We start from the raw sequence: 44,079 nt of genomic DNA on the forward strand, positions 1-44,079 counted from the left end.
CCTCGGGACCGTCGGCCGGGGCGGCCGCCGTCGCTGCGGCCAGGGACTCGACCAACCCGGCTCCCGGCCGGCCGCGCCGGTCGGCCAGCGCGCGGAACGCATCGAAACGCTCGGCTGGGTCCACGGTCGCATACCTTCCCGCTACCGGACGGGCGTGCCTCACTCCCCCGTGCAATGCGATGAAAGAATCTGGTCAAATACCTTTTGTCGGATTACCGGCCTCGGGGACGACTGCGACGGGGCACAGCGCCGTTTCGGTCATCGTTCTGGCAACCGTGCCCAGGAGGCCGGGCGGCCGAATGTGGTCGGCGCCGACGACCAGCAGGCTGGCTCCCTCCGAAGCGGTTCGCAGGCCCTCCCGTGCCGGGGCGGTGACGGTGCGGCACTCGGCATGGACGTCTGGATGCCTGCCTCGCCAGGGCGCCAGGCGCTTGTCCATCTGTTCATGTGCCTCCCCCTCCAACCGGTCGGGGTCCACTGCCCACGTCGTGCCACGCGCATGGATCGCGTGCAGGGCGGTCAGCCGTAGCCTCCGTAGCGCGGCTTCGGCGAAGGCGAACTCCACCGCTTCGTCGGGAGTGTCGGGTGTCAGCCCCAGCACGACCGGACCCGGGTGCGCCTCCGCGGGGATCGGGCCAGGCCCGCGCACGACGACCACGGGCGCCAGCGCGTTGGCCGCGACATAAGCGGCGACGGAGCCGACGACGGACCGGGCCAGCGTGCCCAGCCCGCGCGAGCCCACCACGACGAGGCAAGCGTCTGCCGACAACTCCACGAGCCGCTCGCCCGCCGGGCCTTCGTACAGGTCGGCGACGACATCGGTGACCGAGCTGGACGACCGGGCACAATCCGCGCCGTGGTAGAGCACGTGCTCGGCCGCCTTGCGCAGGTGCGCCTTCGCCTCCTGCGAGGCCTCACCGTACGGCCAACGCCAAGCGTGGGTGACGGTCAGGGGCAAGCCTCTCAGCTCGCACTCGTCCAGCGCCCACTCCAGGGCCTGCATGGAGAAGTCAGAACCGTCGTAGCCAACGACGACCCTCTGTGATCCACCCATGGTCCTCACCTCCTGCCCATCCTCGGTGACTGCCCCTTCCCACCGGCAGGGCACAAAGTCCCGAGGGTTCAAGGGCTAGGGACCCGCGCGCCGGTTCGCGATCTGAAGGCCGCCTGCGAGCGTGCCCCGCTCGCACGCGTGAACGGTGGCGACGACGAGCTCGACAGGGCCGTACGGCTCACCGGCACTCGGACCTTGGGCCCCTTGTGAAGGCGGCGAACATCCGGACGGGGTGGTGCCCACAGTGGGCCCAAAGGCCCTGTGCCTCGATGACGTCCGCCCCTGCGCGGATCACCTGCCCAGGGGTGAGATGGAAGAGCAGGAATCGCCCGAAGACCCACGGAGGTGCACATGGGCACGCCAGTACGCCGGGAGCACGGGGGCCTGTTCCCAGAGCTGTTCGACTGGCTGGACTGGCCGGCCGTCCGCTCCCAGCAGCCGATCAGGTTCGAGGACTACATCAAGGACGGCCGTTACGTCGTGCGGGCCGAGCTGCCGGGCATCGACCCGGAGAAGGACCTGGAGATCACGGTGCGCAACGGCGTCCTCACCATCCGCGGTGAGCGCCGCGAGGAGCTCAAGGAGCAGCACCGGACGGAGTTCCGGTACGGGAGCTTCTCGCGCTCCATCACCTTGCCGCCGGGCGTGGACGAGCAGGACATCCACGCCGTCTACGACAAGGGAATCCTCGAGGTCAGCGTGAAGCTGGCCGAGGAGAAACAGGAGGGCAGACGGATCCAGGTCGAAACCCAGCGCTGATCATCCTTCGGGCCCGCTCTGCCAGGGCGGGCCCCGCGCAGGCAGGCGCGGATGTTGACTGAGCAGCCACAGTCGCCGCCCCGGTTCACCGACACCGCGGGAGGCCAGGCCGTGACCGCGGTCCCGGTGTTCGCACCGGAGACGACCGCGGGTGAGGCATGGGACCGGATGGCGGGCACGCGCTACGACAGCGCCTCCGACATCGTGGTCCGTGACCGGGACGGCTGGCTCTACGGCCTGGTGGCCATAGAGCGGCTGCTGGCCGCCGACCGCGACGCCGCCATGGCCGAGCTGGCGGACCGAGATCCGCCGATCGTGGCGCCGGGTGTGGACCAGGAGGTGGCGGCCTGGCACGCGGTCCAGCACGGCGAGAGTAGCTTGGCCGTGGTCGATCCAGCCGGACGGTTCGTGGGGGTGGTTCCCCGCCGCCGACTGCTGCGGGTACTGCTCCAGGAGCACGACGAGGACATGGCCCGGCTGGGCGGGTACCTGCGAGGGTCGAGCCTGGCCAGGACGGCCGCGGAGGAGCCGGTGGCCAGGCGCTTCGCTCATCGCATCCCCTGGCTGCTGCTGGGCCTGGCCGGGGCGATGGCCTCCACGGGCATCCTGGCCACCTTCGAGGAACGGCTTTCCGCGAACGTCGTCCTGGCGTTCTTCCTTCCCGGCGTGGTCTACCTGGCCGACGCCGTCGGCACGCAGACCGAGGCGGTCGTGGTGCGCGGCCTGTCGGTGGGCGCGTCGATCCGGCGGCTCGCCCGCGGCGAGGCCGTCACGGGGCTGATCATCGGTACGGTCATGGCCGCCGCCTTCCTGCCGTTCGCGCTGCTTTACGGCGATGCGCGGGTGGCGCTGACGGCGGCCGTCTCCCTGTTCGCGGCCTGCTCGGTGGCCTCGGTGCTGGCCATGGGACTGCCATGGCTGCTCAGTCGCCTCGGCCGCGATCCCGCGTTCGGATCGGGGCCGCTGGCGACGGTGGTACAGGACCTGCTGTCCATCACTGTCTACGTAGCCACAGCGTTGATCATCATCGGGTGACCGGGGACGCCTGGACGGCCGGCTGCACGGCGCCTTCGGCGGGATGCTGCTGGCTCTCAGCAGAGCAGGTGATCAACACCTGGCCACAGGACCGGCTCAGGGACTTCCTGAGGAAAGGACGGCAGGCGTGATCCAACATCGAGACCAAGTTCGGGGCCGTAGCGAGCGGTGGCCTAATCCGCTCCGGAACGGCGATACCCATGACAGGGTTCCGGCGCGACGTGGATCGAGGGAGCGTGTGAGGTGACGACTATGACAGAGCCGATCGTCGTCGGGTTCGACGGATCGGAGTCCTCGCTGCGGGCCGTGGGGTGGGCCGGGCGGGAGGCGGGGATCCGTGACGCCCCTCTCCACATCGTCCATGCCGCGCCGAGCTGGTCGATCGACACTCTTCTCGTCCCCGAGCCGCCCGGGTGGGAGGTCGAGGGCGAGGCCGCCGCCCGGCAGCGGCTGAAGGAAGCAGAGATCCACGCCCGGGTTGGCAGGCCGCGGTTGGAGGTCAGCACGCGGATCGTCGCCGGGCCGGCGGGGGACGTGCTCGTCCAGGAGGGCGAGGGGGCGCAACTGCTCGTGGTCGGCAGCCGCGGGCGCGGCGGGTTCGCCGAGCTGCTGCTCGGCTCGGTGAGCCGGCACGTCGCCACGCGGGCGCCGTGCCCGGTGGGCGTGGTGAGGCAGCCGCCGGCCGACGAGCGCGGAGCCGTCGTCGTGGGTGTCACGGGGCGATCCGGCCAGGAGGCCCTGCTGGACTTCGCCTTCCGGGAGGCGGCGCTGCGGCGTGCCGTTCTGCGCGCCGTACACGCCTGGACGCACCCCGGCACGGTCACGCCCTGGTCCGTCGATCCCGCCGTCTACGACATCGAGACCGTGGGGCAGGAGGAGGCGCTGCTGCTGGCGCAGGTCCTCGCTGGGTGGCGGGGGAGGTTCCCGGACGTCGAGGTCGTCCAGCAGGTGGTGCACGAGCACCCGGCCAAGGCGTTGACCGACGCCTCGGCGGAGGCCGACGTCGTGGTCGTGGGGGCCTCGCACGGCGCGTCGCAGGCACTGCTCGGCCTGGGCGGCACCGCTCACGCCGTGCTGCACCACGCGCGGGCACCCGTCATCGTGGTCCGTGGCCGACCAGCAGGCATGAGGCCCTGAAGGGGAGATCCATGAGACCGTGGGCGGAGATCAAGGAGACGCACGCCGCCGTCGTGGTCTTTCTCGGTGATCACACGTCACCGGGCTGCGCCGCGCGCTGTCGCCCGGCGCCGGTGCGAGGTGGGGGCCGATCCTGATGGCGACCTGCGGCGCGTCCCTCGTCGCGGCGGGTGTGATCCCCACCGACCCTGCCCTGGGATACCCCCTGGCCAGCCCGAGGTGTTCACCGTGGTGGTCCGGGTGCATGGGTTGATCGGGCTGGCGCTGTTCGCCTGCCTGAGCGCGGCCGCCTTCGTCTTGGCCCGGCGCGTGGGCCAGAGCAGCCGTGCCTGGGCGCGCTACTCGCGCATCTCCGGTCCGTTGGTGATCGTCTTCGCCGTCGCTGCGGGCCTGGCCTACCGGCTGGAGGTGGCCGGCGTGCTGCGCCCGGCCCCTGCCGGGTTGCTGGAGCATGGGGCGCTGCTGGTCGCCTTCTGCTGGATCATCGCTGACGGCCAACGGGCGTGAGCGGTGGGTGCGAGTCAGCGGGTGTGATCGGCACGGTTCCACCACTGGGCGGTTGTGACGGCACCGGCCACACCGGTGAAAGTCACCAGCAGCACGCCCACCAGTCCGGGCGGGTCTTGGCCAGCGCCGGCGATGCCGGCATACAGGCCGGGTACCGACCACGGGAAGAGCGCGCCGTAGCCGAGGGCGGCGATCACCTGGGCGCAGAAGATGAGACCGAACAGGACGCCGACGGCGGCCAGGTAGCCGCGGCCAGCAGACGGCCCAGACCGGAGAAGGCGACCGTGGCCGACCAGCCGGGCAGGCCGAGTACGACGCCGATGAGCAGGCCCAGCCAGGGCCAGCAGCAGCGCCCAGCAGGCGGCGACGGCGAACTTCGCGGCCACCACCGCGGTGCGGGTGGTGGGCACGGCGAGCAGGTCGGTGGCGGGCCGGGTCGGCGAGGATGAACATGAACATGCCGCACACCAGCGCGGCGATGGTGAACGCCAGCGCGGTGGCCCAGGGCAGGCGGCTGCGAGCGACCTTGAGCAGTTCGGCCCACAGTGCCTCACGCATCCCGGCTCCCCTCCTCTGCGAGCTGCCCGGCCAATCCTGCCTGCCGGGGCCGCTCGCCCTGGATCTGGAGGGTGGGTGGGAGCTGGCCGATCGTGCGCAGGAAGTAGGTCTCCAGGTCTTCCTCCTCGAGGTGCAGCCCGCAGGGCGGCGCGCCGCCGTGCACCAGCACGGTGGCGACCTGATCCGGCCGTGCCAGGGCGCGTTCCTCCGACAGCAGCAGCCCACCCTCAGCGGCACTGGAGCCGCCGGGATCATCGGCGGGCGTTGCGGGTTCGGGGTGGTAGCCGTGCGCGCGCAGCACCGCCGCCGCGGCGTCATCGTCGCGGGTGGTCAGGCGCAGATGGCGGCGTCGGTGGCCTTCCAGCTGCGCGGCGTCGTGTTCGCCGATGAGGCGGCCGTGGTGCAGGATGCCGATGCGGGTGGCCAGGCGGGCGACTTCGGCCAGCAGGTGGCTGGACAGGAACACGGTGGTGCCGTGCTGGTGGGCCAGGTCGGCGAGCAGGGTGCGGATCTCGGCGACGCCGGCGGGGTCCAGGCCGTTGACGGGCTCGTCCAGGATGAGCAGGCCGGGGGCGTGCAGCAGCGCCTTGGCCAGGGCCAGGCGCTGCAGGTTGCCTTGTGACAGGGCGCGGGCGCGGCGGGTGGCGTACGGGTCAGGGCCAGGCGTTCCATGATGTCATCGACCCTGCTCACCCCCCTGTCGGCGCCGCTGCTGGTGCCCGCTACGGACTGCCGGTACGAACCGCCACATCACCGCGTTGAATTGCTGCCGCAAATCCGGAATCGGGCCGCGCTCGCCCAACGGCAGGTAAGGCTCAACCAAGGACCATTCCTCATCGTTGAGGTCTCCACGCGCCATGGCGATGGCCTACCAGGATCGCAGGCCAAGCACAGGTGAATCCTGCTGATCTCAACTCCGTACAGGCCCTAATCGCACAGCGCCTGGATCGCCTCCTGGAACGAGCACCCCAAGCCCTTCGTCTGGACGAAGACCCCTGAAGAGATCCTCGACGCTCTCGTACTGTCGACGTATTTCCGACTCAGGACACAGAACCCCGACTTGAAGCGGGTGGGCGCCGCTGGCCTTGCTGCACGCGGACCTCATCGCGGCCATGTCCGCGTCGGCCATCATGCCGATCATTGCGTGGTGGCGCGCGGCGTGCCCGCCGCCGGCGGGACCTTGCGAGGCCGCAGCCGGATGCGGAGGTTCTTCGGGGACATGGTGAAGTCCATGCGCTCACCGACCGGACCGGCTGCCGTGTCGGACTCCAGGTCGAAGTTGCGGCAGACCATGGAGGTGAGGAGGGTCGCCTCGAGCATGGCGAGGTTTCGCCCAGGGCAGAAGCGCGGACCGGCGCCGAACGGCAGGAACGGCTGAGTGTCCGGCCCCGCCGCGGTCTTGTCGTCGAGCCACCGCTCCGGCCGGAACGCCTGCGGGTCGGGGAACCTGCGGGTGTCGCGGTCGGCTCCGTAGACCAACAGCGCGATGATCGGCGTCCCGCGCCCGACCTGCAGATCCCTCGCGGTACCGGAGATCACCACATCCTGCAGCGACTGCAGGAACAGGAACGGGGCGACCGGGCGCAGCCGGGTCGCCTCGTTCACCACGGCTTCGGCGTACCTCAGGCGCCCGACCGTGGCTGGGTCGGGGGCGAACTCGTCGTCGCCGAGCACCTCGTCGGCCTCGACCCGGACCCGGTGCTGCACCTCGGGATGCTCGGCGAGATAGTGCACCGCCCAGGCGGCGGTCGACGAGGTGGTGTCCTCGCCGGCGAGCAGCATCGTGAGGACGTTGCCGAGCAGCTCGCGTTGGGTGAACGCCTCCTCGCCCTCGATCGGCGCCACCAGCGCCTCGAGGAAGTTGGTGGGCGGGGCGCCGGTCGCCATCCGCCGCTTGGCGTCGGCGAAGCGGTCATGCACGAGGTCGCCGATCTCCCGGACCGTGGCGTCCAGCCGCCGGTCGCGGGGAAGCCGCAGGACCCGCCAGTACGGCACCGGCGCGGTTATGCGGCGGGCGATTTCGGGAAAGATCAGCGATATCCGGCTGTGCAGACCGTCGCCGCGCTGCTCCACCGCGTTCAGGTCGTGCCCCATCGCCAGGCCGACGGTCACGTCCAGGGTGTACCGCTTGAGGTCCCGCAGCGGCGCAACCCGCTCGCCCGCGACCGCTGCGGCCAGCCAAAGGCGCTTCAGCCGCTCGGTCGCCCGGGCGATCGTGGTGAAGTACTCCCGTAGGTACGCGGCGTTGAGGCTCTGGATCGCCATCCGGCGCAGGCGGCGCCATCTCGGGCCCTCGGCGCTGAACACGCCGTGGCCTCCGAGCTCGTCCAGGATATTGGCCATCCGGCTATCTCGGCGGAAGCCGTCCGGCCGCTCACGCAGGATCGTATTGATCACCTTCGCGTCGGCCGTCGCTATCGCCTGCCCGGTGGCGAGCTTCACCCGGAACGTCGGCCCGTACCGGTCGCACCAGGCGTGCAGGACCCGATGCGGTACCCCGCCGCGAACGAACTCGGGCAGGTTGCCCAACAGCGGCACGCCGGGTGGGCCCGGCAGGTCGCGGATGGTCAGCGCGCGCGTGGTCGCGGGGCTCGTCGGTGCTGCGTTGGCAGCCGGCCCCTGTGTAGGTTTGCCCATGCTTTCAGCATGTCCGGCTTGACTAGTCACCCCACAGGCCATCCGCTGCTCAAAGCGGCGTCCACCCTGGCCGGCCCACGCCCGAGGGTGGAACAGATCACTCGACGTGCCCATTGGATCCGGGCTACCGGCGGTCCATTGAACAGTGGACCGCCATCGCCTCAGCCAGCGCTTGGAAGTCAGGCTGGTCCCGTGAGCCGCGGTGACACCCTGGTGATGGCCCCGAGTACCGCGGCCGGCCCTACGTCGGTCCGTATGCGGCCAACACACGCCGGCACCTCGGCCGCGGACGATCGCGTGGTCGTCGTCGGTACCCGCGGGGTGTCACTGTTCGCGCTGCAACTGGCGCAGGTGGCCGGGGCCGCGTGTTCGCGGCCGTCCAGCAGCCGGGCGAAGGGCGAGCGGCTTCGGCAGGTCGGCGCGGCCGGCGTTGTGACCATGACTGACCCGGGCTGGCCTGGGCGACTGGCCGAACTGTCCGGCGGCTCCACCAAGGTCGTCAACACGGTCGGTGCCGGCATCACCAACAAGTGCCTCTGCGTCGCCATCGGCAGCGCCCGGATGCACGGGGACCTGAGCGACTTCATCCAGCGCCACGGCATCCACCCGGTCATCGACCGGCGCATCCCATTCCACATCCTGCCGGAGGTTTACCAGGCCCTCGGCTCCCTGCACCTCTTCGGCAAGGTCGTCATCGACGTCACCGGATCGACCCGCTCACTCGTCACCGCAAAGGAATCAGCTCGTGCCCTGGGGGCCTGGCGCCACGCGGTCAGTCGGGTTTCGATCAACGCCCGGCCGGCACCGGACAAGCGGAACATCGTGCTCACCAACATCGATATACGAGTCCGCCCTTGCCACCACCAAGCCGAATCAAACGCCCAGTCAGGCCAACGGTGACCTCGACCGCGCGGCGGGGCGCCGGTTACAGCGGTAGGCGCATCCTGATCGCGGTCGTCTCGTATCCAAGCGACTCGTACAGCGATCGTGCGACCGTGTTGCTGCCAAAGACGTTCAAGCCGAGTTCGGTGGCGCCGTGCGCCCGCGCCTCTTCTTCGGCGAGCCGCATGGCGCGCCGGCCGATGCCCTGGCCACGTGCCGTCTGCTCAACCTCCACTCCCCACACCCACCACCGGCTGGGATCACCATCCGGCCCGACGCCGATCCAGAGTTCCCCGACCGGCAGGCCGTCGACGTCCACGCGGAACATGTGCTGTCCCGGTGCCGGCTGGCCGTTCGGAAACAACTCGTCGAGCTGCTGACTTGCGATCCGCTCCGCGGCCTGCTGTTCCATGCCGGACGAGACCTGGTCCGCGATATACCGCTCGCGGATCCTGGCAAGCGAGGCTGACAGTTCGGCTGATGGCATGGGTCGCAGGGTGACGTTCATCCGGGACATGCTAGGCCATCGTGTACGTCATGGTTGTCAATCCCCTCGAACAGTGCTGGTCACATCCGTCGCGGCACCCGCCATCACCGATGCTGATGACACGCTTGCTGTCCGGCAGCGTGTCGTACGCCTCCCGTGGCGTGTCCACATTTCGCACCATCGAGAGGCTTCGCCGTGAACGCGCTCGTAATCGCCGCCAACGGCACCCTTACGTCCTGCGCCGGACGCAGCCGAGCGGGCCGTGGCCGAATGAGCGCGATCGTCGAGCTGCGGCGGCGCTGTATTGTTGCTTGCGGACGGGCGAACCGCCGCACCGCTTATCCGGGTTACCCGGGCCGCCGAGCTGCGTCGCGGCGATTGAGCCCTGACGGTGGCCGCCGCCGCCCGGGGGCGTGGGCTTCTTGCTGGCGCAGCCCGCCGTGAAGGCGGGCGCTCGTGTGGTTGCCGCAGCCGTTATGAGCCGCTATGAGCAGGGCGGCGGTCGCGCAAGAGTAGTGGCGGGGAGGTGTGCGTGGACTATCTGAAGCCGGGGTGGCCGGACCAGATCCGCACGGCGGTCGGGAAGATCGACGTCGTCTTCGAGGTGGCGGCGGCGACCTCGGCCGTTCGGCGTTCGCGCTGCTCGGTAGAGCGGGCGCATGCTGAGCCATGGTTTGCCTACGGTGAACCGTCGGGGATCGACCAACAGGCGGCGGCTGAGCGCGGCGCCGATCAGATCGGAATGCCCATGGTCGCTGAGAGCGGAGGGAGATTCGTTGCAGGCGCATAGCACTCGGCTCCGTCTCAGCGAGGAGGACGTACTCGGCGCCGATCACGTCGGCACGAAGACCACGACGGCCGCAGACCCGGCGACGGCATTGGAACGCCAGCTGCGCGAAGCTCGCCTGGACGCGTTCGTAGGTCGCGCCGACCACCTGGCCGCCTTCAACGCCGTTCTCGACGACGACATGCGATCGTTCACCGTGCTGTATCTGCACGGCCCCGGCGGTATCGGCAAGTCGACGTTGCTGCAGCGTTTCGCCGACGAAGCCCACGAGACCCGGCGCCTGGTGATATCCATCGATGCCACCGCCCAGGGCGACGCCGCTCGCGACCTGGCCGGTGCTGCGGGCGGACAGACTCCAAGCGCAGCACGCCCGATCGTACTGATCGACAATCTTGACCTGCTGCAGAACCCGCAGGATTGGTTGCGCGCCACCGTGCTGCCGGCCTTTCCCCGCGGCGCTCTGGTCGTCGTGGCCGCGAGCAGGCCGCCGGCTGTAGCGTGGCAGGCCGACCCAAGCTGGAGTGGCCTGCTGGCCATTCGCGCCGTCGACCCCTTGTCCGGGGCCGAGGCGGACGCCTTGCTCGGTACCCAGCGGATACCGGACGAATTGCGGGCATATGTCCACGCGTTATGCGGCGGAAACCCCTTGGCGCTCCGGGTGGCGGCGCAACTCCTGTCGGCCGGTCCGATTCCGGAGGAGGCCTTGGGCCTGGCGATGTCGCACGCGATCTTCGACCGGGTCGTCGGCGTACTGCCCTCGCCCAAGCATCGACAGGCGCTCCGGGTTTGCGCCCACGCCCTGTGGACGGACGAGGAACTGCTCCGGGCCACGGTGCCGGGCGCGGACGCCCAGTTGTTCGAATGGCTGCGCCAACAACCATTCATGCGGTCGGACGCCCACGGCATCTTCCCGGACGGTGTGGTCCGCAACGTCGTCGCGATCGAATCACGGTGGCGTGGCCGCGGCCAGTTCGACACCACGCAAGCCATGGTGCGCGACTACCTCGTCCAGCGGGCGAGGACCACGCCCGCGGCAGCCGTTCTGCCGTTGGTAGCCAATGTCCTCTTCGTCGAACGCCGCAGGATTACGGCCCCCTCGGCGTTTCATCGCATGCGGGAAGCGCAACTGGAGGAGCACGGCTGGCGTGCCGGCGACCGCCAGCAGGTGCTGCGGATGGCGACGGAGACGGAGGGTCCGGAATCCGCGCGCCTGGTGCAGTACTGGCTCGATCGCCAGCCGGGGGCCTTCACCGTCTACCGCCGGCCGGGGAATGCGCAGGCCGTCGCGTTCCTGTGCCGGCTGCGGTTGGCCGAGCCGACCGCCGAGGACCTCGCCACCGACCCCGTCGTCGCCACGGCCTGGTCGCACGCGCGCCGGGCGATGCCGCTGGAGCCGGACAACCGTATGAGCATCGTCCGCTTCTGCGTGGACCCGAACTCCTACCACGGGCCGTCCGAAGCGATGGACCTCATGCAGTTGCGGTGCGCGGCGACCCTGATGCGCGACGACTCGCTCCTCTGGACGACGATCGTTACCCCCGACCCGCGATGCTGGGCGCCCCTGCTCGGCCAGTTCCCGCCGCAGCGCGACGCCGGACGGGTACGCGTCGGTGCAGGCGAGTACGTTCTTGTGTCGCAATGCTGGAAGGCGGCATCGCAACCGCCGGGAGAGCGCCCGGTCGGCGGTCTTCCGCTCACCTGGCGACGCCGCCAAGCGACCTCGTTCTCCCGTACCGAGTTCGATCAGGCGGTCCGGCTGGCGCTGCGTTCCTGGCGGCGACCGGACCTGCTGTCGGACAGCGACCTGGTCCGCAGCCGAATCGTGCGGGACAGGGCAGGCGTTGACGCCGTCACCGGCATCCGGCAGGTGTTGTCCGCCGCTCTGGAGACGATCGGCAGCGATTCCCGTCAGGCGAAGTCGCACCGAGTGTTGATAGCGACGTACCTGCGTGGCGCCCCTACCCAGGAGGCCGCGGCCGAACGGCTCTCCTTGCCGTTTAGTACCTACCGGCGACACCTGGCCCGCGGCCTCGAGATGATCTGCGACTTGCTGTGGAAAGCGGAGACGGACGCGATCGACCTCGACGACCGTGACCACACCGGTGCGACTCCGACGGACGAGGTTGACCGGACATGAGCGGCAAGTGACGTGGTAAGGGCTCGCAGAGAAATAAGCCGTGGCTTCCCGGATTTGTACTCGTTGGGCGGGCACTGCTGGTAGGCGGCGGCGCACGACCTTCTCCCTCTACTTCTTCCTACTTCGTCGAGATCACCGCCGAACTCACCCAGGGCCCGAGGACGCCGTCTTGGTGTCGTCGTGGTCGGTGGACAGTGCCAGGCGCCGCCAGGCTGCGGATTCCTGCTGGAGCTGTGCGATCTTCTGCTCCAACGCCGCGACGCAGTCGCTGCCGAGTTGGGCGCGAAGGGGTGGGGTGTCCGCGTTCGCGAGCGCGAGGATGGCTGCGGCACCCTTGACCGGGTCACCGGGTTGGGTGTGGTTCATCGCGGGGATCGCACTACGCAGGACGCCGGAGGTGTGCGCGTAGTCGCCGATGACCGTGTCCTCGATGTGCAGGCTGCTGGCGTCGAGGAAGTCGGTGCGGAAGCTGCCCGGCTCAACGATCGTGACATCGATCCCTAGAGGTGCCAGCTCCTGATGCATCGCCTCGGAGATCCCTTCCACGGCGAACTTGGTGGAACAGTAGATACCGAAGGCGCCGGAGCTGCTGAATCCTCCGAGCGAGCTGAGATTGAGCACGCGGCCCGACCGTTGTCGGCGCATCACCGGCAGAACAGCACGGGTGACGTTGAGGAGACCGAACACATTCGTGTCGTAAACTGCGCGGACCGTTGCATCCGACGCCTCCTCGACCGCACCCAGCACGCCGCGCCCAGCATTGTTGACCAGGATGTCGATTGTCCCGAACGCCGCCGTCGCGGCCGCGACGGCGGCGCGGGCCTGGTTCTCCTCCGTGACATCCAGCGCGGCGGCGAGTAGCCGGTCTGGGTACTGCGGCAACGCCTTCTCGACGGCCTCGTGGTCACGTGCGGTCCCGACGACGTTGTGTCCGCGTTCCAGCGCCTGGCGGGCGATCTCCAGTCCGAAACCTCGCGAAGCGCCGGTGATGAACCACGTGGTCATGCCTTACTCCTCAAAATAGCGGTCTTTGCACGCTGGGATGCTGCATTGATCAGCTGCCCATCTGACAGGCCATTTGATGGCCAATGTCGCTGTCAATAGTTGCTCTCGCGACCGGACTCCAACGCCGTGACAAAATCCGTCTACTTGGAGAAGCGGGTTGATCGTCGTCGTCATGATTGGTGATGGTGACGGGTCCCACAGCTTCTCGCCCATCGGCCTACTGCATGCGGTGCTTAAGTTAAGATGTTCCTGTTCCATTTGTTACGGAAGGGAAGGTCGGATTTATGCAGGTGCCTAACGGTAACCACCGAGAGTGCGTGATGACCTACACACATCACCGGGACACGAATGGCTGGCGCAGGCCGAAGGTGGCTAACCGGGAACGGTCACCCGGATCACTCATGGATGTGCTCCACCGCAGCCAAGTTCATGGAGCGATCGTTTGGGCACGCGTATGACTGGGACACTGAGCATCGCTCCAGTCACTGCCGCCAACCGCGACGCCGCGTTCGCGTTTCATCAGGCCAGTCTCGGCGAGTTTCTGTTGCCCCTTGCCCCCGAAACGTTCCGGCATGTCGTCGATGCACGCCAACTGTTCGCGTTGGAGCAGCCCATCGGGATCGCCGGACTCTGCTACGTCAAGCCCGACAGCAAGCACGTCGACGACGTTCCCCGATGGGAGCTGGGCGGGCTCTACCTCGCTGACACCATGCGTGGGCTGGGCCTCGGCGTGGCGCTGAGCATGGTCGCGATCGCCGCCGTCACCCACGCGGATCCTAAACCGATCATGGCCTACGTTCATCAGGATCACCGCGATCCGCTGGGTCTGGCCATCCATCGTCTCGGGTTCGTCCCCACCAGGCAGACGATCCGCCTCGGTCCCGACGAGGCGCGCGGCTTTCTACGCCGTGACGCTGCCGGGTTCGCGGTCGCCGATGTTCTTCGCCTGCCCGAGGCCGCATTGACTCGCGTCGCTGATTGGCTGGAGGGCTTCGACGGCAGCGTCGCTGGGCGCGACGCTCATACCTCACTTCGACTCGCTGATGGGCTGTTCCCTTCCGGCTTGAGCGAGATCGCATCCGACCTGCGCCGAACGGCAACAGCCGAACCCGACGGCTGACCACCGCGTCGCGGGTCATGGATCTCCATCGCTCGATCCCGGCGAGGAGGACACGGGTGACGTCCTTGTTCACTCCTGGGCTCCGATGGGGTGGCGCGATACTCCTCCCTGGAGGAGCGTCGTATCTGCTCCACGTTCCGCCGATCTCGGTGAGGAGGCGGGTGGTGGTCTCGTCGTGGTGGCCAAGGGCGTCGGTGCGGATAGGCCGTCCGGCTGGCCCGGGCCGGTGGCCGAGCTCGGCGGGCATGCGTGACCGGGCGGCCCTCGAACACGACACGGCGTACCAGCAAACATCTGCCATGAAACGTCAGCAGGGCGTTAGCGCGGCCCATCAAGACCTCCATGCGTTGGCGAAGTCAGCAACTCCACTACGACCGGGGGTCTTCTTCTTGATCAACTACCTACGCCACGTATCACCAAGATCTCGGCCAAGTACATCTAGCGCGGGGTGCACAGCCGCCGGGCGGCCTCCACGATGGCGGCGCGGTGGGCGGCGAGGCGCTCTGGGGAGTACGGATCGCCACCGCCCGCGGCGGTGAGCAGATCGACCGGGCTGATCAGCCAGCTCTGGGCGAGCCCGATGACCAGGACGAGCAGGTCGGTCGCCGGCAGGTTGCCGGTCGCCTCGCTTGGTCCGCCGCGGGTCATGGCCTCGATCTTTTGGGCGTAGACTTCGGCCGCGTCGGGCCCGGCGGACGGGCGCTGGAGGTGGCGCCACAGGTGCATGCGCAAGGCCTGTGGCTGGCCCACCATGTAGTCGAACATCCGGCCGGCGTACCCCGGCAGGTCGTCCTCGGTCAGCGGGACGGCCTCGATCAGCTCGGTGATCACTCGGTGGAGGGCGGCGGTGAACAAGCCCTCTTTGTCGCCGAAGTAGACGTATATGGAGCGCTTGTTGGCGTCGGCCGCCTCGGCGATCCGCTCGATGCGCGCGCCGGAGAGTCCGTACACGGTGAACTCGTTGATCGCCGCGTTCAGGATCCGGGCCCGCGTCGCCGCGGAGTCGTAGGGCATGGTCACAGCCTAAGGTAGATAACCGGTTGTTGACAAAAAGGCATGCCTGTGGCTTCATTGGTAAACAACCGGTTATCTACCTCGACCTCTCGTTAAAGGACTCTGAGTTGACCATCACCCCGACCGCCGGGACCGCCTTCGTCACCGAGCGTGAGCTGTTCATCGGCAACAAGTGGCGGCCCGGTTCCACCGGTCAGCGCCTCACTGTGATCGACCCCGCCACCGAGCAGCCGGTGGGCTCTGCCGCCGCCGCCTCGGCCGCCGACATCGACGCCGGGGTGGCGGCGGCGCGGGCCGCCTTCGACCACGGCCCGTGGCCCCGCATGTCCATCCAGGAGCGCGCCGCCGTGCTCGTCCGGTTCGCCGAGGAACTGGAGAAGGACGCCGAGGCGGTGACTGAGCTGCTGGTTGCCGAGACCGGGCTCATTCTGGGGCAGAGCAGGGGCGGGGCGCTGACGATGCCCGCCATGCTGCGCTACTACGCCGGCCTGGCCAACACCTTCCCGCTGGTGGAGAAGCGCGTCGGCGTCACCGGCGTCACCGCGCGCATCGAGAAGCGGCCGGTGGGCGTGGTGGCGGCGATCGTGCCGTGGAACGCCCCGCTGGCATTGGCGGCCTTCAAGTTGCCACAAGCCCTGCTCGCCGGCTGTACCGTGATCATGAAGCCCTCGGAGGACACCCCGCTCAGCGCCGGCTACTTCGCCGACGCCGCCCTGCGGGCAGGTTTGCCCGCAGGGGTGCTCAACATCCTCCCTGCCCTGCCGACCGAGAGCGACCTCCTGGTCCGGCACCCCGGCATCGACAAGATCACCTTTACGGGCAGCACCACGGTCGGCCGCGCCATCGCCACCTCGGCTGCGGACACCCTTAAGCAACTCACCCTGGAGCTGGGCGGGAAGTCCCCGGCGGTGGTGCTCGACGACGCCTCGCTACAGCGGGTCGTCGACACCATGGTGCCCGGCGTTACCAGCAACAACGGCGAGGTCTGCACCAACCCCAGCCGCCTGATTGTGCCCGAGCACCGCAAGGACGAGATCGTCGGCGCGCTGGCGGAGGCGTTCGCCGCCCTCGTTGTCGGCGACCCCCGTGACCCGAAAACCGATGTCGGCCCGATGATCACCCGTAGGCACTACGAGCGGGTTATGGGTTACCTCGCCTCCGCGACCGAGGAAGGCGGCCGCTTCGCCGTTGGCGGCGGCCGGCCGCCCGGTCTGGATACCGGCTTCTATATCGCTCCCACGATCATCACCGACGTCTCGCCCGGGGCCCGGGTGGCCCAGGAGGAGATCTTCGGCCCCGTGCTGACCGTACTCACCTACCGCGACGAGGAGGAGGCCGTCCGCATCGCCAACGGCACGGAGTTCGGCCTGTCCGGCGCGGTGTACAGCGAGGACTTCGACCACGCCCTGCAGACGGCCCGCAAGATCAATAGCGGCACGGTGAACATCAACAACAGCATCACGATCGACATCGGCGTGCCCTTCGGCGGTGTCAAGCAGTCGGGCTACGGCCGCGAACTCGGCCCTGAAGGGCTCGGCGCCTTCCTGAACACCCACGTCATATTCCTCGACGGCGAACCTCTACGCACCCTCTGAGTAGGAGGCGTAAGGCGCGGCGGTACGACCGCCGCCGGCCATGGAGCGTCCATGGCGCCCGGACGCTCCATGGCTCAACCCTGCCGCGCCGCGACGCTAAGGAGGTGCCTGCTCACTTGCCTTCTGGGCGATCGTCCAGGCGGCGAGCCGGACGCGGGGGTTGAAGCCGAGTTATGTGAGAATCTCACATTGGGACAACTCGCCCGCTGGTGTGGCCCGTGTTACGTGGAGGTGGATTGCTGGATTGTCATGCCACTCGATGAGAGGAAAGTGGCATGGGGACGACGGGGCCACCCGCCGGAGTTCCGGCGCAAGGTGCTGGACCTGCTCGAAGCAGGACGCACGGTGTCCGATCTACCCCGTGACCCGGACATCAGTATCCAGACGATCTACACCTGGCGGCGGCAAGCCCGCATCGACCGTGGCCTGGAGCCCGGCCTGCCCAGCAGCGAGAAGGCCGGGTTAGCCGCTGCCGAACGTCGTATCGCCGAGCTGGAGACCGAACTCCAGGCCATCCAGTGTCGGCGGCCGGGGGGCGTGATGACGACTGCACACCACACCATCGACGTCGCGGTCAGGGTAGCGCCGTCGTCACCACGTCGACCTTCGGTCGTTCTTGATAGGCCCGATCCTCTCCTGCGGCGAGCACGGTGGCGCAGCCCTCACGCATCCACTTCGCCACCTCGGCATAACGCCCGTCCCCGATCTCACCACCCATCGCGGCATGGCATGGCCCACCATGAGCGGCACCTCTCGGAGCGCCGCTTCCCTGGCGGCCCCGCTGACCACCTCGAGCCCGGCCTGCGATCCATCGACTCACACAATGATCATGTCGGACCTCCTGAGCTCCACTGGAAAGGCCGCTTTCAGGATCGAGCGGCGCCCGCCGAGCGGAAACTCGGCGCTGCCCGGCGCATTGGTTACTCTGCGGCGCGTCGCGGAGTGGCGGCCATCTGGGTCAAGCTTTGACTGGGAAAGGCAAAGCCTTCTAGGCCAGGCCGTTGTGGCCTGCCGTACGGCGCTGTGGTCTGCAAAGAGTGGAATGTGAACGAGACAAGGGGCGTGGTCATCGGCTATGACGGCTCCGACTACTCGATGCAGGCGCTGGACTGGGCCATTGACGAGGCCGAGCTGCGAAAACTTCCCCTCACCGTCTGCCACGCGTGGCAGTGGCCGTATGGCAACGGGGATCAGGCGGCCCGTGACTCGCTGCGCCACGCGGCCGAGCACGTGCTGTGGCACGGCGCCGACTGCGCACGTGCCAGCTCTCCCGGTCTGGACGTGCGGCCTGACCTGTATGAGGGCTCGGCGACCGGGCGCCTGGAGGAGTTGTCGGCCGATGCCGGACTGCTCGTGGTCGGCTCCCGGGGACTGGGCGCTGTGGCCAGGGCGGTGACCGGGTCCGTGGCAGCCCATGCGGCGGCCCACGCGCAGTGCCCGGTCATCGTCGTCCGCGGGAGGGGCTCGCTGCCTCGCAGGCCTCACCAAGGGCCGATCGTGGTGGGTCTGGCGGACGACGGCAAAGCCGACGCGGTGCTCGGCTTCGCCTGCGCGGAAGCGGCCATGCGCGGCCTCCCGGTGCTGGTGGTGCACGCCTGGCACCAGCCTCCGGTTGCGTGGGGAGGTATGACGTTGCCGATACCTGATCCTCTGGCCGTTCGGAACGCGGCCAATAGCTGGATGGCGCAGGCCCTCACGCCGTGGCGGGAAAAGCAGCCGAAGGTCCTGATCGAGGCGCGTACGACGCAGTCACGGGCGAGTGAGGCGCTCGCCGCCGTAACCGACGCGACCCTGGTGGTCGTCGGGAACCCGCACGGACGGTTCGGCTCCGTGCCGGCGGCCATGTTGCGGCATGCGCGCTGTCCGGTCGCGATCGTGCACTAGATGCGCCCTCCCGCCGGCATGATCCGACTCTCGCAGCCCACCTAAGGGCATCCGCTGCCGATACCCGGGAAACGGACATAACGAAATTGCTTGGCGCCACGATGGTGACCTGGTGACCGTGGCCAGCCGCCACGGACACGCGACGCTGCCCGCCCGCATCACGGACGCCGCCGCACCCGGCCAGCTCTTCTGTGCCTTCCACTGCACGGCCAGCCGGGTGAACGCCCTCACCTCTGATCACGCGGACACGGTCACCTCGCGCCGAGTACAAGGTCACCGCCGTACGGTCGGCGCCAGCGCGTCAGGCCGACGCGACAGCGAATCCGATCTCCGGGCGACCCGCCCCGAAGCCCCTGGAAGCGAGGGGCCCTCCAGATGAGGGGTGCGGCGACGGCCCTGCTGGCGCTGGCGTCGTTCGCGGGTGTCCGGTGGCGGATGGACCGGTACCGCCGGTCCCCGTTGATAGGGCGCGCTCGCGTCGAGTCCTGCCAGTTCCCTGGAGATTTGGTCGCCGTGCAGCAGCGTGTAGCCGAGCCGGTTGGCCAGCGTGCTGCCGAGCGTCGACTTCCCGCTCCCAGGTGGGCCACCGACCAGTATCAGCGTGACCGCTCCGGCCTCCAGATGACGCAGCGCGAGCTCGGCCAGCCGCCGTGCCTCCCGCCCGGCGTCCACGTCGCCCCTCGCGCAGGTGATACATCTCCAGCACCTGCGGGTGGAAGGCGGCGCTGCCCCCGTGTGCGGCGGCTCGCAGAAGTCCGGGTCCGTGGGTACGACCTCGCGTGGGTACGCCTCGGCCGGCACGCCGTCCCTGCGGCTGCTTCCGGTAGGCGGCTCCAGCGGATAGCGCTCGGCGAGCGCACCGCGGCGGAGCTGAAAGAGCGTTAGCGTGCCCTCAAGCACGTCACCCTCAGCCCGAGCCGGATAGGCGACATCGCCCGCGCCGCCCTCGTCCTCAACGGCCGGTGGAATATGATCTCCGTTGAGAGAACCTCACTGGCTGGCCTGCTCTTCCTAGGGCTCGGCGGACGAGCCGGCTAGCGCGCCACGCGGTAGCGGAGGTAGACGACTCTCGAGCACGATCTTCACAGCCGCCTGCACAATCCGATCCCGAACAGCGGGGATCGACAACGGGCGATACTGATCCTTCAGCCCCGGCTTCGGGATCAGAACCCTCCGCGCCGGCAACGGCCGATACCGCCGCTCCTGCAGTTCGACAGCCACCTCCTCCAGGAGCCGGTCGACTCCGTACTCCTCGACCTGGGCCACAGTGGTCTTGTCGATGCCCTGTGCGCCGTTATTGGTGCGTACCGCAACCCACGCGCGCTGCAGCACGTCTCTGCGGCAGACCTTGTCGAACAGCGCATGAAGACCTCCGTCCGGGATCAGCCTTGGCCGCCCGGTAAAGCGCATGCTGCAGGGCACGGACCGGATCACGCGGAACCCGCGGCTCCCCTGATCCCTTCCGGCGGGACTAGCCTGACCGGCACTCACCGGGCCCCTCCCTGGACAGTCGCTGCGCATCGACGAAGCAGCGGCCCTTCCCTCACCTCCGGTTGTGTTGTCCGGCCGGCCAATAGCGGTACTACCGCCGCCTCCGACGCCCACCCGGACCCGCCCACTTCCCGGCTCCGACCGCCGCAGGCTTCGCTTCATGCTACGGACCGCATCGTCGCTCCCCCATGAACAGGGCCTATGACGCTGGGCTTCGACCCCGCCCGTTTCCAGACGAAGCCGCCAGCCTGCTACCGGGCCTCCTGGTAGCTACCCGGACCGGACTTCCACCGGCAAGCGACGACGAGCTTACGAACAGCAAGATCCACCGCTATGTCACGGCTCACCTCCTGTTCTGCTGGGCGCACGAGAAAACCTCAGTGCGCTCAGGACGCGGGAGCCAACGACGAGCGTGGCGCCGCTGGAGAGCTCGACGAGGCGCTGGGCGGCGGGGCCTTTTCTACAGGTCGGGTCTCGACGCGAACACCCGAGCTGCTGGCGCGGGCGGCGCCCTGCCACACCACGTGCTCCGCCGCCCTGCGCAGATGTGCCTTGGCCTCCTCCTCCGGTTCGCGGTAGGGCAGGCGTGGGAAACAATCAGGGGCATCGCCTGAGAGACGTTGGTCCCTACCCGCTTCGCACCCGCTTGGCTCGCCGGGCTTTGTGGGCGGCGTCGGCCAGGATCATGGCGGGGATCGCGAATGCGGCCAGCGCCCAGCCGATCGGCGGCGGGAACGAGCCGCCGAGCACCCCGGCGAGGGGCTGCAGACCGAGGAAGAGCAGCAGCATGACCGCCTCGAAGGCGAGCGCGCCGAGCAGGAGCGGGTTGGTGCGCCAGCGCAGCCGTCCGATCCACCGGGATTCGCTGCGGCAGGCGAAGGCGTTGGCGAACTGGCCGAGCACGACGGCGGCGAAGGCCGTCCCCGATGCGGCGGCCAGGAGAGCGGGACTCGGGACGGTGCCGACCTGCCAGCCGCCCAGCAGGAGAACGGCGACGAAGGCGCCCATCTCGGCCAGTGCCTGGGCAGGGCCGAGGACACCGAAGACGCGGACCAGCAGGCGGCGGTCGACGAGGTTGCCGGTGCGTGCCGGGCCCTGCATCGTGCGGGGGTTGGCGGGTTCGGCGCCGAGGGCGAGGGCGGGCAGGAGGTCGGTGCCGATGTCGAGGGCGAGCACCTGCAGCACGCTCAGCGCGAGCGGGACGGTGCCGCCCGACAGCGCCCAGACGGCGAACGGGGTGAGCTCGGCGACGTTGTCGGTCAGGTGGTAGGTGAGGAAGCGGCGGATGTTGGCGTAGGTGGCGCGGCCCAGTTCGACCGCGGTGACGATGGTGGCGAAGTGGTCGTCGAGCAGCACCAGGTCGGCGGCTTCTCGGGCGACGTCGGTGCCGGAGGCGCCCATGGCGATGCCGATGTCGGCCTCGCGCAGCGCGGGGCCGTCGTTGACGCCGTCGCCGGTCATCGCCACGACGTGGCCGCGCGAGCGCAGGGCGCGGGCGATGCGCAGCTTGTCCTCGGGCGTCACGCGGGCGACGACCACACCGTCGCGGTCGAGCAGCTCGCCCAGCGCCGCGTCGTCACCGGGCAACTCGGCGCCGGTGACAATCAGTTCGTCCTGGCCGAGCAGGCCCACCTCCTCAGCGATAGCGCGGGCGGTGCCGGGGTGATCGCCGGTGACCATGGCGAGCTTGACCCCGGCGATCCGGCACTTCCAGATGGCTTCGGCCACGTCGTCCCGGGGTGGGTCGTACAGCCCGATCAGACCGAGCAAGGTCAGATCGCGTTCCTCTGTCCCGTCCGCCCGGGCGACAGCCAGCACTCGCAGCCCTTGCGCGCTCATCCGGGCCAGTGCTTCCTCCACACCCGGTACGTCGCCGCAGAGCGGGAGCACGGTGTCCGGCGCGCCCTTGAGGTGCAAGCGGCCGTCGGCCACGACGGAGGCGCGGCGCCTGACCGGGTCGAAAGGGAAGCGCCGGGTGATCTCGCCCGACAGGTCGGCGCCGAGCCTCAGCGCCTCCACGTGTAAGGCGACCTCCATCGGGTCGCCGACCGGTTTGCCGTCGCTCAGCCGGCCGGTGGAGCTGAGCACGGCCGAGCGCATCACCTCGGCACGCGAATGCGCGGGCGTCCACACGTCGGCGACGGTCATCTCGTTGCGGGTCAGCGTGCCGGTCTTGTCAGTACAGATGAACGTGGCCGAGCCGAGCGTCTCGACCGCCTCCAGGTGGCGGACCAGCGCATTCTTGGCCGCCATGCGTTGCGCTGCACGGGCCAGCGAGAGGGTGACGGTGGGCAGCAGCCCTTCGGGGACCAGGGCCACCGTGACGCCGATGGCGAACAGGAAGCCCTGCCCGGGCTCCATGCCCAGCAGCAGGGCCAGCCCGAAGAACGCCACCCCGACCGCCAGCGCGATCCCGGCGACGATTCTGACCACCTTGCCGAGCTGCACCGCCAGCGGGCTCGGCGGCCGGCTGGCCTCCCGGGTGAGCTTGGCGATCGCGGCCAGCCTGGTGCGCGGGCCGGTGGCGGTCACGACGGCCTCCGCCTGGCCCTCCACCACGAACGTGCCCGCGTGAGCGCGGTCCCCGGTCTCGGGGCGGACCAGGCGGCTCTCCCCGGTCAGCATCGACTCGTTGACGGCGAGCGCGTGCACTGCCGTCAACTCCAGGTCTGCCGAGACACGATCGCCGGCCTCCAGCAGCGCTACGTCGCCGACCACGAGATCGGCCGCGCTGACCAGCAGACGTTTGCCGTCCCGGCGGACCACCGCATTGGCCGGGATGAGCTCGCCCAGCCGCTGGGTGGCCTTGTCGGCACGGTACTCCTGGGCGAAGGCGAACACCCCGTTCAGCAGCACCACGATGACGATCGCCACGGCCAGCTGCGGCATCCCGGCCAGCAGAGCGAGCCCGGACGCGCCCCATAGCAGCAGGGCGAAGAAATGCACCATCTGGCGCAGGAGCAGCATCACCGGAGGGGTACGACGAGCAGCCGGAAGCGTGTTGGGCCCGTCGGCGGCCAGCCGGGTCCGCGCCTCGGCAGCGGTCAGCCCGGGCCTGGCCCGGGACACGGTAGTCATGTCGGCCAGCCTCGCCTTTCCGCGATGCGGCCTGGCAGTGACTTTCGGCCTCCAGGCCGGGACGTCCGGCACTCCTGGCGCGCCGGCCTGCTGGAGTGCTCAGCGTGCCCGTCCAGCCCGAACCGCAACCGCATGATCAACGCCTGGGCGGGTCGCCAGCCCGTTGTCGAGCGAGGCCAGCGATCCTTGATCACCTCAAGGGTGGCGCATCCCTGAGGCCGGCGCAGCGCGATGAGTTTGGTCGGCTCCGTCCCGCCTCCTCGGCCAGTCCACGCTCCGTCGGCGACGTCTCGCCCGTCGGCGGCACCGCTTTCAGCTCGGGTTCCCCACTTCCTTGCGAGGTCCAGCGGGCGCCCGCTCCTGCTCGGAGGTCAGTAGGTCAGCAAGGGAGTGCCGATCCGCGCCAGATGGCGCTCAGCCGATCGCGCGGAGCAGGCTCCGCGTCGGCGTCCAAATACCTCAGCGTGCATGGATTAAGACTTCGGCCTCTTCTGGGATGCTGGATCGTGTGACTAACTTCGGAGGCATGATTCGTGTGTTCCTCCTCGATGACCATGAGGTCGTCCGGCGCGGAGTCGCCGCCCTGCTGGACTCCGAAGACGACATCGAGGTCATCGGAGAGGCGGGGACAGCCGAGTCGGCCATCGCCCGCATCCGCGCGCTCAAGCCCGACGTTGCGGTGCTCGACGTGCGGCTGCCCGACGGCAACGGGATCGACGTGTGCCGGGAGGTCCGCTCCCGGCTACCTGGGCTGGCGTGCCTGATGCTGACCTCGTTCGCAGACGACGACGCCCTGTTCGACGCGGTCATGGCAGGTGCCGCCGGCTACGCGCTCAAGCAGATCCACGGCTCCGACCTGGTCGGAGCCGTGCGCACGGTGGCCTCGGGCCAGTCCCTGCTCGACCCGCAGACCACCGCGGCCATGCTGCAGCGCCTGCGCGACCAGGCCGCCCGAAAAGATCCCCTCGCCGCGCTGTCAGAGCAGGAACGCCACATCCTCGACCTGATCGGCGAAGGCCTGACCAACCGGCAGATCGGCGAACGGCTGTTCCTGGCCGAGAAGACGGTCAAGAACTACGTCTCCAACCTGCTGTCCAAGCTCAACATGCAACGCCGCACCCAGGCCGCCGCCCTGTCCGCCCGCTTGCAGGCCGACAAGCCGGAATGACGACGCCCCCGCTCGCCGTCGCGGCTCACGAACGTGACAGCCTCGCCGCCGCGACAGCCGCCTGGCCGTAGCTGATCCCGCCGTCGTTGACCGGGACCTGCTCGCCGATATACGGCTCGAACCCGGCGGCCGACAGCCGGGCGAGCGCGGCGGTGGCCAGCAACCGGTTCTGGAACACTCCGCCCGACAAGCAGACCTGGGTGACGTCGTGCTCGGCCGCGGCCCGCTCGCACAACAGCACCGTCACGGCGGCGATAGTGGCGTGGAAGGCGGCGGCGATCCGGCCGACCGGCTCACCGTCGGCCTTGGCCTGCAGCAGGTGCCGCAGCGTGGCCACGCCGTCATACACCCACAGCCCACCCTGCCGCTCCAGCCGCCAGGCCAGTGGATCGGCGCCAGGGTAGGCGGTGGCGGCCTGCTCCAAACGCATCGCGGCCTCGCCCTCGAAGCCGTTCACCGCACACAGCCCCAGCAACGCGGCGGCGGCGTCGAACAGGCGACCCGCGCTGGACGCGAACGGACAGTTCACGCCTTGCGCAATCATGCGGCCGATGACGTCAGCATCGGCCAGGTCGGCGGCGAGACCGCTGGGGATGGGGCCTGTGGTGGTCTCGCCGCCGAGCAGGTAACCGAGTGCCATGCGGGCGGGCCGACGTACGGCCGCCGCCCCGCCGGGCATCGGAGCATGAGAGAAGCGGCCCAGCCGCCGATAACCCGTGTAGCCGGCCAGCAGCAGTTCGCCACCCCAGAACGTGCCGTCGTCGCCAAGGCCGAGCCCGTCATAGGCCACGCCCAGGAACGGCGGCTCCAGGTGGTGCTCGGCGGCCACCGCGGCGACGTGCGCGTGGTGGTGCTGCACGGCGGTCCGGCTCGGCCAGCGTCGCGCCAGCCGGGTCGACAGGTAGCCGGGATGCAGGTCGTGCGCCGCGTGCACGGGCTCGATGGCGTGGATGCGGCGAATATGGTCGAGTGCCTGCTCATACGCCTCCAACGTCTGGGCGTCGGACAGATCGCCGATGTGCGGTCCCAGCACCGCCCCATGCCCGTCGGCCAGCGTGAACGTGCTCTTGAGCTGGGCGCCCACCGCCACCAGCGGCGGGCAGGACACCGGGAGGCGCAGCAGGGCGGGCGCCAGTCCGCGGGCGCGGCGGATCGTCGTGGCACTCGGCCCGAACGAACGGATCACCGAGTCGTCGTAGCGGGCCACGATGGGCCGGTCGTGGGTGAGCACGCCGTCCACGTCCAGCTCGGAGACATCGTCGATCAGCATGGGGCTGTCGGCCTGATTGGCGCTGGTCACCACCAAAGGGCGGCGCAGCGCGTCCAGGAGCAGATGGTGCAGCGGCGTGTACGGCAGGAACAGCCCGATGTCCGGCATGCCCTGGCAGACGCCCGGCGACAGCACGCCATGCCGCCGGGGAGCCAGGACGATGGGCGCGGATGGATCCTGGAGCAGGCGGCGGTCGGCCTCCGACAGGTCGGCCAGTGAACCAGCGGTGACCGCGTCGCGCACCATGACCGCCAGTGGCTTGGCGTCGCGCGCCTTGATCTGCCGCAGCCGGGACACGGGCTCGTCGTCGATTGCATCGCAGACGAGCTGGAACCCACCCAGCCCCTTGACCGCCATCACGCCTCCACCAGCGAGGATGTCTACCGCCACCCGCAGGGCCGCCTCCCCCGACAGGCTGGAGAACCACAGCCGAGGCCCGCAGGACGCACATGCGATCGGCTCTGCGTGGAATCGCCGGTTCGCCGGGTCGTGATATTCGGCGGCGCAGGCCGCGCACATCTCGAAGCCGCGCATGGAGGTGCGGGCCCGATCGTACGGCAGGTCCTCAATGATCGTCGCCCGGGGACCGCACGCCGTGCAGTTGATGAAGGGGTAGTGGTAGCGCCGGTTGGCCGGGTCGAACAGCTCGCGCAAACAGTCGGCGCACGTGGCCAGATCCGGCGGGATCTCTCGGGTGGCGCCGGCCACGGCCTTGCTTTCCACGATCTCGAACCCGACGGCCTCCTGATCGAGCGTCCCGGGAGTGACGACCACGTCACGGACAAGGGCCGCCTTGGGTGGCACCTTCTGCAAGCCGGAGACGAACTCCTCCAGGCGGGCCGGCGTCCCGCTCGCAGAGATCACGACGTGCCCACCCGCGTTTCTGACGTGCCCGCGAATCCCGACGGCGGTCGCCAGCCGGTGGACGAACGGCCGGAAGCCGACGCCCTGCACGGTTCCGTGTACCTCGATCCGCCATGCGGCATCCATCGTCTGCTCCTACAGCAGCGGGGGAAGGATGAGCAGGTCGTCCTTGTCGCAAGCCACCTCACAGATCACGTCGACGACGCCCTCGACGGCGCGCACCGCCTCCGCCACAGCGATGGCCTGGGATCTCCACTGCACGCGGCCGCCGAGCTTCACCACACCCTGGTCGATCTCGATGGAGAACGCCTCGGGGTCCGGGAGCACCGCTCGGACGTCCGCTTCCAGCTCCGCGGCCGGACGGGTGAAGACCCGCAGCACGTCGCGCTGGTGCAGCGTACCGATGATCCGTCCGGTCACCGGGTCGATTACGGGCAGTTGCTTAATGCGCTCTTGGTGCATCAGCCGGGCCGCATCGCGCACGCGGGTGCCCGGCGTGACCGTGATCGCCGGAGAGGTCATCAACTGAGCGGCCGTCACCGCCGCGGCCTTCCGGTGGTCGTGCCGCTGCCTGCGCGACTCGAACATCGACACGCTGTGCCGTACCGCGTCGATCTCCTTGAGCAGCAGGTCATCCTCGGACACCACGCCCACGGGACGCCGGTCGGCGTCCACCACGGTGACCGCGCCCACCGCGTACCGCTCCATCGCGGTCACGATGTCGGCGAACGACGCGTCCTGTAGCACGGCGATTGCCACCCGGCCCATGACGTCCTTGACTTCGATCGACATGGCATGCCTCCTCACTTCCATCTCCACGCTCCTCCTCGGCGGACTCACCGTGCAGCAGCGAAGGTCCCGCGTGCGGAAGCCCAAGGTCCTCTGCGTGGACCACCGCGACCGGGCAGGGGGCGTGGTCGTCCACGGGGTGCGCGGAGACGACGTCCTCGATGACCGTCACCTGCGGGTACTCCTTGCCGGCGACCTCCACCCGGACGCGGACGACCTGGTGCTGCGCCGCGCGGGCCTCGTCCATGTCGTAGGCGGCCTCCGAAACGCGCCGGCGCACCCAGTCCGCGGCTGCCGGCCACCAGCTCAGCGGCGTCTTTCGCCTGTTCTCGCAGGACCATGCCCGGCGCGCCCTCCGCATCCTGCGTGGTGACCTCGACCCTGGGCTGGCGTTCGTGGACCAACGCTTCCGCCTCGCACAGGATCCTGCGCCCCTCGCGCAGGCTCGCGATCACGCGTCCCAGGTGACCAGGAGGCTCTTCACCCCGTAGATGTCGGCGGTCTCCGGGCGCAGGGTGACCTCTTCGGCGGGTACGGCCAGGCGCAGTGTGGGGAATCGGTGGAGGAGTGCGGGGAAGGCGACGCGCATCTCGACCCGGGCGAGCTGCTGGCCCAGGCACTGGTGGACGCCATGGCTGAAGGCCAGGTGGCCGCCGTCCTGCCGGTGGAGGTCGAGCGTGGAGGGGTTGGGGAAGCGCTCGGGGTCGCGGTTGGCGGTGTTGAGGGACAGGATGACGGTCGTGCCGGCCTTGATGGTGTGGCCGCCCAGCTCGATGTCCTCCAGCGCGACCCGGTGGAACTGCTTGGCGACGCTCAGGTACCGCAGCAGCTCCTCCACGGCCTGGTCGGTGAGCGTGGGCCTGGCGCGTAGCGCGGCGAGCTGCGCGGGGTTCTGCAGCAGGGCGAAGGTGCCAAGGGCCAGCATGTTCGCGGTGGTGTCGAACCCGGCCGCCAGCAGGATCAGGGCCATGCCCTTCAGCTCGTCGTCGGTCAGGTCGCTGTCGGTGAGTTCGCTGAGTATGTCGTCGGTGGGGTTGGCGCGCTTGGCGGCCACCAGTTCCGCGAGGTACTGCTGGGTCGCGGTGTAGGCGGCGATCAGTTCCTCGTCGCTGGTCTCCCCGCTCATGAACTTGTCTATATTCTCCTGGAAGGAGCCCCGGTCCTCGTACGGCACGCCCAGCAGCTCGCAGATCATGACGGCGGGGATGGGCTTGGCGAAGGCGGTCACCAGGTCCGTCGGCGGCCCGGCCTTCTCCATGGCGTCCAGGTGCTCGGCGGTGATCTGCTCGACGCGCTCGGTGAGCAGCCGCATCCGCCGGACGGTGAACCTGCCCACCAGCGGTTTCCTGTACCGGCTGTGCTGCGGCTCGTCCATGAGCAGGAACTCGCCGGGCGGCGCCGGGGGGACCTCGATGTCGCCGTAGTCAATCAGCGGGTGGTGGCGCATGAGCTCCTTGCGCGCGCTGAACCGCGAGTCGGCCAGGACCGACCGGACCAGGTCGTAGCCGGTGACCAGCCAGCCCTGGTGCCCGCCGGGGAAAGGGAAGCGGCTGATCGGGCCGTGCTCGCGGGCCTCGATCAGCTCCTTGGGCGGGTCGAAGGGACAGCCGGGCTGACGCGCCGTCGGCATCGTCGTCACGGTGTGGAGGGATTCAGCCATGATCTTTCCTTGTCTCGCGATGGGACGTGTTGTGTGGAGCTGGAAGGGTGCGTTGCGAGGGATGGCAGCGAGCCATATGCACTGGCGGGTGTGCGATCGATCGGCGGCGGTGCGGGTCGCCCTGGTTCACGCCATCGGGGGCGACGTCAGTACCTGGTGGGGGATCGACGCCTCCCACGGTTGGAGGCCGTTTGTCACTCGCAGGCGGCGGTAGGTGTTATGGCCAAGCCGTACGCGACGATGAGGATGCCGACGCACCAGGCGAGGGCGATCCTGAGGTCGGTGCCGACGGCCTGCTGGGCGAACAGGTCGCGGATGGCGTTGACGACCCTTGTAGGACTTCTTCAGGCCCCTGCACGTGGATCGCGGGCCCGTCGTCACGGCTCGTCGCCCGTGAAGCGATCGATGGCATTGGTCAGCCGTTCCCGCTCGCGGCTGATCCACTGACCCTCGGGGTGGTTCGGCGAGCTCCACAGGGTCCTCCCCGACGACTTCGCGGATCGGAGTCCCGTTCGCCGCGCTCTGCTACGGAAGGCGCGGCCTCGGGAGGGTGTTCCAGCACCCTCTCGGAGGTCCGTCCCACTGGACGGCGCTTACTCGCAGAAGACCCGCACCTTGGCGTCGGGCTGGTCCACCTCCAGGGTCATCTCATCGAGGTGCTCCACGAGCGCCTGGAGCTGTTCGGGCTTGAGCCGCGTCAGGTCGAACGGCACGCCCGAGTCGTTCAGTTTGGCATTGGCCCGATCCAGGGCCTGCGGCGGGATCAGGGCCGCCAGTTGGACACCTGCCCGCAGCAGCTGCAGCGGCACCCGCACGTTGATCCGCCCCGGCTCGCCGGTCTCATCAAGGGTGTCCACCATCAACCGCAGGTACTTCGCCTTGCCCTTCGGCCGGGCGTCGGGACTCGACGCCGCCGGCGGCTGGTCCCGTTCGAGCGCGGCGATGAGCCGCTCCGCCTCCTTCGCGGTGATCTTGCCCTCGGCCAGCATGCCGAGGATGTCCGTGCGCTGTTCGTTCATCGGAACCTCTCCTAGCGGATGGCTACGAGCACACCCGTACGGCCGTGCTCGATGTCGAATCGGGTGCCGGGCAACGCGGAGACGATGCGCCAGCCGGTGCCGAGTGCCCGCATCACACTGACGCGGTACACGAGGCAGGCGACGGCCGCCGCGAGTGCGGCCAGGACCACGACCGGTGAGAGCACGAGCATTATGGGGAATACCGGGACCCAGGTCCGGATGGGGCGACGGTCCGGGCGATTGACCCGTACGGTCACCAACTGCGGCATCACGTCCGGCCCTCCAGTTCGGACAACGCCTGCTGTGCGGTGATCTCGCCGCGGCGCAACCTATCGATGACGTCGGTCCGCGACGGCGCCGGATCGGTCTCGACGAAGTCGAGCATCTGCGTGATCCGCTTCAGTCGTGCTTTGATCGTCGGGTAGCTCACCCCGAAGATCCGTTCCATCTCCTTGATGGAACCGTGGCACCGCACGAACGCCGTGACGAAGACCTGATCCTCGATGCTGAGCTGAGCCAGCTGCGGTAGCTCGAACTCGCCCTCGATCGCGACGCCACCGCCCGCCAGGCGCACCCGCTCAACGACGAACGGCTGGCCCCGGGTCAGGTTCGTGAGTTCCTGCCAGTCCATCGCCTGATCTGTCATACCTTAAGTGATACCCGGCAAGTTCTTAAATTTCAAGATGATGATCTTAATTTTCTTAATCTCGCGTGTGGCATTGATCTGCCCCGCCCGAGTGCCGCTACGGAGCCCGAGGGACACAGGCCGGCGCACGAGTTTGGGGTGCCGCAGTTCGTCGGCACGGCGGCGCTCAACCTGCGCCGCAATGCCTACCTGGGACGCCGGGACACCACCACGCCGCCGTCCGCCCCGGCTCGTGCGCATCCCGGGCACCGTGCGGGCTGTTCGCCCTGGCGACGATCTCGCGACGGATGCCGTTTCCGTGCCCGCGCTCTTCCGCGGTCGCGTTCAAGGTCGGTGATGAACGTCGCCATGCCATGACCTCGCCGTCGGCGGAGCGCACCGCCTCCACGGCATGCGCGAGCGCGTGACGGCCGCCGGTGACCGACCCTGGACAGGGCAGGGTCAGAGGTCAGCCGGGCGGCCCGCACAGGCCGGGCGGCGGGTCAGGCGTCGATGTGGTCGCGGTCCACCTCGGCGGCACTGTTGACGATGAACTCGCGGCGCGGCGCCACCTCGCTGCCCATGAGCAGGTTGAAGATGCTCTCCGCTCCCTCCGCGTCCTCGATGCGGACGCGGCGCAGCATGCGGTGCCGGGGATCCATGGTGGTCTCGGCCAACTGGTCGGCGTCCATCTCGCCCAGGCCCTTGTAGCGCTGCACCGGGTCCTTCCAGCGCTTGCCGCGGCGCTCCAGGTCGCGCAGCACTCTCTGGAGCTCGGCGTCGGAGTAGCAGTAGATGTACTTCTCCTTGCCCCGGCCCGGGTTGGTGAGCTCGATCCGGTGCAGCGGCGGGACGGCCGCGAACACGCGCCCGGCCTCGACCATGGGGCGCATGTAGCGGTGGAACAGCGTTAACAGCAGGCAGCGGATGTGGGCGCCGTCGACGTCGGCGTCGGCCATGAGGATGACCTTGCCGTAGCGGGCCGCGTCGATGTCGAAGGAACGCCCGGACCCGGCGCCGACCACCTGGATGATGGCGGCGCACTCGGCGTTCTTGAGCATGTCGCTCATCGACGCCTTCTGGACGTTGAGGATCTTGCCACGGATCGGCAGCAGCGCCTGGAACTCCGAGTCGCGGGCCAGCTTGGCCGTGCCGAGCGCGGAGTCGCCCTCGACGATGAACAGCTCGCTGCGGTCGACGTCGTCGCTGCGGCAGTCGACGAGCTTGGCCGGGAGCGCGGAGTTTTCCAGGGCGCTCTTGCGGCGCTGGTTGTCGCGGTGCTCGCGGGCCGCGATGCGGGCCTTGGCCGCGGCGACGATCTTCTCCAGAACGGCGCGGAGGGGCTGCTTGAAGCCGCGCGGCGGGTTGGCGAACAGCTCCTTGAGCTCGCGGCTCACGACATGGGAGACGATGCGGGTGGCGGCGGAGGTGCCGAGCACCTCCTTGGTCTGCCCCTCGAACTGCGGCTCGGGCACCCGCACCGTAACGACGCCGGTGAGGCCCTCGTGGATGTCCTCCTTGGTGACCGGGTCGTCGCCGTTCTTGAGCAGCCGGGTCTCGCGCAGCTGCTCGTTGACGGTGCGGACCAGGCCGCGCTCGAACCCGGTGAGGTGGGTGCCGCCCTTGGGGGTGGAGATGACGTTGACGAACGAGCGGACCGTCGACTCGTAGCCCTTGCCCCAGCGCACGGCCACGTCGACGGTGAGCTCGCGCTGCACCTCGGTGGGCGTCATGTGGCCCTGGTCGTCGAGGATGGGGACGGTCTCGTGGAAGTGGCCGACGCCCTGCAGGCGCAGCACCTCGCAGACGGCCTCGTCACGGGCCAGGAACTCGGTGAACTCGGAGATGCCGCCGTCGAAGCGGAACTCCTCCGCGATGCGCTCCTCGTGCCTGCTGTCGATCACAGCCAGGGTCAGGCCGGGCACCAGGAAGGCGGTCTGGCGGAGCCTGACGTGGATCTCGTCGAGCGACACCTCGGCGTCGGGCAGGAAGATCTGCGTGTCGGCCCAGAAGCGGACGCGGGTGCCGGTGACCTTCCTGGCCAGCTTGCCGCCGTCGCGCAGCCCGGACTTCTTCCTGAACTTCGCGGCCGGCCCCTCGCCGTCGAACACGCCCGGCACCCCGCGCCGGAAGCTGATCTCGTGGATCCGCCCGTCGCGGTCGACCTCGACGTCGAGGCGCGCCGACAGGGCGTTGACCACGGACGCGCCGACGCCGTGCAGGCCACCGGAGGCGCCGTAGGAGCCGCCGCCGAACTTGCCGCCCGCGTGCAGCTTGGTGTAGACGAGCTCGACCCCGGCCAGACCGCTCTTGGGCTCGACGTCGACCGGGATGCCCCGGCCGTTGTCGCGCACCTCGATGGAACCGTCGGAGTAGAGCTCGACCTCGATGCGGTCGCAGTGACCCGCCAGCGCCTCGTCGACGCCGTTGTCCACGATCTCCCAGAGGCAGTGCATGAGCCCGCGGCTGTCGGTGGACCCGATGTACATGCCAGGGCGCTTGCGGACCGCCTCCAGGCCCTCAAGCACCGACAGGTGGCGGGCCGTGTAACCCGCCGCCTCCACTAGCGTCACTCCAGCTCCTCTGGTCTAGCATCGAACACCAGTGCGTAGCTTACCGTTGTTCCCCCGAGCACGCGTACAAGCTTGCCATGTCGACACGTTTGCCGTTACCAAGCGGCTGATCGTCATTACTTTCGGACACATTCCGCTCTCGGCGTAGCGAGGCGGCGGTTGGGAACGTCCACGTCCGGTTAGATGTTGTCTCAAGTGACTGACGCCAGATCCTCGCTCCGGCGGGGGTGACCCGAAAGGCGATACGTGACTGGAGCTCTCGCCCCCGTTAAGCCGCTGACGGCCCTCGACCGTTGCGACCGTTGCGGCGCCCAGGCATACATTCGCGCGACCCTGCCCGTGGGCGGGGAGCTGCTGTTCTGCGCCCACCACGGGCGTCAGCACATCGCGGCGCTGCGCGAAAAGGGCGCCGACATCCTGGACGAGTCGGCTCGACTCAGTGAAACCCCGGCAATAGCCCGCAACGACGAGCGCTGACCCGCGCTCGCCGTGATGAGATAACCACATATCGCGTTGACGCGGAACGGCGGTCCCGGCACGCCCGGGGTCGCCGTTCCGCGTCTTGAGCACGGCTCGGCGGACCACCGCCACGGATCCCGTCAGCGCCGCCGGGCCGGCGTCCCGGCAGCCCCCGGTACGTGAACGGTCCGTCCCGGCCACCAAGAACGCGCGTCGGAAGCGGACGCGGAGCCCGCCGACGGGCGCCCGCGTTCGAGACGCCGACGGGCCGCGGACCGCCACAGAAAGCCCGCCGGGACAAGGGCGACAGTTGCGGGGCGGCAGCGCGGGGCGGCAGTGCGCGGGTGCGGGGCGGCAGTGCGGGGCGGCTGGACGGCCACGAGGCCCAGCCCACGGAGGACATGCGGACGAGCTCCGAAGGCCCGCCGGGGCGGCCCGTGGAAAGGCTTCATCGCACCCGGTAGTGGTAGCCGCTCGTCATCTCGAAGCCTTCCGCCCGGTACAGCGCCTGGGCGGTCTCGTTCGGTGCGGTGGTGCAGAGGTACGCCGAGCCCCACCCGCCTCCGCGCAACAGGGCTCGCAGGACGCTGCGGCCGAGGCCCCGGCGGCGAGCCCGCGGCAGCGTCGCCATGCAGTAGATCCCGAGCGTGTCTCCCTGGGGCACGGCCCGCCCGACGGCGAGCGGCACGCCGTCCTCCTCGACCGCCGCGTACCAGGCGGGCACCCCGGCGCAGATGCGCTCGGCCGCGTCCAGACCGGCTCCGTAGCGCCCGTCGACGGCCCACCACGTCTCCAGCCACGCCTGCCAGGGATGTCCCTCGACGCGTACCTCGTGCTCGGGCTCCGGCGCGCCTCCCGACCTCACCATGAGGACGGTCGGATCGACCAGCTCGTAGCCCCTGCCCGCCAGTTCTCGATCGAGCTCCGGGGTGGTTCCGGGCCCCATCGAGAAGACGCAGCGCTGCCCCCGGGAGGCGTAGAAGTCCTCGGCCACGCCGATCGCCGTGCCGAGGTCGCCGGGCTCGCCGAGCGGCAGCACCGAGTTGGCCCGCTTGGTCACTCCCCCGGCGTACCTGAGGATCCATCCGTCGTACGGCTGCTGCTCGTACGCGGGCCAGGCCTCGTGAAGGAGAAGGTGGAAATCCACCCACGCACCCTATCCGCCCGCTTTGCGCACCCGGCATGGGGCACGCGCCGCACGCCCCCCGGCCGCGGCCGGGCCCCCCTGGCCCCAACGACTTCCAGACGAGCTCACCCACCCTCAGCAGCCGCCTGACCGGCGGAACCCCCCTCGTCGACCCTCCCGAGGGAACGCGGGGCGAACGGCTCCGGCCTCTCGGCCAGGCCGCCCGGGAGCCTGGGAGAATGGCGTCGTGCTGATCCTGTTGCCGCCCTCCGAGGGCAAGGCCGCGGAGGGCAGTGGCCCTCCCCTGGGCGAGCTCTCCTTCCCGGCCCTCGACAAGCCCCGCAGGCGGGTGGCCACCGCGCTCACGAGGGCGTCCAGACGGCGCGACGCGCTCGGTGTTCTCGGCCTGACGCCCGGCCTGGCAGGCGAGCTGGCCAAGAACCAGACGCTCATGACGGCCGCCACCCTCCCCGCGGCCGACCTCTACACCGGAGTCCTCTACGACAACCTGGGCCTCGGTTCCCTCGACGGCGACGCGCGGACCCGGGCCGAGGAGTCGGTGCTGATCTTCTCGGGCCTGTGGGGCGTGCTGAGGATCACCGATCGGGTGCCGCCCTACCGGCTGTCCATGGGGGTCAGCCTGCCGCCGCTGGGCGGGCTGGCCGCGTTCTGGCGTCCGCTGGTGACCAGGCAGCTCGATCCGCTGCCCGGCCTGGTGGTGGACCTGCGCTCGGCCACGTACGCGGGCGCCTGGCAGCCGGGAGACCGGTCGGTGGCGGTGCGCGTCTTCAAGGACGGCAAAGTGGTCAGCCACATGGCCAAGGCGACCCGGGGCGAGGTCGCCCGAGCCCTCCTGGAGTCCGGCGGCGACCCGGCCTCCCCCGCCGAGCTGGCCAAGACCCTGGACGCCCTCGGCTACGCCGTCGAGCTGACCGCCCCCGTCCGTGCCACCCGCCCGTGGACCCTCGACGTACGGCTGTGAGAATCACGTGCTTGTACGGCAAGGCCGAGCAAGGCCCACCCGCCGACCATGGCCGGGCGCCTCCAGGGAGACGGCCGCTGACCCGCACATGGCGGGCCGCCGTGACGGCGTGTCGTTGGCCGGGGCCAGGGCAGGACCGGGCGCCGCACGGGTCGCGCCGCCCACCGCCGCACGCGAACCCGCCGACCCGGCGCCGAAGTGGGCCAGGCAGGATCGAGCCCGAAAGGCACCCGAGACCGGTGCCAGGTAGAGGCGCGAGCCCGAACCAGACCCACGACACCGTGACACGCCTGCGCCCTGCTAGGCCGTGACACCTGCGCCCACGACACCGTGACACACCTGAGCCCCGCGACGCCGTGACACGCCGTGACACGCCGTGACACGCCTGAGCCCCGCACTGGTGGACAGTGCGGGGCTCGGGTGTGCCGGTCAGTCGAGGTAGTCGCGCAGGACCTGGGACCGGGACGGGTGGCGGAGCTTGGACATCGTCTTCGACTCGATCTGCCGGATGCGCTCCCGCGTCACCCCGTAGACCTTGCCGATCTCGTCCAGTGTCTTCGGCTGCCCGTCCGTGAGGCCGAACCGCATCGACACGACGCCCGCCTCGCGCTCCGACAGCGTGTCGAGAACGGAGTGCAGCTGCTCCTGCAGCAGCGTGAAGCTGACGGCGTCGGCCGGGACGATGGCCTCGGAGTCCTCGATGAGGTCGCCGAACTCGCTGTCGCCCTCCTCACCCAGCGGGGTGTGCAGCGAGATGGGCTCGCGGCCGTACTTCTGGACCTCGACGACCTTCTCGGGCGTCATGTCCAGCTCGCGGGCCAGCTCTTCGGGCGTGGGCTCGCGGCCGAGGTCCTGCAGCATCTGCCGCTGGACCCGGGCCAGCTTGTTGATCACTTCGACCATGTGGACCGGGATGCGGATGGTGCGCGCCTGGTCGGCCATGGCGCGGGTGATCGCCTGCCGGATCCACCACGTGGCGTAGGTGGAGAACTTGTAGCCCTTGGTGTAGTCGAACTTCTCGACCGCGCGGATCAGGCCGAGGTTGCCCTCCTGGATCAGGTCCAGGAACAGCATCCCGCGGCCGGTGTAGCGCTTGGCCAGCGAGACCACGAGGCGGAGGTTGGCCTCCAGCAGGTGGTTCTTGGCCCGGCGGCCGTCTTCGGCGATCCATTCGAGCTCGGCCCTGACGTCGACCGGCAGGCCCTCGGACTCGCCGCCGCCGAGCTGCTCCTCGGCGAACAGGCCGGCCTCGATGCGCTTGGCCAGCTCGACCTCCTGCTCGGCGTTGAGCAGGGGGACCTTGCCGATCTGCTTGAGGTAGTCCTTGACCGGGTCGGCGGTGGCGCCGGCCGCCGCGACCTGGGCGACGGGGGCGTCATCGTCGTCGTCGGACAGGATGAGGACTTCGTCCTCGTTCTTCTCGGTGGCGACCGTGGCGGCCACGTCGGCGGCCTTCGGGTCGTCCTCGGTGTCGTCGTCGCCCTCGGGCTCGGCGTCGCCCTCGGCGACGATCTCCTCGTCGTCGACCTCGATGTCCTCGAGGTCCTCGAGCTCCACGTCGCCGTCGAGCTCGATGTCCTCGTCGTCGTCGGCGTCCTCGGACTTCGGCTTGGTCTCGGCAGGCCCAGCGGTCTCGGGCTGGGCCTTCTTGGCGGGCGGCGCCGCCTTCTTGGCCGCCGGGGCGGCCTTCTTGGCGGGAGCCGGCTTCTTGGCCGCCGGCTCGGCTTCGGCGGCGCCCACGACCGCGGTCACGGTCTCGGGCTGCTGCTCCTTGGCGGCCGCTGCGGCCTTGGTCTTGACGGGGGCAGCGGTGCGACGCTTTGCTGGACCACGAGACTTCTTAGGCGCAGCCGAATCCGCGGCGGTCACCACCACGGTCACGCCCTCCTTGCTGAGGTTCCGCAAGAACGCGGCGGCGTGCGACATGGGGATGTCCGCCTCCTCGAAGGCCTGGCGGACATCCTCGGACTCGAGGAAACCCTGCGAGCGCCCACGCTCGAGCAGTCGCTGAATGACGGGCTCGTTCAGCTCTTGTGGCTTCGAGCGAGTCGAACTTGCAGGCGACACGAACACCTCTCGAACGAACGCGTGGCGACAATGGACCCAGATGCCCGCTGGGGGGCTGTTGCCTCTCTCGGAGATCGGTGAGGCCGCGCGGACCGCGACGGACCTGCCCAGCATTGTGGCATGACCTCGCACTCCATACGGCCACCTCCCGGCGGTTGACCTCCACCCTAGGCCGACCCAGACAGTAGTGCGTACGTAAGCGCGCCACTGATACCCGAAAGCAACCCTTATGACTGTTTCATTCAGTCACTCTTCGTGGCGGGCGGCACATGGATGGCCAGGGCGGTAACGTCATCATCCTGTTCATATCCCGACAACATCCGGTCAACCAGGAAGTCCAGCAACATATGCGGACTACTGACGACCTCTGGCGGCGCTTCGGTCACAACACTGCAAATCTCTGCGAGTCCGGCGTCCAGCCCGCGCTTGCGGTTCTCCACCAGACCGTCGGAGTAGAGCACGGCGGTGTGGCCGGGCGGCACCACGAACCGGAACTGCCGCCGGCTGGTGGGCCAGCCCAGCGGCGTGCCCGGCTGGGCCTCGCACAGCACCGCCGTGCCCTGAGGCGAGACCAGGACGGGCGGCGGATGTCCGGCGAGGGCGAGCGTGCCCTCACCGGTGACGGGTTCGACGACCATGTAGGCCAGGGTGGTGACCTGCTCCTCCTCCTCGGTCGCGTCGAAGACCCGGTCGAGGCCGGTGAGCACGGCCGCGGGCGGCGGGTTGGTCAGCGCCAGCGCCCGCATGGCGTTGCGGATGCGACCCATGCCCGCCGCGGCCTTGACGCCCTTGCCCATGACGTCGCCGACGACGGCCGCGACACGGCCGTCCTGCAGCACGAACGCGTCGTACCAGTCGCCGCCGACCTGCACGTGGCGGCTGCCGGAACGGAAGCGCTGGGCCAGCTCCAGGCCCCTGACCACCGGCAGGCGGTCGGGCAGCAGGCTGCGCTGGAGCGTCTCGGCGGTGCGGTGCTCGCGCTCGAACAGCGTCGCCCGCTCGACGGCCAGCGCGCACTGCCCGGCCAGCGCCTCCAGGAAGACGCCGTCCTCCTGGGAGATCTTCTGCGGCCTGGTGAACGAGAAGCGCAGCGCGCCCAGCGCCCGGCCCGCCGCGAGCAGCGGCAGGCCCACCCAGGCCCGCTCGTCACTCTGCGTGAGGTAGTTGGCCAGCACCTGCTCGTCGCCCCCGGCCTCCAGGAGCTGCGCCTTGAGGCTTTCGGGCGACTCGGCGAACACCGGCCTGCGGCTGTTGACCGCCATGGTCATCACGCTGGTGTGGGAGAGCGGGATCTCCTCGCCGGCCATCCCGGACGCCTCGGGGACGCCCTCGCCGTTGATCAGCTTGAGCGCGGCCCGGTCGGTGTCGAGCAGGGCGACCGCCGAGCGGTCGGCGGCCAGCGCGGTGCGGCCCACGTCGATGATGACCTGGACGACCTGCTCGACCGTGAGCGCCTCGGCCAGTATCGCGGTGGCGCCCTGCAGGCGGGCCGTGCGCAGCGCCGCCGCGCCCAGCTGGTCGGTCAGCCTGCCCCGCATCTCCTCGGCCTCGCGCTGGGGCGTGACGTCGGTGTTGGCCCCGACCCACTCCACCACGCGGCCGTGCCTGATGATCGGCACGGCCCGCACCTCGAAGTGGCGGTAGCCGCTGGCCCGGGTGCGCACGCGGTAGTTCCACTCGAACATGGTGCGGCCGCGCAGCGCCTCCTTCCAGGCCTCCTCGGTCTGCTGGCGCTCCTCCGGATGGACCACGTCGAGCCAGCCGTGCGCGAGGTATTCCTCCAGGCCCTGGCCGGTGATGGCACGCCACTGCGGCGCGTCCTCGACCACCGTGCCGGTGGGCGAGGTGATCCAGACCAGCTGCGACTGCGCCTCGACGAGCGAGCGGTAGCGCTCCTCGCTGCGGCGGAGGTCCTCCTCGGTCTGGCGGCTCTCGGTCACGTCGAGCGCCACCAGCGCGACGGCCCGCAGCTCGCCGCCGTCGTCGTGGACCGGCGAGAACGACAGGGACCAGTGCCGGGTCTCGCCGTCGGGCGTGCGCACCCGCACGCGGTGCTCGGTGACCGGGGCGTCGCTCTCGATGACGCCCTGCACCGCGTGGGTGACGACCTGGCTGAGATCGGCCGTCAGCGCCTCGACCGGCGTGCGGCCGACGAGCCGCTCGGCCGGCACGCCGACGACATCGGTGAACAGGTCGTTGACCCGCTGGAAGCGCCCGTCGGGGTCGAAGAAGGCGAAGGCGAACTGCGCCTCGGACAACAGGCCCTTGAACAGGGCGGAGTCTGAGATGTCCACATCCGACTCCCGGGGACGGGGAACGGAGGTCTCGGCGCTCACGGTCGGCACCTCCGTCGCGTGCCAGGGTCTCCCACGCGGCACATCTCCATAACTGTGTATCGGCGTAGCTCGGCTCCGGGCGACCGGATCCTGCTGTACATCATCGGCGATGGGCATGCGCGGGCGGAAGCCCCGCCAGCCATACCATCAACGCATCCTGTCAAAATCGCTCCACGTTGCGCAGCAAGATCAGGCTACTTGGCCTTCGCCGCCCGCTTGGCCTCCTGTTTGGCGGCTCGCACGCGACTCAGCGTGTCGGCGTCGACCACGTCGGCCACCGACCGGAAGGATCCCTCCTCGCCGTACGGTCCGGCCGCCTCGCGCCACCCCGGCGGCCGGACCTCGAGTTGCTTGCCGAGCAATGCCAAAAATATCTGGGCTTTCTGCTTGCCGTAACCAGGAAGCGCCAGGAGTCGCTTGAGGAGTTCTTTGCCGTCGGCAGCCTCTGCCCAGATGCGCTCGGGCTTGCCGTCGTAGTGTTCGACGAGGTAGGCGGCCAGTTGCTGCACCCGCGCGGCCATCGAGGCGGGGTAGCGGTGCACGGCCGGTTTCTCGCCCAGGAGCGCCGCGAAATCCTCGGGATCGTAGGACGCGATCTCCTCTGCCGTGAGGTCGTGTCCGAGCCGCTGAGAGATGGTGAAAGGCCCGGTGAACGCCCATTCCATCGGGATCTGCTGATCGAGCAGCATGCCGACGAGGAGGGCGAGCGGGCTGCGGCCGAGCAGGTCGTCGGCCTCGCTCCGCTGGGCGAGCTGGATGCGCATGGGAACAGCTTCGCACGAAAGGTGTTGCCGAGAAGCGAACACAGGCGCAGTGGAGGCTTGACACAGGCCCGAGAAAAGATGGAATGAGAGCGCAAGTCGCCCTGCGTCCATTCCTAGGGGTTTGCCCCTGGGCATCCAGAGGAATCTGACACCTATGCTCGCTCTGGCCACACGCTTCCTCAGGGAGCCGGTCAGTCTCAGGCTGGCCGAGGAGTTCCTGACCGTGCCCGTGGACACGATCGACCGCTGTGTAGCCGACGTCTGCGCGTGCGCGCAGCACCTCGGGATCTCGGCGACCCCGGAAATCGTCGAGCGCATCGCTCGCGAGCACCTGCTCGCGATCGTGAACTCCGCCCCGCCGCCCCGTTCTCCCCGATAACATCGGGGTCACCAGGCCGCGTTCTACGCACCGATTGCGCCTGGAATGCGAGAGAGTGAGGGCGTGCGCCGACACCGACGGGATCCCAGGGAGAGCACCCCGCCAGACGATGTGTTCCAGGAGATGGTGCAGGCGGCACGCGAGCTGCTGGCGGTGCGCAGCCCCCTTGACGCCGAGCTGATGGTGTCCGACATGATCGGCGCCTGGTGGGGCCGGCGGGTCAGGGGCGGCGACGTCGAGCAGGTTCTGGGCGAGGGGCTGGTCGACTACGCGGCCAAGGCGGGCACGCCGGCGTCGCTGACGCTGCTGATCTGCCTGGCCTACCTCGGCACGGCGCGCCAGGGCGCCAAGGCGGAGGGCGCGGCGCTGGCGATGATGGAGTCGGGCGTGGCCAGGCCGGGCTGGGCCGACCGGGTGGGCGCGGTCAAGCCGACCGGCTGCTACGTCTCCCGCGACGCCTACGGCGACCAGGACACGGTGATCTGCACGTTCGCCTACCGCTGGGGCGAGGGCGGACCGGCGCGCGGGAGCGCGCCGTCGGTGCAGGGGCAGGAACGGCACGCGCTGGTCATGGTCGTCGACCACAACATGTCGGGCATGGCGCGCGACGCGTGGGTGTCGTCCCAGGTCGACAAGCTGCTCGAGAAGGCCCGTGCCGAGGCGGCCAAGAACCCCATGCTGCTGTTCGAGGAGATCGAGCCGCAGCAGGCCAGGGCGCTGCTGGAGTCGGCGATGAAGGCCACCAGCGAGCCCAAGACCCCGCCGCCCGTCAGCGAGAGCTACAGCTCCTACCACGCCTTCGCCCGCGCCCGCCTGAAAGCTCTGCCGCCGGGCCGCAAGCGCCCGGCGCCGCTGCACATCGAGGCGCCCTACAGTCGCGAGCGGCGCGCCATGCTGGCCGCGGAGTTCCTCGCCTCCGACGCGGCCGAGCACCTTTCCGACCCGTCGGCCGCCTCGCGCTGCGCCGACCACATCATCGACTACGGCTGCGAGCAGGACTTCAGCAGGCCGCTGCGGGTCAGCCCGACCAAGTGCGAGACGTTCCTGCTCGACTGGCTGCCGCGCAAGGTCATGCTGAGCGTGGCCGAGCAGGAGGCCATGCCGCACGTGCTGGCGGCGTGGGTGCGGTTCGCCGCCGCCCGCACCGGGGTGAACGAACGGGGGCTCAAGGCCACGCTGGACGCCGTGTGGGAGGCGATCGGCAAGTTCCCCCAGGCGTACCGCGACCCGACCTCGTTCGGACTCGACCGGCCGCTGCTGGAGCGGCTGCTGCCCGACGGCGACCTGTCGGCGCTGGCCAGGCGGGCCTTCGCGTTCCCGTACCTGCAGGGCGTGCACAACGGCGTCGCCCTCGACACGCTCAACCCGGCCGACGAGGCCGACCGGCGCACGCTGCTGGAGATCGACCATGTCGGCGCGATCGACGAGGAGCACCTGGCCTGGCACGAGGAGATCGCCGCCCGGCTGTGGGAGGGCGACCCGCCGCAGCTGTGGGAGGCGGCGCAGCGGCTGCTCGACCTGGGCCACGACCGTCACGACGTGCTGCACGTGCTCATCGAGATCGCCGAGCGCATCGGTGACGACCCGGACGAGCTGGCCGCCGCGCTGGACGACATCGCCGACATCCCTGACGAGATCTAGAAATCTCATCCGATATCGGTGCGCGCCCACCCGTGGCGAAGCCCGCGTGGTGCCCCAGGCGCCGATCTCGGTCACTGTTCGTCGCGCCGAGGTGGCCGATGGCGAGATGATGGATCCATGGTGATCGACCTCAACGCTGATCTGGGCGAAGGCTTCGGCATCTGGCGGCTCGGCGACGATCTCGCGCTGCTCGACGTCGTCACGAGCGCCAACGTTGCCTGCGGCTTCCACGCCGGCGACCCCGTGACCATCAGGCGCGTGTGCGCGGCGGCCGTGGACCGGGGCGTCGCCATCGGTGCGCAGGTGTCCTACCGCGACCTGGCCCACTTCGGGCGGCGTGACATGGACGCCGACCCCGAGGAGCTGTGCGCGGAGGTCCTCTACCAGATCGCGGCGGTCGACGGCATCGCGCGGGCGATGGGCGGGCGGGTGTCGTACGTCAAGCCGCACGGCGCGCTCTACAACCGCGTCTGCCGCGACGAGGAGCAGGCGGCGGCGCTGATCGACGCGGTGGCCGACTACGACCCGTCGCTGCCGGTGCTGACGCTGCCCGGTTCGGTCGTGCACGGCGTGGCGGCGGCCGAGGGCGTCCCGACGGTGACCGAGGCGTTCGCCGACCGCGCCTACACCTCCGCGGGCACGCTGGTGCCGCGGCGCGAGCCGGGCGCGGTGATCCATGACCCGGAGGCGGTGCCGGCGCGGGCCGTGCGCATGGCGGTGGAGGGCGCGGTGACGTCGGTGGACGGCACCACCGTGAACGTCGAGGCCCGCTCCATCTGCGTGCACGGCGACACGCCCGACGCGGTGCGGCTGGCGCAGGCCGTGCGCGATCGGCTGCTGGCGGCCGGGGTGGTCCTGCAGGCGTTCACATGATCGGCGGCGGGGCGGGAGCGGTGGCGTCCGGCGAGGCGGGAGCGGTGGCGTCCGGCGGCGCGGGAGCCGCGGCGTGATCCGGATCGCGGGGGAGCACGGGCTGCTCGTGGAGACGGGGGCGCTGGAGGTCTCGCACCGCCTGGACGCGCTGCTGCGCGCCCACTGTCCGGAAGGGGTCGTGGAGGTCGTGCCGGGGCCGGAGACGGTGCTCGTGGTGGCTCCCGGCGCGGACCAGGCGCGGCTGCGGGCCGAGCTCGACCGGCTGCTCGACCAGCTGCTCGCCGACCCCGCGAGCGCCGCCGCCGGGCCCGGCTCCG

General features: G+C 69.8%; 39 protein-coding genes and 3 pseudogenes. 19 read left to right on the forward strand and 23 right to left on the reverse strand.

Annotation, left to right across the window (positions count from 1 at the left end):
- Positions 1-193 precede the first annotated feature (193 nt).
- Positions 194-1,054, reverse strand: a complete 861-nt coding sequence (locus tag DQW85_RS06265) for a universal stress protein (RefSeq protein WP_113699484.1) — start codon at positions 1,052-1,054, stop codon at positions 194-196.
- Positions 1,055-1,405: 351 nt separating this feature from the next.
- On the opposite strand from DQW85_RS06265, the gene DQW85_RS06270 reads away from it, so the two are divergent.
- The 4 genes and pseudogenes from DQW85_RS06270 (at position 1,406) to DQW85_RS44220 (ending at position 4,492) form a co-directional block, all read left to right on the forward strand.
- On the forward strand, positions 1,406-1,813 hold the full coding sequence (locus DQW85_RS06270; RefSeq protein ID WP_113699456.1) for an Hsp20/alpha crystallin family protein: 408 nt from the start codon (positions 1,406-1,408) through the stop codon (positions 1,811-1,813).
- Between the two features lie 51 nt (positions 1,814-1,864).
- Positions 1,865-2,848 carry a magnesium transporter gene (locus DQW85_RS06275; RefSeq protein ID WP_113699457.1) on the forward strand — a complete coding sequence of 328 codons (984 nt, stop codon included), beginning with the start codon at positions 1,865-1,867 and terminating at the stop codon, positions 2,846-2,848.
- 252 nt (positions 2,849-3,100) lie between these two features.
- Complete coding sequence (locus DQW85_RS06280; RefSeq protein WP_113699458.1) at positions 3,101-3,985, forward strand: universal stress protein; 885 nt, start codon at positions 3,101-3,103, stop codon at positions 3,983-3,985.
- Positions 3,986-4,121: 136 nt separating this feature from the next.
- Positions 4,122-4,492 (forward strand): annotated as a pseudogene (locus DQW85_RS44220) (DUF998 domain-containing protein).
- 14 nt (positions 4,493-4,506) lie between these two features.
- On the opposite strand, the gene DQW85_RS06290 reads toward DQW85_RS44220, so the two are convergent.
- The 4 genes and pseudogenes from DQW85_RS06290 to DQW85_RS06310 all read right to left on the reverse strand — a co-directional run bounded on the left by DQW85_RS06290 (position 4,507) and on the right by DQW85_RS06310 (position 7,687).
- The gene (locus tag DQW85_RS06290; RefSeq protein WP_205314925.1) at positions 4,507-4,902 is read right to left on the reverse strand and encodes a hypothetical protein; all 396 of its coding nucleotides are present in this window, start codon (positions 4,900-4,902) and stop codon (positions 4,507-4,509) included.
- Between the two features lie 140 nt (positions 4,903-5,042).
- Positions 5,043-5,351 (reverse strand): hypothetical protein, encoded by a 309-nt coding sequence (locus DQW85_RS46605; protein ID WP_240196965.1) that lies wholly within the window; start codon positions 5,349-5,351, stop codon positions 5,043-5,045.
- Between the two features lie 198 nt (positions 5,352-5,549).
- Positions 5,550-5,675 (reverse strand): annotated as a pseudogene (locus DQW85_RS46610) (ATP-binding cassette domain-containing protein); the annotation flags it as partial.
- Between the two features lie 512 nt (positions 5,676-6,187).
- Positions 6,188-7,687 carry a cytochrome P450 gene (locus DQW85_RS06310; RefSeq protein ID WP_162794780.1) on the reverse strand — a complete coding sequence of 500 codons (1,500 nt, stop codon included), beginning with the start codon at positions 7,685-7,687 and terminating at the stop codon, positions 6,188-6,190.
- 192 nt (positions 7,688-7,879) lie between these two features.
- On the opposite strand from DQW85_RS06310, the gene DQW85_RS06315 reads away from it, so the two are divergent.
- Positions 7,880-8,587 (forward strand): MDR/zinc-dependent alcohol dehydrogenase-like family protein, encoded by a 708-nt coding sequence (locus DQW85_RS06315; RefSeq protein WP_162794781.1) that lies wholly within the window; start codon positions 7,880-7,882, stop codon positions 8,585-8,587.
- A 25-nt stretch (positions 8,588-8,612) separates the two neighbouring features.
- Here the strand turns inward: DQW85_RS06315 and DQW85_RS06320 are convergent, their stop codons facing one another.
- Positions 8,613-9,077 (reverse strand): GNAT family N-acetyltransferase, encoded by a 465-nt coding sequence (locus DQW85_RS06320; protein ID WP_113699485.1) that lies wholly within the window; start codon positions 9,075-9,077, stop codon positions 8,613-8,615.
- 511 nt (positions 9,078-9,588) lie between these two features.
- On the opposite strand from DQW85_RS06320, the gene DQW85_RS44225 reads away from it, so the two are divergent.
- Positions 9,589-9,846: a hypothetical protein gene (locus DQW85_RS44225; RefSeq protein ID WP_162794782.1), complete on the forward strand. Its 258-nt coding sequence runs from the start codon at positions 9,589-9,591 to the stop codon at positions 9,844-9,846.
- Positions 9,833-11,980 carry an ATP-binding protein gene (locus tag DQW85_RS06325; protein WP_162794783.1) on the forward strand — a complete coding sequence of 716 codons (2,148 nt, stop codon included), beginning with the start codon at positions 9,833-9,835 and terminating at the stop codon, positions 11,978-11,980. Before DQW85_RS44225 ends, DQW85_RS06325 begins: the two co-directional genes overlap by 14 nt.
- Positions 11,981-12,124: 144 nt before the next feature.
- On the opposite strand, the gene DQW85_RS06330 is transcribed toward DQW85_RS06325, so the two are convergent.
- Positions 12,125-12,985, reverse strand: a complete 861-nt coding sequence (locus DQW85_RS06330) for an oxidoreductase (protein ID WP_113699465.1) — start codon at positions 12,983-12,985, stop codon at positions 12,125-12,127.
- 442 nt (positions 12,986-13,427) lie between these two features.
- Here DQW85_RS06330 and DQW85_RS44230 point away from each other — a divergent pair, with 442 nt between their 5' ends.
- The gene (locus DQW85_RS44230) at positions 13,428-14,105 is read left to right on the forward strand and encodes a hypothetical protein (RefSeq protein ID WP_162794784.1); all 678 of its coding nucleotides are present in this window, start codon (positions 13,428-13,430) and stop codon (positions 14,103-14,105) included.
- Positions 14,106-14,543: 438 nt separating this feature from the next.
- Here DQW85_RS44230 and DQW85_RS06340 read toward each other — a convergent pair whose 3' ends face one another.
- The gene (locus DQW85_RS06340; RefSeq protein WP_113699467.1) at positions 14,544-15,119 is read right to left on the reverse strand and encodes a TetR/AcrR family transcriptional regulator; all 576 of its coding nucleotides are present in this window, start codon (positions 15,117-15,119) and stop codon (positions 14,544-14,546) included.
- Positions 15,120-15,226: 107 nt separating this feature from the next.
- Here DQW85_RS06340 and DQW85_RS06345 point away from each other — a divergent pair, with 107 nt between their 5' ends.
- Entirely contained in the window at positions 15,227-16,714 is a 1,488-nt protein-coding gene (locus DQW85_RS06345; protein ID WP_162794785.1) for an aldehyde dehydrogenase, read from the forward strand.
- 249 nt (positions 16,715-16,963) lie between these two features.
- A pseudogene (locus DQW85_RS48120) lies at positions 16,964-17,209 on the forward strand (transposase); the annotation flags it as partial.
- A gap of 79 nt (positions 17,210-17,288) precedes the next feature.
- Here the strand turns inward: DQW85_RS48120 and DQW85_RS46620 are convergent.
- Positions 17,289-17,432 (reverse strand): hypothetical protein, encoded by a 144-nt coding sequence (locus DQW85_RS46620; protein WP_240196966.1) that lies wholly within the window; start codon positions 17,430-17,432, stop codon positions 17,289-17,291.
- 344 nt (positions 17,433-17,776) lie between these two features.
- Between DQW85_RS46620 and DQW85_RS06355 the strand changes: the two genes are divergently transcribed.
- Together DQW85_RS06355 and DQW85_RS06360 are read left to right on the forward strand one after the other, a co-directional pair.
- Positions 17,777-18,598 carry a universal stress protein gene (locus DQW85_RS06355; protein ID WP_240196967.1) on the forward strand — a complete coding sequence of 274 codons (822 nt, stop codon included), beginning with the start codon at positions 17,777-17,779 and terminating at the stop codon, positions 18,596-18,598.
- Positions 18,599-18,716: 118 nt separating this feature from the next.
- Positions 18,717-18,977, forward strand: a complete 261-nt coding sequence (locus tag DQW85_RS06360) for a molybdopterin dinucleotide binding domain-containing protein (RefSeq protein ID WP_240196969.1) — start codon at positions 18,717-18,719, stop codon at positions 18,975-18,977.
- Here DQW85_RS06360 and DQW85_RS06365 read toward each other — a convergent pair.
- The 3 genes from DQW85_RS06365 to DQW85_RS06380 form a co-directional block, all read right to left on the reverse strand.
- Complete coding sequence (locus DQW85_RS06365; protein WP_240196968.1) at positions 18,872-19,270, reverse strand: AAA family ATPase; 399 nt, start codon at positions 19,268-19,270, stop codon at positions 18,872-18,874. The two genes, DQW85_RS06360 and DQW85_RS06365, sit on opposite strands and share 106 nt — an antisense overlap.
- Before the next feature lie 339 nt (positions 19,271-19,609).
- Positions 19,610-20,032, reverse strand: a complete 423-nt coding sequence (locus DQW85_RS06375) for a reverse transcriptase family protein (protein WP_205314928.1) — start codon at positions 20,030-20,032, stop codon at positions 19,610-19,612.
- 684 nt (positions 20,033-20,716) lie between these two features.
- A complete protein-coding gene (locus DQW85_RS06380) occupies positions 20,717-23,167 on the reverse strand; it encodes a cation-translocating P-type ATPase (protein WP_113699471.1) in 2,451 nt (816 codons plus the stop codon).
- A gap of 526 nt (positions 23,168-23,693) precedes the next feature.
- Here DQW85_RS06380 and DQW85_RS06385 point away from each other — a divergent pair.
- Entirely contained in the window at positions 23,694-24,335 is a 642-nt protein-coding gene (locus DQW85_RS06385) for a response regulator (RefSeq protein WP_113699472.1), read from the forward strand.
- 25 nt (positions 24,336-24,360) lie between these two features.
- Here DQW85_RS06385 and hypF read toward each other — a convergent pair whose 3' ends face one another.
- The 7 genes from hypF to DQW85_RS06420 all read right to left on the reverse strand — a co-directional run bounded on the left by hypF (position 24,361) and on the right by DQW85_RS06420 (position 33,135).
- Positions 24,361-26,595, reverse strand: coding sequence for a carbamoyltransferase HypF (gene hypF, locus DQW85_RS06390; RefSeq protein WP_113699473.1), 2,235 nt, complete (start codon positions 26,593-26,595; stop codon positions 24,361-24,363).
- A gap of 9 nt (positions 26,596-26,604) precedes the next feature.
- Positions 26,605-27,261, reverse strand: a complete 657-nt coding sequence (locus DQW85_RS06395) for a CBS domain-containing protein (RefSeq protein ID WP_113699474.1) — start codon at positions 27,259-27,261, stop codon at positions 26,605-26,607.
- A 448-nt stretch (positions 27,262-27,709) separates the two neighbouring features.
- Complete coding sequence (locus DQW85_RS06400) at positions 27,710-28,918, reverse strand: cytochrome P450 (RefSeq protein WP_113699475.1); 1,209 nt, start codon at positions 28,916-28,918, stop codon at positions 27,710-27,712.
- 593 nt (positions 28,919-29,511) lie between these two features.
- The gene (locus tag DQW85_RS06405) at positions 29,512-29,937 is read right to left on the reverse strand and encodes an SHOCT-like domain-containing protein (RefSeq protein ID WP_113699476.1); all 426 of its coding nucleotides are present in this window, start codon (positions 29,935-29,937) and stop codon (positions 29,512-29,514) included.
- Between the two features lie 11 nt (positions 29,938-29,948).
- Positions 29,949-30,122, reverse strand: a complete 174-nt coding sequence (locus DQW85_RS06410; protein ID WP_205314929.1) for a hypothetical protein — start codon at positions 30,120-30,122, stop codon at positions 29,949-29,951.
- A gap of 83 nt (positions 30,123-30,205) precedes the next feature.
- Complete coding sequence (locus DQW85_RS06415) at positions 30,206-30,583, reverse strand: DUF2089 domain-containing protein (protein ID WP_205314930.1); 378 nt, start codon at positions 30,581-30,583, stop codon at positions 30,206-30,208.
- Between the two features lie 482 nt (positions 30,584-31,065).
- Positions 31,066-33,135, reverse strand: a complete 2,070-nt coding sequence (locus tag DQW85_RS06420) for a DNA gyrase/topoisomerase IV subunit B (protein WP_113699477.1) — start codon at positions 33,133-33,135, stop codon at positions 31,066-31,068.
- A 246-nt stretch (positions 33,136-33,381) separates the two neighbouring features.
- Between DQW85_RS06420 and DQW85_RS06425 the strand changes: the two genes are divergently transcribed.
- Entirely contained in the window at positions 33,382-33,612 is a 231-nt protein-coding gene (locus DQW85_RS06425; RefSeq protein ID WP_113699478.1) for a DUF7455 domain-containing protein, read from the forward strand.
- A 430-nt stretch (positions 33,613-34,042) separates the two neighbouring features.
- Here the strand turns inward: DQW85_RS06425 and DQW85_RS06430 are convergent, their stop codons facing one another.
- The gene (locus tag DQW85_RS06430; protein WP_113699479.1) at positions 34,043-34,741 is read right to left on the reverse strand and encodes a GNAT family N-acetyltransferase; all 699 of its coding nucleotides are present in this window, start codon (positions 34,739-34,741) and stop codon (positions 34,043-34,045) included.
- Positions 34,742-34,967: 226 nt separating this feature from the next.
- On the opposite strand from DQW85_RS06430, the gene DQW85_RS06435 reads away from it, so the two are divergent.
- Positions 34,968-35,702 carry a YaaA family protein gene (locus tag DQW85_RS06435; protein WP_162794786.1) on the forward strand — a complete coding sequence of 245 codons (735 nt, stop codon included), beginning with the start codon at positions 34,968-34,970 and terminating at the stop codon, positions 35,700-35,702.
- Between the two features lie 429 nt (positions 35,703-36,131).
- Here DQW85_RS06435 and DQW85_RS06440 read toward each other — a convergent pair whose 3' ends face one another.
- The 3 genes from DQW85_RS06440 to DQW85_RS06450 form a co-directional block, all read right to left on the reverse strand.
- The gene (locus DQW85_RS06440) at positions 36,132-37,769 is read right to left on the reverse strand and encodes an RNA polymerase sigma factor (protein ID WP_113699490.1); all 1,638 of its coding nucleotides are present in this window, start codon (positions 37,767-37,769) and stop codon (positions 36,132-36,134) included.
- Between the two features lie 242 nt (positions 37,770-38,011).
- The gene (locus DQW85_RS06445; RefSeq protein WP_113699480.1) at positions 38,012-40,105 is read right to left on the reverse strand and encodes a SpoIIE family protein phosphatase; all 2,094 of its coding nucleotides are present in this window, start codon (positions 40,103-40,105) and stop codon (positions 38,012-38,014) included.
- Positions 40,106-40,299: 194 nt separating this feature from the next.
- Positions 40,300-40,869 carry an HhH-GPD-type base excision DNA repair protein gene (locus DQW85_RS06450; RefSeq protein ID WP_113699481.1) on the reverse strand — a complete coding sequence of 190 codons (570 nt, stop codon included), beginning with the start codon at positions 40,867-40,869 and terminating at the stop codon, positions 40,300-40,302.
- A gap of 154 nt (positions 40,870-41,023) precedes the next feature.
- On the opposite strand from DQW85_RS06450, the gene DQW85_RS06455 reads away from it, so the two are divergent.
- The 4 genes from DQW85_RS06455 to DQW85_RS06470 form a co-directional block, all read left to right on the forward strand.
- Complete coding sequence (locus DQW85_RS06455; protein ID WP_101788468.1) at positions 41,024-41,248, forward strand: hypothetical protein; 225 nt, start codon at positions 41,024-41,026, stop codon at positions 41,246-41,248.
- 123 nt (positions 41,249-41,371) lie between these two features.
- Positions 41,372-42,889, forward strand: coding sequence for a hypothetical protein (locus tag DQW85_RS06460; protein ID WP_240196970.1), 1,518 nt, complete (start codon positions 41,372-41,374; stop codon positions 42,887-42,889).
- 117 nt (positions 42,890-43,006) lie between these two features.
- Positions 43,007-43,762 carry a LamB/YcsF family protein gene (locus tag DQW85_RS06465; RefSeq protein WP_113699483.1) on the forward strand — a complete coding sequence of 252 codons (756 nt, stop codon included), beginning with the start codon at positions 43,007-43,009 and terminating at the stop codon, positions 43,760-43,762.
- A 73-nt stretch (positions 43,763-43,835) separates the two neighbouring features.
- Positions 43,836-44,079: carboxyltransferase domain-containing protein (locus DQW85_RS06470; RefSeq protein ID WP_162794787.1), on the forward strand; the 244-nt coding region annotated here is incomplete at its 3' end.

It is taken from the genome of Nonomuraea lactucae, assembly GCF_003313395.1.
Classification (GTDB): domain Bacteria; phylum Actinomycetota; class Actinomycetes; order Streptosporangiales; family Streptosporangiaceae; genus Nonomuraea; species Nonomuraea lactucae.

What these genes read in the sequence shown, in the direction of transcription:
- DQW85_RS06270 (WP_113699456.1), top strand. Translation starts at nt 1,406, where the DNA reads ATGGGCACGCCAGTACGCCGGGAGCACGGGGGCCTGTTCCCAGAGCTG.
- DQW85_RS06395 (WP_113699474.1), bottom strand. Translation starts at nt 27,261, where the DNA reads ATGTCGATCGAAGTCAAGGACGTCATGGGCCGGGTGGCAATCGCCGTG.
- DQW85_RS46620 (WP_240196966.1), bottom strand. Translation starts at nt 17,432, where the DNA reads ATGGGTGGTGAGATCGGGGACGGGCGTTATGCCGAGGTGGCGAAGTGG.
- DQW85_RS06405 (WP_113699476.1), bottom strand. Translation starts at nt 29,937, where the DNA reads ATGAACGAACAGCGCACGGACATCCTCGGCATGCTGGCCGAGGGCAAG.
- DQW85_RS06465 (WP_113699483.1), top strand. Translation starts at nt 43,007, where the DNA reads ATGGTGATCGACCTCAACGCTGATCTGGGCGAAGGCTTCGGCATCTGG.
- hypF (WP_113699473.1), bottom strand. Translation starts at nt 26,595, where the DNA reads ATGGATGCCGCATGGCGGATCGAGGTACACGGAACCGTGCAGGGCGTC.
- DQW85_RS06320 (WP_113699485.1), bottom strand. Translation starts at nt 9,077, where the DNA reads ATGAACGTCACCCTGCGACCCATGCCATCAGCCGAACTGTCAGCCTCG.
- DQW85_RS06415 (WP_205314930.1), bottom strand. Translation starts at nt 30,583, where the DNA reads ATGACAGATCAGGCGATGGACTGGCAGGAACTCACGAACCTGACCCGG.
- DQW85_RS06275 (WP_113699457.1), top strand. Translation starts at nt 1,865, where the DNA reads ATGTTGACTGAGCAGCCACAGTCGCCGCCCCGGTTCACCGACACCGCG.
- DQW85_RS06265 (WP_113699484.1), bottom strand. Translation starts at nt 1,054, where the DNA reads ATGGGTGGATCACAGAGGGTCGTCGTTGGCTACGACGGTTCTGACTTC.
- DQW85_RS06340 (WP_113699467.1), bottom strand. Translation starts at nt 15,119, where the DNA reads ATGCCCTACGACTCCGCGGCGACGCGGGCCCGGATCCTGAACGCGGCG.
- DQW85_RS06380 (WP_113699471.1), bottom strand. Translation starts at nt 23,167, where the DNA reads ATGACTACCGTGTCCCGGGCCAGGCCCGGGCTGACCGCTGCCGAGGCG.
- DQW85_RS06460 (WP_240196970.1), top strand. Translation starts at nt 41,372, where the DNA reads ATGGTGCAGGCGGCACGCGAGCTGCTGGCGGTGCGCAGCCCCCTTGAC.
- DQW85_RS06455 (WP_101788468.1), top strand. Translation starts at nt 41,024, where the DNA reads ATGCTCGCTCTGGCCACACGCTTCCTCAGGGAGCCGGTCAGTCTCAGG.
- DQW85_RS06385 (WP_113699472.1), top strand. Translation starts at nt 23,694, where the DNA reads ATGATTCGTGTGTTCCTCCTCGATGACCATGAGGTCGTCCGGCGCGGA.
- DQW85_RS06400 (WP_113699475.1), bottom strand. Translation starts at nt 28,918, where the DNA reads ATGGCTGAATCCCTCCACACCGTGACGACGATGCCGACGGCGCGTCAG.
- DQW85_RS06280 (WP_113699458.1), top strand. Translation starts at nt 3,101, where the DNA reads ATGACAGAGCCGATCGTCGTCGGGTTCGACGGATCGGAGTCCTCGCTG.
- DQW85_RS06330 (WP_113699465.1), bottom strand. Translation starts at nt 12,985, where the DNA reads ATGACCACGTGGTTCATCACCGGCGCTTCGCGAGGTTTCGGACTGGAG.
- DQW85_RS06450 (WP_113699481.1), bottom strand. Translation starts at nt 40,869, where the DNA reads ATGCGCATCCAGCTCGCCCAGCGGAGCGAGGCCGACGACCTGCTCGGC.
- DQW85_RS06310 (WP_162794780.1), bottom strand. Translation starts at nt 7,687, where the DNA reads ATGGGCAAACCTACACAGGGGCCGGCTGCCAACGCAGCACCGACGAGC.